Source organism: Micromonospora parastrephiae (assembly GCF_016802865.1).
Lineage (GTDB): Bacteria > Actinomycetota > Actinomycetes > Mycobacteriales > Micromonosporaceae > Micromonospora > Micromonospora parastrephiae.
Genome location: NZ_JAEVHM010000021.1, coordinates 1 through 53,296, shown reverse-complemented (window position 1 = coordinate 53,296; position 53,296 = coordinate 1). Strand labels below are relative to the sequence as shown.

General features: G+C 71.0%; 43 protein-coding genes and 4 pseudogenes. 33 read left to right on the top strand and 14 right to left on the bottom strand.

Going from position 1 to position 53,296, the window contains the following annotated elements; translation table 11 throughout:
• Positions 1-23 precede the first annotated feature (23 nt).
• Entirely contained in the window at positions 24-1,484 is a 1,461-nt protein-coding gene (locus tag JNW91_RS07435; RefSeq protein WP_203174162.1) for an SDR family oxidoreductase, read from the bottom strand.
• Positions 1,485-1,519: 35 nt separating this feature from the next.
• On the opposite strand from JNW91_RS07435, the gene JNW91_RS07430 reads away from it, so the two are divergent.
• The 13 genes and pseudogenes from JNW91_RS07430 (at position 1,520) to JNW91_RS07370 (ending at position 12,516) form a co-directional block, all read left to right on the top strand.
• Complete coding sequence (locus tag JNW91_RS07430; RefSeq protein WP_203174161.1) at positions 1,520-2,809, top strand: serine hydroxymethyltransferase; 1,290 nt, start codon at positions 1,520-1,522, stop codon at positions 2,807-2,809.
• On the top strand, positions 2,802-3,227 hold the full coding sequence (locus tag JNW91_RS07425) for a hypothetical protein (protein ID WP_203174160.1): 426 nt from the start codon (positions 2,802-2,804) through the stop codon (positions 3,225-3,227). The genes JNW91_RS07430 and JNW91_RS07425 overlap by 8 nt, the downstream gene beginning before the upstream one ends.
• Positions 3,228-3,416: 189 nt before the next feature.
• On the top strand, positions 3,417-3,653 hold the full coding sequence (locus JNW91_RS07420; protein WP_030488045.1) for an AtpZ/AtpI family protein: 237 nt from the start codon (positions 3,417-3,419) through the stop codon (positions 3,651-3,653).
• Between the two features lie 11 nt (positions 3,654-3,664).
• Positions 3,665-4,462 carry a F0F1 ATP synthase subunit A gene (gene atpB / locus JNW91_RS07415; protein ID WP_203174159.1) on the top strand — a complete coding sequence of 266 codons (798 nt, stop codon included), beginning with the start codon at positions 3,665-3,667 and terminating at the stop codon, positions 4,460-4,462.
• 66 nt (positions 4,463-4,528) lie between these two features.
• Complete coding sequence (locus tag JNW91_RS07410) at positions 4,529-4,762, top strand: ATP synthase F0 subunit C (protein WP_030488047.1); 234 nt, start codon at positions 4,529-4,531, stop codon at positions 4,760-4,762.
• Positions 4,763-4,788: 26 nt separating this feature from the next.
• On the top strand, positions 4,789-5,328 hold the full coding sequence (locus JNW91_RS07405) for a F0F1 ATP synthase subunit B (protein ID WP_203174158.1): 540 nt from the start codon (positions 4,789-4,791) through the stop codon (positions 5,326-5,328).
• On the top strand, positions 5,328-6,149 hold the full coding sequence (locus tag JNW91_RS07400; RefSeq protein WP_203174157.1) for a F0F1 ATP synthase subunit delta: 822 nt from the start codon (positions 5,328-5,330) through the stop codon (positions 6,147-6,149). Before JNW91_RS07405 ends, JNW91_RS07400 begins: the two co-directional genes overlap by 1 nt.
• Before the next feature lie 142 nt (positions 6,150-6,291).
• Positions 6,292-7,943, top strand: a pseudogene (atpA, locus tag JNW91_RS07395) (F0F1 ATP synthase subunit alpha).
• A gap of 4 nt (positions 7,944-7,947) precedes the next feature.
• Positions 7,948-8,877 (top strand): F0F1 ATP synthase subunit gamma, encoded by a 930-nt coding sequence (locus JNW91_RS07390; protein ID WP_203174156.1) that lies wholly within the window; start codon positions 7,948-7,950, stop codon positions 8,875-8,877.
• A complete protein-coding gene (gene atpD / locus JNW91_RS07385) occupies positions 8,877-10,313 on the top strand; it encodes a F0F1 ATP synthase subunit beta (RefSeq protein ID WP_203174155.1) in 1,437 nt (478 codons plus the stop codon). Before JNW91_RS07390 ends, atpD begins: the two co-directional genes overlap by 1 nt.
• 222 nt (positions 10,314-10,535) lie before the next feature.
• Entirely contained in the window at positions 10,536-11,678 is a 1,143-nt protein-coding gene (locus JNW91_RS07380) for an LCP family protein (RefSeq protein WP_203174154.1), read from the top strand.
• A gap of 88 nt (positions 11,679-11,766) precedes the next feature.
• Positions 11,767-12,048 carry a F0F1 ATP synthase subunit epsilon gene (locus JNW91_RS07375; RefSeq protein WP_203174153.1) on the top strand — a complete coding sequence of 94 codons (282 nt, stop codon included), beginning with the start codon at positions 11,767-11,769 and terminating at the stop codon, positions 12,046-12,048.
• Positions 12,049-12,060: 12 nt separating this feature from the next.
• A complete protein-coding gene (locus tag JNW91_RS07370) occupies positions 12,061-12,516 on the top strand; it encodes a DUF2550 domain-containing protein (RefSeq protein ID WP_203174152.1) in 456 nt (151 codons plus the stop codon).
• A gap of 209 nt (positions 12,517-12,725) precedes the next feature.
• On the opposite strand, the pseudogene JNW91_RS07365 reads toward JNW91_RS07370, so the two are convergent.
• Positions 12,726-13,286: pseudogene (locus JNW91_RS07365) on the bottom strand (cob(I)yrinic acid a,c-diamide adenosyltransferase); the annotation flags it as partial.
• Here JNW91_RS07365 and murA point away from each other — a divergent pair.
• Positions 13,285-14,727, top strand: a complete 1,443-nt coding sequence (murA, locus tag JNW91_RS07360) for a UDP-N-acetylglucosamine 1-carboxyvinyltransferase (RefSeq protein WP_203174151.1) — start codon at positions 13,285-13,287, stop codon at positions 14,725-14,727. The pseudogene JNW91_RS07365 and the gene murA sit on opposite strands and share 2 nt — an antisense overlap.
• A 79-nt stretch (positions 14,728-14,806) precedes the next feature.
• The gene (locus JNW91_RS07355) at positions 14,807-15,655 is read left to right on the top strand and encodes a 3-hydroxyacyl-CoA dehydrogenase family protein (protein ID WP_203174150.1); all 849 of its coding nucleotides are present in this window, start codon (positions 14,807-14,809) and stop codon (positions 15,653-15,655) included.
• Positions 15,656-15,704: 49 nt separating this feature from the next.
• On the opposite strand, the gene JNW91_RS07350 is transcribed toward JNW91_RS07355, so the two are convergent.
• Complete coding sequence (locus JNW91_RS07350) at positions 15,705-16,550, bottom strand: ABC transporter permease (protein ID WP_203174149.1); 846 nt, start codon at positions 16,548-16,550, stop codon at positions 15,705-15,707.
• Positions 16,547-17,398: an ABC transporter ATP-binding protein gene (locus JNW91_RS07345; protein ID WP_203174148.1), complete on the bottom strand. Its 852-nt coding sequence runs from the start codon at positions 17,396-17,398 to the stop codon at positions 16,547-16,549. Before JNW91_RS07345 ends, JNW91_RS07350 begins: the two co-directional genes overlap by 4 nt.
• Positions 17,399-17,549: 151 nt before the next feature.
• Here JNW91_RS07345 and JNW91_RS07340 point away from each other — a divergent pair, with 151 nt between their 5' ends.
• A complete protein-coding gene (locus tag JNW91_RS07340) occupies positions 17,550-19,556 on the top strand; it encodes a protein meaA (RefSeq protein WP_203174147.1) in 2,007 nt (668 codons plus the stop codon).
• A gap of 14 nt (positions 19,557-19,570) precedes the next feature.
• Here JNW91_RS07340 and JNW91_RS07335 read toward each other — a convergent pair whose 3' ends face one another.
• A complete protein-coding gene (locus tag JNW91_RS07335) occupies positions 19,571-19,867 on the bottom strand; it encodes a DUF1540 domain-containing protein (protein WP_203174146.1) in 297 nt (98 codons plus the stop codon).
• A gap of 581 nt (positions 19,868-20,448) precedes the next feature.
• Between JNW91_RS07335 and JNW91_RS07330 the strand changes: the two genes are divergently transcribed.
• The gene (locus JNW91_RS07330) at positions 20,449-21,015 is read left to right on the top strand and encodes a hypothetical protein (RefSeq protein WP_203174145.1); all 567 of its coding nucleotides are present in this window, start codon (positions 20,449-20,451) and stop codon (positions 21,013-21,015) included.
• Positions 21,016-21,079: 64 nt separating this feature from the next.
• Here JNW91_RS07330 and JNW91_RS07325 read toward each other — a convergent pair.
• Positions 21,080-21,696, bottom strand: a pseudogene (locus JNW91_RS07325) (DUF4126 domain-containing protein).
• 71 nt (positions 21,697-21,767) lie between these two features.
• Here JNW91_RS07325 and nucS point away from each other — a divergent pair.
• Positions 21,768-22,427, top strand: coding sequence for an endonuclease NucS (nucS, locus tag JNW91_RS07320; RefSeq protein ID WP_203174144.1), 660 nt, complete (start codon positions 21,768-21,770; stop codon positions 22,425-22,427).
• A gap of 4 nt (positions 22,428-22,431) precedes the next feature.
• Here the strand turns inward: nucS and JNW91_RS07315 are convergent, their stop codons facing one another.
• Complete coding sequence (locus JNW91_RS07315; RefSeq protein WP_203174143.1) at positions 22,432-23,091, bottom strand: SAM-dependent methyltransferase; 660 nt, start codon at positions 23,089-23,091, stop codon at positions 22,432-22,434.
• Positions 23,092-23,171: 80 nt separating this feature from the next.
• The gene (locus tag JNW91_RS07310; RefSeq protein WP_203174142.1) at positions 23,172-24,668 is read right to left on the bottom strand and encodes an aldehyde dehydrogenase family protein; all 1,497 of its coding nucleotides are present in this window, start codon (positions 24,666-24,668) and stop codon (positions 23,172-23,174) included.
• A gap of 255 nt (positions 24,669-24,923) precedes the next feature.
• On the opposite strand from JNW91_RS07310, the gene JNW91_RS07305 reads away from it, so the two are divergent.
• From JNW91_RS07305 to JNW91_RS07275, 8 genes are all read left to right on the top strand, one after another.
• A complete protein-coding gene (locus JNW91_RS07305) occupies positions 24,924-25,340 on the top strand; it encodes an FHA domain-containing protein (RefSeq protein WP_203174141.1) in 417 nt (138 codons plus the stop codon).
• 136 nt (positions 25,341-25,476) lie between these two features.
• Positions 25,477-26,286 (top strand): alpha/beta fold hydrolase, encoded by an 810-nt coding sequence (locus JNW91_RS07300; protein WP_238424535.1) that lies wholly within the window; start codon positions 25,477-25,479, stop codon positions 26,284-26,286.
• The gene (locus JNW91_RS32020) at positions 26,238-26,540 is read left to right on the top strand and encodes an alpha/beta fold hydrolase (RefSeq protein WP_238424534.1); all 303 of its coding nucleotides are present in this window, start codon (positions 26,238-26,240) and stop codon (positions 26,538-26,540) included. The genes JNW91_RS07300 and JNW91_RS32020 overlap by 49 nt, the downstream gene beginning before the upstream one ends.
• Positions 26,541-26,676: 136 nt before the next feature.
• Positions 26,677-28,467 carry a 3-hydroxyacyl-CoA dehydrogenase family protein gene (locus tag JNW91_RS07295; protein ID WP_203174140.1) on the top strand — a complete coding sequence of 597 codons (1,791 nt, stop codon included), beginning with the start codon at positions 26,677-26,679 and terminating at the stop codon, positions 28,465-28,467.
• A gap of 40 nt (positions 28,468-28,507) precedes the next feature.
• Positions 28,508-29,002 carry a SigE family RNA polymerase sigma factor gene (locus JNW91_RS07290; RefSeq protein WP_203174139.1) on the top strand — a complete coding sequence of 165 codons (495 nt, stop codon included), beginning with the start codon at positions 28,508-28,510 and terminating at the stop codon, positions 29,000-29,002.
• The gene (locus JNW91_RS07285; RefSeq protein WP_203174138.1) at positions 28,999-30,066 is read left to right on the top strand and encodes a hypothetical protein; all 1,068 of its coding nucleotides are present in this window, start codon (positions 28,999-29,001) and stop codon (positions 30,064-30,066) included. Before JNW91_RS07290 ends, JNW91_RS07285 begins: the two co-directional genes overlap by 4 nt.
• 58 nt (positions 30,067-30,124) lie before the next feature.
• The gene (locus tag JNW91_RS07280) at positions 30,125-30,454 is read left to right on the top strand and encodes a hypothetical protein (protein WP_203174137.1); all 330 of its coding nucleotides are present in this window, start codon (positions 30,125-30,127) and stop codon (positions 30,452-30,454) included.
• A gap of 133 nt (positions 30,455-30,587) precedes the next feature.
• Positions 30,588-31,397 (top strand): alpha/beta hydrolase, encoded by an 810-nt coding sequence (locus tag JNW91_RS07275; protein ID WP_203174136.1) that lies wholly within the window; start codon positions 30,588-30,590, stop codon positions 31,395-31,397.
• A gap of 13 nt (positions 31,398-31,410) precedes the next feature.
• Here JNW91_RS07275 and JNW91_RS07270 read toward each other — a convergent pair whose 3' ends face one another.
• From JNW91_RS07270 to mce, 5 genes are all read right to left on the bottom strand, one after another.
• A complete protein-coding gene (locus tag JNW91_RS07270; RefSeq protein ID WP_203174164.1) occupies positions 31,411-32,511 on the bottom strand; it encodes an AI-2E family transporter in 1,101 nt (366 codons plus the stop codon).
• Positions 32,512-32,807: 296 nt separating this feature from the next.
• Positions 32,808-34,874 carry a coiled-coil domain-containing protein gene (locus JNW91_RS07265; RefSeq protein WP_203174135.1) on the bottom strand — a complete coding sequence of 689 codons (2,067 nt, stop codon included), beginning with the start codon at positions 34,872-34,874 and terminating at the stop codon, positions 32,808-32,810.
• Positions 34,875-35,050: 176 nt separating this feature from the next.
• Positions 35,051-36,313 (bottom strand): DivIVA domain-containing protein, encoded by a 1,263-nt coding sequence (locus tag JNW91_RS07260; RefSeq protein WP_203174134.1) that lies wholly within the window; start codon positions 36,311-36,313, stop codon positions 35,051-35,053.
• Between the two features lie 285 nt (positions 36,314-36,598).
• The gene (gene ccrA, locus JNW91_RS07255) at positions 36,599-37,954 is read right to left on the bottom strand and encodes a crotonyl-CoA carboxylase/reductase (RefSeq protein WP_203174163.1); all 1,356 of its coding nucleotides are present in this window, start codon (positions 37,952-37,954) and stop codon (positions 36,599-36,601) included.
• A gap of 329 nt (positions 37,955-38,283) precedes the next feature.
• Positions 38,284-38,760 (bottom strand): methylmalonyl-CoA epimerase, encoded by a 477-nt coding sequence (mce, locus tag JNW91_RS07250; protein WP_203174133.1) that lies wholly within the window; start codon positions 38,758-38,760, stop codon positions 38,284-38,286.
• Positions 38,761-38,822: 62 nt separating this feature from the next.
• Here mce and JNW91_RS07245 point away from each other — a divergent pair, with 62 nt between their 5' ends.
• The 6 genes from JNW91_RS07245 to JNW91_RS07220 all read left to right on the top strand — a co-directional run bounded on the left by JNW91_RS07245 (position 38,823) and on the right by JNW91_RS07220 (position 45,770).
• Positions 38,823-40,022 carry an acetyl-CoA C-acetyltransferase gene (locus tag JNW91_RS07245; protein WP_203174132.1) on the top strand — a complete coding sequence of 400 codons (1,200 nt, stop codon included), beginning with the start codon at positions 38,823-38,825 and terminating at the stop codon, positions 40,020-40,022.
• Between the two features lie 65 nt (positions 40,023-40,087).
• The gene (meaB, locus tag JNW91_RS07240) at positions 40,088-41,023 is read left to right on the top strand and encodes a methylmalonyl Co-A mutase-associated GTPase MeaB (protein ID WP_238424537.1); all 936 of its coding nucleotides are present in this window, start codon (positions 40,088-40,090) and stop codon (positions 41,021-41,023) included.
• Positions 41,024-41,113: 90 nt separating this feature from the next.
• Positions 41,114-41,524: an Asp23/Gls24 family envelope stress response protein gene (locus JNW91_RS07235; RefSeq protein ID WP_203174130.1), complete on the top strand. Its 411-nt coding sequence runs from the start codon at positions 41,114-41,116 to the stop codon at positions 41,522-41,524.
• A 95-nt stretch (positions 41,525-41,619) separates the two neighbouring features.
• Positions 41,620-43,308 carry an acyl-CoA mutase large subunit family protein gene (locus JNW91_RS07230; RefSeq protein ID WP_203174129.1) on the top strand — a complete coding sequence of 563 codons (1,689 nt, stop codon included), beginning with the start codon at positions 41,620-41,622 and terminating at the stop codon, positions 43,306-43,308.
• A 164-nt stretch (positions 43,309-43,472) separates the two neighbouring features.
• On the top strand, positions 43,473-44,396 hold the full coding sequence (locus JNW91_RS07225; RefSeq protein ID WP_203174128.1) for a tetratricopeptide repeat protein: 924 nt from the start codon (positions 43,473-43,475) through the stop codon (positions 44,394-44,396).
• 66 nt (positions 44,397-44,462) lie between these two features.
• Positions 44,463-45,770, top strand: coding sequence for an arginase family protein (locus JNW91_RS07220; protein ID WP_203174127.1), 1,308 nt, complete (start codon positions 44,463-44,465; stop codon positions 45,768-45,770).
• Between the two features lie 139 nt (positions 45,771-45,909).
• On the opposite strand, the pseudogene JNW91_RS07215 reads toward JNW91_RS07220, so the two are convergent.
• Positions 45,910-47,876: pseudogene (locus JNW91_RS07215) on the bottom strand (penicillin-binding transpeptidase domain-containing protein).
• A 289-nt stretch (positions 47,877-48,165) separates the two neighbouring features.
• On the opposite strand from JNW91_RS07215, the gene JNW91_RS07210 reads away from it, so the two are divergent.
• Positions 48,166-53,247: an NAD-glutamate dehydrogenase gene (locus tag JNW91_RS07210; protein ID WP_203174126.1), complete on the top strand. Its 5,082-nt coding sequence runs from the start codon at positions 48,166-48,168 to the stop codon at positions 53,245-53,247.
• Positions 53,248-53,296 lie beyond the last annotated feature (49 nt).

The window sequence follows — 53,296 nt, the reverse complement described above, 5'->3', positions numbered from 1 at the left end:
GGGGGTGGGCGTGGTGGGGTGGGTTAGGGGGTTTGTTTGGCGTTGCGGGCTATGTTGCGGGCCATTCCGCCGAAGACCAGCGCGTGGAACGGGGCCACCGACTTCCAGTAGGCGTGCCCGGCCAGGCCGCGCGGCAGGAACACGGCGCGTTGCTGGTAGCGGCTGCGGCCGTGGTCGGCCGGCAGTGCCCGCATCTCCAGCCAGGCCCGGCCGGGTAGCCGCATCTCGGCGCGCAGCCGCAGCAGCTCACCGGGGACGATCTCCTCGACCCGCCAGAAGTCCAGCGCCTCGCCGACCTGGAGGTGGTGCGGGTCGCGTCGGCCCCGACGCAGCCCGACACCGCCGATGAGCCGGTCCAGCCAGCCGCGGATCGACCAGGCGAGGGGGAACGAGTACCAGCCGTTTTCGCCGCCGACGCCCTCGATGACCCGCCAGAGCGCCGTCGGTGACGTGTCCACGACCCGCTCGCGGACGTCGGTGTAGGCGGTGCCACCGGACCAGTCCGGGTCGGTGGGCAGCGGTTCGGCGGGCGCGTCCGGGCCGCTCGCGTTCGACCAGCGGGTTTCCACCTGGGCGTCGCGCACCTTGGCCAGCGCCAGCGCCACCGCGTCGTCGAAGCTGGTCAGCCCACCGGGCGGGTCGGGTACGTACCGGGCGATGTCGTGTTCGTCGGCGACCGCCTCCTGGATCAGGCTCTCCACCAGGGGGCGGGCGATGGCGTTCGGCACCGGGGTGATCAGACCGACCCAGTGCGAGGAGAGCGACGGGGTGAGCGCCCGGACCGGCACGATGATCCGTCGGCGCAGCCCGGCCACCCGGGCGTAACGCTGCATCATGTCGCGGAAGGTGAGCACGTCCGGCCCGCCGATGTCGAAGCCCCGGTTGACCTCCGCCGGCAGGGCGGTGCAGCCGACCAGGTAGCGCAGCACGTCGCGGACGCCGATCGGCTGGATCCGATTGCCCACCCAGCGCGGCGTGATCATGGCGGGTAGCCGCTCGGTCAGGTACCGCAGCATCTCGAACGACGCCGAACCGGAACCGATGATCACCGCGGCCCGGAGCGCCGCCGTGGGCACCCCGCTGTCCAGCAGGATCCGGCCCACCTCGGCCCGGGAGCGCAGGTGCGGCGAGGGGACCGCGTTGCTCGCCGGCAGCGGACCGCCCAGGTAGACGATCCGGCGTACGCCGGCCGCGCGGGCCGCCTGCGCGAAGTTGGTCGCCGCCGTGCGGTCGACGGCCTCGAAGTCGGGCCGACCCAGGGAGTGCACCAGGAAATAGGCGACGTCCACGTCGGCGAACACGGCGGGCAACGTCTCCGGTCGGCTGAGGTCCCCCTCGGCGATCTCGGCCGCCGAGGCCCAGGGCACGTCACGCAGGCGTACGGCCTTGCGGGCCAGGCAGCGCACGGTGTGCCCGTCAGCGAGCAGCAGCGGCGCCAGCCGCCCGCCGATGTATCCGGTTGCTCCGGTGACGAGGCATCTCACGGCTTCCAGTGTGCGGCCCCCTAGACTCGTTCGCTGTGGAGACCGAGACGAGCACCTTCTGGGGGCCGGATTTCGCCCAGCTCAGGGCCACCGACCCGGAGATCGCCGGGGTGGTCCTCGGCGAGCTGGACCGGTTGCGGGGTGGTCTTCAGCTGATCGCCAGCGAGAACCTGACCTCGCCGGCGGTGCTGGCCGCCCTCGGGTCGACGTTGACCAACAAGTACGCCGAGGGTTACCCGGGCCGGCGCTACTACGGCGGCTGCGCCGAGGTCGACCGGGCCGAGGAGATCGGCAACGCCCGCGCTAAGGAGCTCTTCGGCGCGGAGCACGCCAACCTCCAGCCGCACTCCGGGGCGAGCGCCAACCTGGCCGCGTACGCCGCGCTGGTGCAGCCGGGGGACACGGTGCTGGCGATGGATCTGCCGCACGGTGGGCATCTCACCCACGGCAGCCGGGTGAACTTCTCCGGCAAGTGGTTCCACCCGGTCGGCTACACGGTCCGTCCGGACACCGAGTTGATCGACTATGACGAGGTGCGGGACCTGGCCCGGGCGCACCGACCCAAAATGATCATCTGTGGCGCCACGGCGTACTCCCGGCTGATCGACTTCGCCCGGTTCCGGGAGATCGCCGACGGGGTCGGCGCGTACCTGATGGTGGACGCGGCGCACTTCATCGGCCTGGTCGCCGGCCGGGCGATCCCGTCCCCGGTGCCGTACGCCGACGTCGTCTGCGCCACCACCCACAAGGTGCTGCGCGGCCCGCGCGGCGGCATGATCCTGTGCCGGGAGTCGCTGGCCCAGCGGATCGACAAGGCGGTCTTCCCGTTCACCCAGGGTGGCCCGCTGATGCACGCGGTCGCGGCGAAGGCCGTCGCGCTGCGCGAGGCCGCCCAGCCGGAGTTCCAGACGTACGCCGGCCAGGTGGTCCGTAACGCGCAGGCCCTCGCCGCCGGGCTGGTCGCCGAGGGGATGCGCCCGGTGTCCGGCGGTACGGACACCCACCTCGCCCTGATCGATCTGCGCGAGCTGGGGGTGACCGGCGCCGAGGCGGAGAGCCGCTGTGGCGCGGCGTCGATCACCTTGAACAAGAACGCCATCCCGTACGACCCGCAGCCGCCGATGGTGGCCTCCGGCATCCGGGTGGGCACCCCGAGCGTCACCACGCAGGGCATGCGGGAGGGGGAGCTGCGGCAGGTGGCCACCCTGATCGCCCGTGCGGTACGCGCCGATCCGGGTGCCCCGGGCGGCGCCGACGACCTGGCCCGCATCGGCGCCGAGGTGGCCGAGCTGGTCGCCGCGTTCCCCGCGTACCCCCGTGGCTGAGCCCGGGGTGGTCGAAGCCGACACCGACCGGCGTTGGCGGCTGCGGCACCTGCCGGTGCTGCTGGTCGCGTCGGTGGCGCTGGCCGCGGTCGCCGCGGTGGTGGGTGGGGCGACCGGCGGCGTGACCGCCGCGTTCGGCGCGGCGGCCGGCGTGGGCGTCACGGTGTTCAGTTACACCCTCACGACCGTGGTGCTGGCCTGGGCCGACCAGGTCAACCCGCAGCTGGTGCTGCCGCTCGGGCTGGGCCTGTACGCGCTGAAGTTCACCCTGTTGGGTGTGGTGATGGTGGCGGTGGCGTCGACCGGTTGGCCCGGGTTGGTCCCGCTCTGCCTCGGCATCGTCGCCGGGGTGGGAGTGTGGACGGCGGTGCACATCTGGTGGCTGACCACGGTGCATGCCCGTCGGTCGCGGGGCTGACCTGGAGATCGGCCGATTGTCCCATCTATCGGACGCGCGGCAATGTGTCGGCCTCCGGTCATTTTCCGACGGGCGGAAGGGGAGTAGCGTGCCCACAGACGACGCGGCCCCCGAGAAGCCCACACAACGACGGTTGTGCGGGGGGTGAGGCACAGCCTCGTCTTCCCGGCTGATATCGTTCGCCCCGTCATGGCTGGTGACCAAACCCCCCGTCCCGCCGGCGAACCGGACGACATTCCGTCCGGCGCCGGTCAGGGTTGGACCGCGCTCAGCTACCTCATCGGAGGCATGCTCGTGTGGGGTTTCATCGGCTGGCTGGTTGACCAGTGGCTCGACACCGGCGGCGTCGCCACCGGGATCGGCGTCGTGCTCGGTATGGCTGGGGGCATCATCCTGGTCGTCCGCCGACTCGGCACGCCTACTTAGGAAGGGACGCGGTGTTCGGACAGGCGAACGTTCTGGCAGCGGGCCAGGCGGCATTCCCACCCACTGTGGAAGACTTCTACCTGCCCAGCATCCTGCCCTGGGGTGCGCACGACTCCTACTGGTTCACCAAGATCACGGCGATGGTCTGGATCGCGGTCGGCGTCCTGATCATCTTCTTCCTGGCGAGCTACCGGAACCCGCAGCTGGTGCCGACCAAGAAGCAGTGGTTCGCCGAGTCGATCTACGGCTTCGTGCGGAACAACATCGCGGTCGACATGATCGGTCACGCGGGCGTGCGGTTCGCGCCGTACTTCACCACGCTCTTCTGCTTCGTGCTGCTGACGAACGCGTTCGCGATCATCCCGTTCTTCCAGATCTCGCCGAACTCGCACATCGCCTTCCCGGCGATCCTCGCGATCATCAGCTACGTGCTGTTCAACTACATCGGCATCAAGCAGCACGGCTTCGTCAAGTACTTCAAGAACTCGCTGATCCCGCCGGCACCCTGGTACATCCTGCCGCTGCTGATCCCGATCGAGCTCTTCTCGACCTTCATCGTCCGGCCGTTCTCGCTCGCGGTTCGTCTCTTCGCGAACATGTTCGCCGGTCACATGCTCCTGCTGGTCTTCACGCTCGGCGGTTTCGCGATGCTGAGCGCCAACACCTGGCTGGCCCCGGTCTCGGTGCTCTCCTGGGTGATGACCATCGCGCTCACCTTCCTGGAGTTCCTGGTGATCGTCCTGCAGGCATACGTCTTCACCGTCCTCACCGCCAGCTACGTGCAGGGCGCGCTCGCCGAAGAGCACTGATCCACCGCACCAACCGTTGTCGTCCCGCGTGAGAGTCACGCGTGATAACCAGGAGGAACCACACCAATGGACGCTAGCGTTCTCGCCGCGGTAGAGGGCAGCACCGCCGCCATCGGCTACGGCCTCGCGGCCATCGGCCCGGGCATCGGCGTTGGCCTGGTCTTCGCCGCCTACATCCAGTCGACCGCCCGCCAGCCGGAGTCGTCGCGGATGACCCTGCCGTACGTCTGGATCGGCTTCGCCGTCATCGAGGCGCTGGCGCTGCTGGGCATCGCCTTCGGCTTCATCTGGGCCGGCTGATCCCGCCCATAGACCGGGAGGTAACCATGTACTTCCTCGCCGCTGAGGGTGGTGAGTCGACCCACAACCCGATCATCCCGCTCTGGCAGGAGATCGTGGTCGGTTCGGTCGCCTTCGCCGTGCTCTGCTTCGTGCTGATGAAGTTCGTCTTCCCGCGCATGGAGCAGACGTTCCAGGCTCGGGTCGACGCGATCGAGGGCGGCATCAAGCGCGCCGAGGCCGCTCAGGCCGAGGCGAACCAGCTGCTCGAGCAGTACCGTGCGCAGCTCGCCGAGGCGCGGACCGACGCCGCCAAGATCCGTGACGACGCTCGGGCCGACGCCGAGGGCATCCGGCAGGACATCCTCGCCAAGGCGCGGGAAGAGTCCGACCGGGTCATCCAGGCCGGCAAGGACGCGCTCGCCGCCGAGCGGGCCACCATCGTGCGCGAGCTGCGCGCCGAGGTCGGCACCATCGCGGTGGACCTGGCCAGCAAGATCGTCGGTGAGTCGCTGACCGACGAGGCGCGGCGCAAGGGCACCGTAGACCGGTTCCTGAGCGGTCTCGAGAGCACGGGGGCCCGCTGATGCAGGCCGCCAGCCGGGAGTCGTACAAGGTCGCGGCCGAGCGCCTCGACGCGTACGTCCGCGGCACCGACGCGGTCGCCGTGGCTCACACCGCGAACGACCTGCTCGCGGTCGCCGGGCTGCTGCGACGCGAGCCTCGGCTGCGCCGGGCGCTCTCGGACCCGGCCCGGTCCGGCGCGGACCGCGCCGAGCTGCTCGGCGGGATGCTGCGCGGCAAGGTCGGCGACGGGGCTCTCGACCTGCTCGCCGCTCTCGTCTCCGGCCGGTGGTCGGCGCCGTCGGAGCTGCTCGACGCCGTCGAGCGGCTCGGCGTGGAGGCGGTTCTGGCCAGCGTCGACGCGACCGGCGAGCTGGGCGAGGTCGAGGACGAGCTGTTCCGCTTCGGGCAGGTCGTCGCCGGCGAGCCCGCGCTCTCAGCGGTGCTGTCCAACTCGGCGGCCCCGCTGGACCAGCGGGGCGTCCTGGTCGGCGAGCTACTGGCCGGCAAGGCGCACCTGTCCACCGTCCGCCTCATCGAGGTGGCGCTGGCCGGCTTCGGGGGGCGCGCCTTCGCGGGATCGCTCACCCGGCTCGTGGAACTCGCCGCGGAACGGCGGGACCGCCAGGTGGCGTACGTCACCGTGGCGGCTCCGTTGAGTGACGAGGAAGAGCAGCGCCTGGGCGCGAGCCTCGCCGCGATATACGGTCGAGAGGTCTCCGTCAAGCAGACGGTCGACCCCCACGTCCTGGGTGGCGTGAGCGTGCGGGTCGGCTCCGACCTGTACGACGGCACCATCCTGCGCCGCCTCAACGAGACCCGCAACGCGCTCGCGAAGCGCTGAGCGGTTTCGCCGCCGAGCAACGCGGTGGCTCCGCCGCCTCAGCGTTGGGGCGGCTCAGCCGCCCAGCGCCCGGATTGACAGACGCCATTCGGACCGGTCGGTACTAGGTATCCCGGGCCCCTGAATTTTAAGGAAGCAGAGGATGGCCGAGCTGACCATCTCGACGGAGGAGATCCGCGGCGCCCTGGAGCGCTACGTCTCCTCCTACTCGACCGACGTCTCCCGCGAGGAGGTCGGCACCGTCGCCGACACCGGTGACGGCATCGCCCACGTCGAGGGCCTGCCCTCGACCAAGACCAACGAGCTGCTGGAGTTCGAGGACGGCACGCTCGGCGTGGCGCTCAACCTCGACGTCCGGGAGATCGGTGTCGTCGTTCTCGGTGACTCCGCCAAGCTGGAGGAGGGGCAGCGCGTCAAGCGCACCGACCGGGTGCTCTCCGTGCCGGTCGCGACGCCTTCCTCGGCCGCGTGGTCAACGCGCTCGGCCAGCCGATCGACGGCCTCGGCGACATCGCCGACGAGGGCTACCGCGAGCTGGAGCTGCAGGCTCCGAACGTGATGTCCCGGCAGTCGGTGTTCGAGCCGCTGCAGACCGGCATCAAGGCGATCGACGCGATGACGCCGATCGGTCGGGGCCAGCGGCAGCTGATCATCGGCGACCGCAAGACGGGCAAGACCACCGTCGCCCTGGATGCCATCCTCAACCAGCGGGACAACTGGCGCACCGGCGACCCGAAGAAGCAGGTCCGCTGCATCTACGTCGCCATCGGCCAGAAGGCCTCCACGATCGCCTCCATCAAGGGCCAGCTGGAGGAGGCCGGCGCGATGGAGTACACCACCATCGTGGCCTCCCCGGCGTCCGACCCGGCCGGCTTCAAGTACATCGCCCCGTACACCGGCTCGTCCATCGGGCAGCACTGGATGTACGGCGGCAAGCACGTCCTGATCGTCTTCGACGACCTGAGCAAGCAGGCCGAGGCGTACCGGGCCGTGTCGCTGCTGCTGCGTCGCCCGCCGGGCCGCGAGGCGTACCCGGGTGACGTCTTCTACCTGCACTCCCGCCTGCTGGAGCGCTGCGCGAAGCTCTCCGACGAGCTGGGTGGCGGCTCGATGACCGGTCTGCCGATCATCGAGACGAAGGCCAACGACATCTCGGCCTTCATCCCGACCAACGTCATCTCGATCACCGACGGCCAGATCTTCCTGGAGACCGACCTGTTCAACCAGGGCGTCCGTCCGGCGATCAACGTCGGCACCTCGGTCTCCCGGGTCGGTGGCGCCGCGCAGGTGAAGCCGATGCGTAAGGTTGCCGGTTCGCTGCGCCTCAACCTGGCCCAGTACCGCGAGCTGGAGGCGTTCGCCGCCTTCGCCTCCGACCTGGACAAGGCATCCCGGGCCCAGCTGGACCGCGGTGTCCGGCTGGTCGAGCTGCTCAAGCAGCCGAACTACTCGCCGTTCCCGGTGCAGGAAGAGGTCGTCACGGTCTGGGCCGGCACCGAGGGCAAGCTGGACGACATCCCGGTGGGGGACATCCGGCGCTTCGAGTCGGAGTTCCTCCAGTACCTGCGGCACAAGCACGCGGGTGTGCTGGCCGGAATCGCCGACAACCAGTGGGGCGACGACATCATCGGCTCGCTGGACGCCGCGATCACCGAGTTCAAGCAGGTCTTCCTCGGTAAGGCGGATGAGCGCAAGGTCAACGACGCGCCGGCCGCGCCGCTGGAGGGCGACGAGAACCGCGAGACGGTGACCCGCTTCCGCGACGGCGCGACCGACCGCCCGGCCGAGAGCTGATCTGATGGCGGCCCAGGTACGCGTTCTTCGTCAACGGATCCGCTCGGCGAAGTCGATGAAGAAGATCACCAAGGCGATGGAGCTCGTGGCGACGAGCCGGATCGCCAAGGCCCAGGCGCGGGTGCAGGCGTCCCTGCCGTACGCCCAGGCCATCACCGGCGTGCTCACGGCGCTGGCGTCCAACGCGCGGATCGACCACCCGCTGCTCACCCCGCGTGAGCGGGTGCGGCGGACGGGCGTCCTGCTGGTCACCAGCGACCGTGGCCTGGCCGGCGGCTACAGCTCCAACGCGATCAAGACGGCGGAGTCGCTCATCGCGCGGCTCCGGGCGGACGGCAAGGAGCCGGTGCTCTACGTCATCGGGCGTAAGGGCGTCGGGTTCTACCGGTTCCGCGACCGGCCGATCGAGGCGAACTGGACCGGCTTCAGCGAGCAGCCGTCGTTCGAGGACGCCCGCACGGTGGGTGAGACGTTGATCAAGGCGTTCACCGCCGGTGCGGACGACGCGGACGGCAGCGCCGGTGCCGACGGGGTGCTGGGCGTCGACGAGCTGCACATCGTCTACACCGAGTTCCACTCGCTGATGACGCAGACCCCGGTTGCCAAGATCCTCGGGCCGATGCAGGTGGAGGACCGGCCGCGCTCCGAGGGGCTGCTGCCGGCGTACGAGTTCGAGCCGGAGGCGGAGGCGCTGCTCGACGCGCTCCTGCCGAGGTACATCAACACGCGGATCTACGCGGCGTTGATCGAGTCGGCGGCGAGCGAGTCGGCGGCACGGCGGCGGGCGATGAAGAGCGCCACCGACAACGCCGAAGACATGATCGACAAGTACACGCGTGAGATGAACTCGGCCCGCCAGGCCGGGATCACCCAGGAGATCAGCGAGATCGTCGGCGGCGCCAACGCGCTGGCCGCGTCGGGAAGTGAAGTGTGATGACTGCACCAGTAGAGACCAAGACGGCCACGGGTCGCGTGGTCCGGGTCATCGGCCCGGTCGTCGACGCCGAGTTCCCGCGCGACGCCATGCCGGCCCTGTTCAACGCGCTCAACGTCACGGTGAACCTGTCCGGCGGTGAGAAGACGCTGACCCTGGAGGTCGCCCAGCACCTGGGTGACAACCTGGTCCGTGCCATCTCGATGCAGCCGACGGACGGCCTGGTTCGCGGCGCGGAGGTGCGTGACCTCGGCGAGCCGATCAGTGTGCCGGTGGGCGACGCGGTCAAGGGCCACGTGTTCAACGCGATCGGCGAGGTGCTCAACCTCAAAGAGGGCGAGACGTTCCAGGCGGACGACCGGTGGGGCATCCACCGCAAGGCGCCGGCCTTCGCCGACCTCGAGCCGAAGACCGAGATGCTGGAGACCGGCATCAAGGTCATCGACCTGCTCGCCCCGTACGTCAAGGGCGGCAAGATCGGCCTGTTCGGCGGCGCGGGTGTGGGCAAGACGGTGCTCATCCAGGAGATGATCACCCGGGTTGCCCGCAACTTCGGTGGTACCTCGGTCTTCGCCGGCGTGGGTGAGCGCACCCGTGAGGGCAACGACCTCATCGCCGAGATGACCGAGTCCGGCGTCATCGACAAGACCGCGCTGGTCTACGGCCAGATGGACGAGCCGCCGGGCACCCGGCTGCGGGTGGCGCTCTCCGCGCTGACCATGGCCGAGTACTTCCGGGACGTGAAGAAGCAGGAGGTGCTGCTCTTCATCGACAACATCTTCCGCTTCACGCAGGCCGGTTCCGAGGTGTCCACCCTGCTCGGCCGTATGCCGAGCGCGGTGGGTTACCAGCCGACCCTGGCCGACGAGATGGGCGAGCTCCAGGAGCGGATCACCTCGGTCCGGGGCCAGGCCATCACCTCGATGCAGGCGATCTACGTGCCGGCGGACGACTACACCGACCCCGCTCCGGCCACCACGTTCGCCCACCTGGACGCGACCACCAACCTGGAGCGGTCGATCTCCGACAAGGGCATCTACCCGGCCGTGGACCCGCTGGCGTCCTCGTCCCGGATCCTCGCCCCGGAGTTCGTCGGCCAGGAGCACTTCCAGGTCGCCACCGAGGTGAAGCGGATCCTCCAGCGCTACAAGGACCTGCAGGACATCATCGCCATCCTCGGCATCGAGGAGCTCTCCGAGGAAGACAAGATCACCGTGGCCCGGGCCCGGCGGATCGAGCGCTTCCTGTCGCAGAACACCTACGCGGCGGAGCAGTTCACCGGCGTGCCGGGCTCGACGGTCCCGATCAAGGAGACCATCGAGGCCTTCCGCAAGATCAGCGAGGGCGAGTACGACCACTTCCCCGAGCAGGCGTTCTTCATGTGCGGCGGTCTCGAGGACCTGGAGCGCAAGGCTGAGGAGCTGATGAAGGGCTGACAAGCCCCATCGGATTCGTCATCAAAAGACTGCCCCGGCAATGCCGGGGCAGTCTTTTGTTCATCTTCACGCCCTATCATCGTCGCGGTCCGTTACTCGTGGTCGTCGGTTCCGAGTCGCCCGAGATACGGTCGTTCCGCGCGCTCACGTGAACGAGCGTTCATCTTTGCAACCTTTCGGCGACGTGCGCCCGTCTTCCCCACGTGGGCGTAACGAACGGAGATGCTCGTGGCTAAGGCCGTCAAGACTGGCCGCAGGAAGTCCATGTGGCGGGGCGTGCCACGCTGGGCCAAGGTCTGCACGGTGTTCGGCACCGTGCTGACCATGCTCAGCGGGATGGCGCTGGTCGGCACCGAGGTGCTGATGGCCCGCTACGAGGGCGCGGTCGGCAAGGCCGACCTCTTCGGTGACCAGGCGGCGGGTGCCAAGGAGAAGAAGAGCGACATCAAGGGCCCACTCAACATCCTGCTGGTGGGCATCGACCCTCGTACGCCCACGGCCGCGCCACTGGCTGACTCGATCATGGTGCTGCACGTACCCGCGTCGATGGACCGGGCCTACCTGTTCTCGCTACCCCGGGACCTCTACGTCGACATCCCGGCCTTCAAGAAGGCCAACTTCGCCGGCGAGACCACGAAGATCAACGCAGCGATGTCGTTCGGCAGTCGGGTGCCGGGCGGGAACCCCGACGCGGCGCGCGGCTTCGAGCTGCTGGCCAGCACCGTGCAGAACGTGACAGGCATCAAGCGGTTCGACGCTGGCGCGATCATCAACTTCACCGGCTTCCAGAAGATCGTCGACGCCATGGGTGGTGTCGACATGTACGTCGAGCGGGACGTGAAGTCCGAGCACAAGCAGCCGGACGGCACGCCGCGGCCGGGCAACACGCGCGGCGAGGGCTACGTCGGCCCGCAGGCGATCTACAAGAAGGGCAATCACCACCTCAAGGGGTGGCAGGCGCTGGACTACGTCCGGCAGCGCTATCCGAAGAACGGCGTGCCGGACGCCGACTACGGCCGGCAGCGCCACCAGCAGCAGTTCGTCAAGGCGATGGTGGGTCAGGCGTTCAGTGCCGACGTGGTCGCCAACCCGATCAAGCTGGACAAGGTGCTGCGCGCGGCTGGCCAGTCGCTCATCTTCAACGGCCGGGGCAACAGCGTGATCGACTTCGGGCTGGCCCTGAAGGACATCCGGCCGAACACGATTGAGATGATCAAACTGCCCGGTGGTCCGTTGTACGAGGGCAAGACGTACAAGGGCGAGCAGTTCCAGGCCGGCGTCACGGACTTCTTCACGGCCCTGCACAGCGAACAACTGGACCCGTTCCTGCTGGAGCACCCGGAATTCCAGAACAAGACCAAGTAGTCGTGGCGTAGCTCTCCCCACCCGCGTTGGGGGCGTGTCGGCGTCAGGCTAGACTTTCGGCAATCCGCCGCCGCAGCAAGGAGACAGCGTGGCACAGCAGCTTCACGTCGAGCTCGTCGCCGTCGAGGAGAAGGTCTGGTCCGGTGACGCCGAGATGGTCGTCGCCCGGACGACCGAGGGTGAGCTCGGTGTCCTGCCGGGGCACGCGCCGCTGCTCGGCCAGCTCGCCGAGCCCGGCGAGGTCCGCATCAAGCTGGCCGGCGGTGAGCAGGTCTCCTACGAGGTGGCCGGTGGCTTCCTCTCGGTGAGCGCCGACGGCGTCACCGTGCTGGCCGAGAGCGCGACCCCGGTTTCCGCGCAGGGCCGCTGAGCCGTACCGCGGATGGAGATCGTCGAAGGGATCGGGATCGGCGTCGCCGTCGTCCTCGTTGCGCTTCTCATCCTCTTCGTCCGGCGGGCCGTGGTCACTCGTAGCGGTGGCATCATCCGGCTCAGCGTCCGGGTCACCACCGTGCTCGACGGCCGTGGCTGGTCGCCCGGTTTCGGCCGGTTCGCGGGTGACGAGCTGCGCTGGTATCGGATGTTCAGCTTCGCGCTCCGCCCCAAGCGGGTCCTGTCCCGCAAGGGCCTCGCGGTCGAGCGCCGACGGTTGCCCGAAGGGCAGGAACGGCTCTCCATGCCGGCGGACTGGGTGATCCTCCGGTGTACCAGTCACCACGCACCGGTGGAGATCGCCATGGCGCGGTCGACAGTGACCGGTTTTCTTTCCTGGCTCGAGGCCGCCCCTCCGGGGGCGGTCTCGCCGCGTATGGCCTCCCAGGACTGGCCGGCTGCCTGAGCCCTGGCTTGATCGACACGGTATCGGCGATGTCGGGGTGTCCCGTGGCTCGGATACCCCGACATCCCCGATCCGGAGTTGATCAGCGCGCGATGGCGTAGAGCGTCCGGCCCAACTCGCCGAGGAGCCAGCCCCAACTACGCGTGGCGGCGGCGAGATCGGGAACCCACACCTCCACGTGGTGCAGGGCGCCCACGGTCAGCGCTGACGCCCGGCACCCATAGCACATCTCCCGCCGGATTTGCCGTTCTTGACAGGATAAAGAGCAGATCGGAGAGCCGGTTGAGATACTTTGCCGGGAGCGGGCTGGTCCGTTCCGGATCGTGGCTGACCAGCGCCCACGCGGCTCGTTCCGCACGCCGGGCAGTGGTACGCGCCACGTGCAGCAGCGCCGCACCCGCGGTGCCGCCCGGGAGGATGAAGGAGTCGAGCTTGCTCAGGCGTGCGTTGTACTCGTCGCACCAGCCCTCCAGGCGCTCGACGTACTCCTCGGTCACCCGCAGCGGCGGGTACTTCGGGTCCGGCTCGACCGGGGTGGACAGGTCGGCGCCCACGTCGAACAGATCGTTCTGCACCGAGCCCAGCACGACCCGCAACTCCTCGTCGAGTTGGCCCAGGGCGAGTGCGACACCGATCGCCGCGTTGCACTCGTCGACATCGGCGTACGCGGCGATCCGTGGATCGGTCTTCGGCACCTGCTCGTTGTTGCTCAGCCTGGTCATGCCGGCGTCGCCGGCCTTGGTGTAGATGCGCGTGAGGTGGACGGCCATGACGCACAGCCTACGGATACCGGACCTGACGATCCCGGCGCGGCCGGACACCACGACCGCCTGGCCGGCGGTGGTGGGTCCCGGCGATGCCGGCGATCCTGCGGTCAGCGACGTCGACGTCATCCGGGTCCGTGGTGACGCCCGACTGACCGGCACCGTGCACGTGGTGGGTGCCAAGAACTCGGCGTTGAAGCTGATGGCCGCCGCGCTGCTCGCCCCGGGCCGCAGCGTCATCACCAATGTCCCCCGGATCACCGACATCGCGATCATGGGTGAGGTGCTGCGCCGGCTGGGCTGCGACGTCCAGTTCGACGCGGACGACCCGGTCGACCCGATGGTGGCCCGAGGGGGCCTCGCCCGATCCCGCTCGGTGACCATCGACGTGCCCGAGCAGCCGGGCACGGACGCGGACTACGACCTGGTCCGCCGGCTGCGCGCGTCGATCTGCGTGCTCGGTCCCCTGCTGGCCCGCCGAGGGTACGTGCGGGTCGCCCACCCCGGCGGCGACGCGATCGGCTCCCGTGGGCTGGACATGCACGTCTCCGGGCTGACCCGGATGGGAGCGGAGATCTCCGGCGAGCACGGGTTCGTCATCGCCGCGGCCCCGCACGGCCTGCGTGGCGCGGACATCGTGCTCGACTTCCCGAGCGTGGGCGCGACCGAGAACCTGGTGATGGCGGCGGTGCTCGCCCAGGGCACCACGATGATCGACAACGCGGCCCGGGAGCCCGAGATCGTCGACATCTGCACCATGCTCAACCAGATGGGCGCGCGGATCTCCGGCGCCGGCACGTCCACCCTGCGGATCACGGGGGTTCCCGGGCTGCGGCCGGTGCGCCACGCCACGGTGGGGGACCGGATCGTCGCCGGCACCTGGGCGTTCGGTGCGGCGATGACCAGGGGCGACGTGACCGTGACCGGTCTGGATCCGGCCTTCCTGGAGGTCGCGCTGGACAAGGTCGTCGCGGCCGGCGGCCTGGTGGAGACCCGTGGGGACGCCTTCCGGGTACGGATGGACGACCGGCCCCGGGCGGTGGACGTGGTGACCCTGCCGTACCCCGGCTTCGCCACCGACCTGCTGCCGATGGCGATCGGTCTGGCCGCGGTCAGCGACGGGGCCTCGCTGATCACCGAGAACATCTTCGACGGCCGGTTCATGTTCGCCAACGAGATGATGCGGCTCGGCGCGGACATCAAGACCGACGGGCACCACGCGGTGGTCCGGGGCCGGGACCGGCTGTCCGGGGCGCCGGTGCGGGCCACCGACATCCGTGCCGGGGCCGGGCTGATCATCGCCGGGCTCTGCGCGGACGGGGTCACCGAGGTCTCCCACGTGCACCACGTCGATCGGGGCTACCCGGACTTCGTGGCCGACCTCCGGGCGCTCGGCGTGGCGGTGGAGCGGGGCTGCGCGCCGGAGGAGCCGTCGCTGGAGATTTGACGCCGACCGGGCTTAGCCGTCGTTCAGGCTCGCCGACTAGGGTGCAGACAGGCACTCAATCGCAGCGAGGGAGAAGTAGATGGCGGGTCGACTCGCGGTCGTCGGGGCCGGGCTGATGGGCTCCGGCATCGCCCAGGTGGCGGCGCAGGCGGGCTGGCAGGTGACGCTGCGCGACCTGGACGACGCGGCCACCACCCGAGGGCTCGGCGGCATCCGGAAGTCGCTGGAGAAGTTCGCCGAGAAGGGCAAGATCGAGGCGTCCGAGGTCGAGGCGACGCTCGCCCGGATCACGCCGACCACCGACCTGGAAGCGGCGGCGGACGCGGACATCGTGGTCGAGGCCGTCTTCGAACGGCTGGAGATCAAGCACGAGGTGTTCCGCGCCCTGGACAAGATCTGCAAGTCCGACGCGGTGCTCGCCACCAACACGTCGGCCATCCCGGTCACCCAGATCGCCGCGGTCACCGAGCGGCCCGAGGCGGTCGTCGGCACCCACTTCTTCTCCCCGGTGCCGATGATGCAGCTCTGCGAGCTGGTCCGGGGCTACAAGACCAGCGACGCCACCCTGGCCACCGCGCGGGCCTTCGCCGAGGGGATCGGCAAGACGGTGGTGGTGGTCAACCGGGACATCGCCGGTTTCGTCACCACCCGGCTGATCTCCGCCCTGGTGGTGGAGGCGGTCAAGCTGGTCGAGTCGGGCGTGGTGTCCGCCGAGGACCTGGACACCGCCTGCCGGCTGGGGTTCGGGCACGCCATGGGTCCGCTGGCCACCACCGACCTGACCGGCGTGGACGTGCTGCTGCACGCCTCGAAGAACATCTACACGGACACGGCCGACGAGAAGTTCTTCCCGCCGGAGCTGCTCCAGCGCATGGTCACCGCCGGTGACCTGGGTCGCAAGACCGGCAAGGGCTTCTACACGTACTGAGCGGGACAGAAAGAGGGGCGGGCGGACAGCGCCCGCCCCTCTTTCCACGTCAGCCGTCGCGCTTCGTCGTCCAGCGGAACGTCGTCAGGCAGAGCACCAGGCCGATCACGCACCACAGGCCGAGCACCAGCGCGACCCGGCCCAGCTCGAACGAGCCGCCCGGCTCCTGGGCGCCGAAGCTCTCCGGCAGGAAGACCGACCGCAGGCCCTGGCACATCCACTTGAGCGGGAACAGCGCGGCCACCTGCTGCATCCAGGTGGGCAGGTCGGTGAAGACGAAGAACACGCCGGAGATGAACTGGAGCACCAGGGCGACCGGGGTGACCACCGCCGAGCCGCTGCGGGCGGTGCGGGCCAGCGACGAGATGGCGATGCCGCACAGGGTGCAGGCGGTCACGCCGAGCACGGAGACCCAGCCGAAGGTGAACCACTTCGCGGCGGTGCCCGGCAGGTCGAGGTCGAACAGGGCCACCGCGACCGCCAGCAGCAGCGCCGTCTCGGCGATGCCGATCGCCACCACCATGATCACCTTGCCGCCGAACCAGACCCACTTCGGCATCGGCGTGCCCCGGTAGCGCTTGAGCACGCCCCGGTCCCGCTCGATCGGGATCCAGATGCCGAGGTTCTGGAAGCTCACCGTCATCAGGCCGGTCGCGATCATGCCGGTGATGAAGTACTGGGTGAACTTGACCCCGCCGCCGATCGTGCCATCGAAGATCGAGGCGAAGATCAGGATCATGATGATGGGAAAGCCCATCGTGAAGACCACGGACTCCCGACTGCGCAGGAACTGGGTGATCTCCAGTCGGCCCTGGCGCAGGGCGAGCGCGCCGGCGCCCGGCCGGCGGCTCGGGGTGGCGGCGACCGGCGTGGCCGGCTTCGTCGTGGTCGTCATCGCGCCTGTCCGATCATTTCGAGGTAGACGTCCTCCAGGGTCGGCCGGGTCACCGTGAGCCCCGGGACCTCGCCGCCGTAGCGCGCGGCCAGGTCGGCGACCAGGGCCGTCGGCGTCGCGGTCTGCGCACGTTCCGGCGTCCCTTCCGGGGTACGCCAGGAGACCGTCGCGAGGGCCTCCTGCCGGTTGCCCAGCCGGTTCGGTGCGGCGACCTCGACCAACCGGCCACCGGCGATCACGCCGACCCGGTCCGCGAGCGCCTCCGCCTCGTCGAGGTAGTGGGTGGTCAGCACGATGGTCGTGCCGGCCGCGGCGAGATCGCGGATCAGCTCCCAGAACTCGCGGCGGGCCTCCGGGTCGAAACCGGTGGTCGGCTCGTCGAGGAAGAGCAGCTCGGGGCGGCCGATGATGCCCAGCGCCACGTCGAGGCGGCGCTTCTGCCCGCCGGAGAGGGTGTGCGTGCGGGCCTTCGCCTTGCCGGCCAGTCCGACCCGTTCGATCACCTTGTCCGGGTCGTCCGCGGCCGGGTAGAAGCCGGAGAAGTGCCGGACCACCTCGGCCACGGTCAGCTCGTCGAACTCGCCGGTGCCCTGGAGCACGATGCCGACCCGTGAGCGCCAGCCCTGATCCGGGTGCGCCGGGTCCGCGCCGAGCACGGAGACCTCGCCGGCGTCGCGGCGCCGGTAGCCCTCCAGGATCTCCACCGTGGTGGTCTTGCCGGCGCCGTTCGGGCCGAGCAACGCGAACACCTCGCCGCGGCGGACGTCGAGATCCACGCCCGCCACGGCCACGTTGCCGCCGTACGCCTTGCGCAGCCCTCGGACGGAGATGGCCAGCTCGTCATCCATGACGTCCAGTGTGCGTCCTGCGCTGGTCGGGGTCGTGCCCGGGGTGTGGCGGTCCGCGCCACTGCGAGCGCTTCGGACCCGGACGTCCACGACATGGACCTGTGTGGTTTTCCACAGCCCGTTTTACTGAACGGTAACTTAGACTCCGGCCATGGACGAGACGGCATACCGGGGGCGGCTGCCCGAGCGCGACCGCCCGTGGGTCATGCGCACCTACGCCGGTCACTCGTCGGCCGCCGCGACCAACGCCCTCTTCCGCCGCAACCTGGCCAAGGGGCAGACCGGCCTCTCGGTCGCCTTCGACCTGCCCACCCAGACCGGGTACGACCCCGACCACGAGCTGGCCACCGGTGAGGTCGGTCGGGTCGGCGTACCGGTGACCCACCTCGGCGACATGCGGGCGCTCTTCGACGGCCTTCCGCTCGCCGACACGAACACCTCGATGACCATCAACGCCCCGGCGATGTGGCTGCTCGCCCTCTACGGCACCGTGGCGACGGAGCAGGGCGCCGAGCTGGCCCGCTGCGCCGGCACCACGCAGAACGACATCATCAAGGAGTACCTGTCCCGGGGGACGTACATCTTCCCGCCCGCCGCCTCACTGCGGCTCACCGCCGACGTGGTCGCGTACGCGCTGCGGGAGATGCCCCGGTGGAACCCGGTCAACATCTGCTCGTACCACCTCCAGGAGGCCGGGGCCACGCCCGTGCAGGAGGTCGGTTTCGCGCTGGCCACCGCCGTCGCCGTCCTCGACGCGGTCCGCGACTCCGGTCAGGTCCCCGCCGAGCGGATGGGCGACGTGGTGCAGCGGATCTCGTTCTTCGTCAACGCCGGGGTCCGCTTCGTCGAGGAGATCGCGAAGATGCGCGCGTTCGGCGCGCTCTGGAACGAGATCACCCGGGACCGGTACGGAGTCACCGAGGCCAGGCAGCGCCGGTTCCGCTACGGCGTGCAGGTCAACTCGCTCGGCCTGACCGAGGCGCAGCCGGAGAACAACATCCAGCGCATCGTGCTGGAGATGCTCGGCGTGACGCTGTCCCGCGACGCCCGGGCCCGCGCCGTGCAGCTGCCCGCCTGGAACGAGGCGCTCGGTCTGCCCCGCCCCTGGGACCAGCAGTGGTCGCTGCGGATGCAGCAGGTCCTGGCGTACGAGTCGGACCTGCTCGAATATCCCGACCTCTTCGCCGGCTCGCACGTGATGACCGCGCTGGTCGACGAGATCGTCACCGGCGCCCGGGTCGAGCTGGACAGGGTGTTGGAGCTGGGCGGGGTGGTGGCCGCCGTGGAGACCGGCTACCTCAAGAGCGCGCTGGTCGCCTCGCTGGCCGAGCGTCGCCGCCGGATGGAGTCCGGCGCGGACGTGGTGGTCGGGGTCAACCGCTTCGCCGAGACCGAGCCGTCCCCGCTGACCGCGGCCGGGGCGGAGGCGGTCGAGCAGGTCGACCCGGCGGTCGAGGTCGCCGCCGCGGACGCCGTACGCCGATGGCGGGCCGAACGGGACGGCGCCGCCGTCGACGCGGCCCTGGCCCGGCTCCGCGCGGACGCCGCGACCACCACCAACCTGATGCCCGCCACCCTGGAGTGCGTGCGGGCCGGGGTGACCACCGGCGAGTGGGCCGGCGCGCTGCGCCAGGTCTTCGGCGAGTACCGGGCACCCACCGGGCTGGCCGGAGCCGCCGGAACCGGCGGAGATCCGGGCCTCGCGGCGGTCCGCGAGCGGGTCACCGCCACCGCCCGGGAACTGGGCAGCGGGCGACTGCGGCTGCTGGTCGGCAAGCCCGGCCTGGACGGGCACTCCAACGGCGCCGAGCAGATCGCGGTACGCGCCCGCGACGCCGGCTTCGAGGTCGTCTACCAGGGCATCCGGCTGACCGCCGGGCAGATCGTCGCCGCCGCGGTGGAGGAGGACGTCGACCTGGTCGGGCTCTCCGTGCTGTCCGGCTCGCACCTGGCCGCCGTGCCGGCGGTACTCGACGGGCTACGCGCCGCCGGCCGCGGCGACCTGCCGGTGGTGGTCGGTGGCATCATCCCCGCCAGCGACGCCGACACGCTGCGGGCCGCCGGAGTGGCCCGGATCTTCACCCCGAAGGACTTCGCCCTCACCGGCATCATCGACGACCTGGTGACGGTCATCCGGCGCGCCAACGACCTGCCCTGACCTCCGTCGGCGGGTCAGCGGCCGGCGTACGTCACGCAGTCGGCCAGGTCGTTGTCCGGGCCGACCTTGATGGACGACGCGTGGCACTCCAACTGCTCGTTGTGCCGACAGTCGGAACGCTGGCAGGCGCCCACCTGGGCGATCATGCTCTCCACCCCGCCCCGGACGGGCGACTCGACGAAGGTGTGGCAGTGCGCGTGATCCATGCTGCCGATCGTGATCGCGAAGGCGTGGCAGTCACCCGACTGGTTGTACGCACACGCCGCGACCACGCACTCCTGGACCCGGGGCATCTCCATCGCTGTGGTCATGCCAACCTCCTCTAGGCTCTCGTCTGACCCTAGGCTTTTGTCGGTCTTGCGTACCCCGATATGGACCCCTTGCCGATCGGCCGTGCGAACGCCTCCACCGGGGGTCGCCGTCGGATGTGATGGGTCTCGACATCGCCGATATCGGGGTATCACCCCGTCCCGGATACCCCGATATCGTCGATGTCGAGTGGATCACCGCCGTGCCGCCCGGTCTGGGCCGCGGTCGCCACGACGCTTGGGCGGTTTGTCCGCCCGTGGGCCTGTCTGGGCTGTGACCGGTCGCATCCGTGCGGCGGAATCGTGGCCGGCCGGGGGCCGTTACACACCCTGACGATCGCAGGACCACGGCCCGCTCGCTGGGCCGGTCGTTGCAGACCCCCGAGCGACCGAGCAATCCCCCGGGAATGACCCCCCGCCGGTGGTCGTTAAACCCGGTCCCGGCGCCGCGAGCCCCCCGGCTTGCAGGCCGCCGACCCGTCGAAGACTTTTTGTGCAGCGCCGGACGAGGTGCTCACACCCGTGACCGCCGACCCCCCGGTCGGTGGCAGCGGGTGTTTCCTACCCCCGAAGGAGCTACCCCCATGAACACGATCTTCCGTAAGAGTGTGCTGTCCGTTGCTGGTCTCGCGTTCGCCGGTGGTGTCTTCGCCGGTCCGATCGCCGCCCACGCCGCCACCCCGGCCGTGGACGCCACGCCGGTCGCGGTCGCCGTGCAGACTGCGGCGCCGAAGCCGCAGGGCGACCAGTCGCACATCACCCTGAACGGCGAGCAGACCGCCAACGCCAAGGCGATCATCGCCGCGACGAAGAAGGCCGGCCTGCCCGAACGCGCCGCGGTGATCTCGATCGCGACGAGCCTGCAGGAGTCGAAGCTGGAGAACCTCGGCCACCTCGGCGACGCCAACGACCACGACTCGTTGGGCCTGTTCCAGCAGCGCCCGAGCTCGGGTTGGGGCACGCCGGAGCAGATCACCGACCCGGAATACTCCACGACCGCGTTCCTCAAGGGCCTCAAGCAGGTCGACGGTTGGCAGGACATGCCGCTGACCGACGCCGCGCAGACCGTGCAGGTGTCGGCCTACCCGGACGCCTACGCCCAGTGGGAGCAGCAGGCCACCGACCTCGTCACCCAGCACTGGAACAACTGACCACAGCAGCACGGCGATGGCCGGCACCCCGAACCCGGGGCGCCGGCCATTGTCATGTTCGGCGTCAGACGCGGAAGCCCGCTGCGCGTGCTGCCGCGCGTTCCCGGCGGCGTTCGGAGCGGCGGCGTACGAACCAGAAGACGAAGAACACCAGACCCAGCAGGAAGGCCAGGACCAGCACCGGCAGGATGATCGCCACCAGCGAGACGACAACGCTGGTGCGTCCTCGGCGGTGCTGGCCACCGGGGCGCCGAACCCGGCGGTGGTCGCGTTGATGACCGGGCGTGCGGCGGACTTGAGCAGATGCACGCCGAACGCGAGGAGTACGCCGGTGGCCACCGGCACCCATTGGTGGCTGGAGAAGAAGCTTCCCGGGTCGCTGACCGTGACGGTCTCCGACGACGACCCGGCGCCGAAGGCGAGACCGCCAGCGGTGGGTCGGACCACGGTCTGCACGACGTCGTTGATGTGGTCGACGACCGGCACCTTGTCGGCCACCACCTCCACGGCGAGCAGCACGGCCAGGATGACGATGACCCAACCGTTGCCGAGCCACGTCCAGCCGCTGGGCAGGTCGATGAGGTCGCTGTAGCGGGCGAGCAGGCCGAGGGTGAGCAGGGGTATGTAGGCGTTCAGCCCCGCCGAGGCGGCGAGGCCGGTACCGGTGAGAACTTCGAGCACGGTCTCAGCATCGCATCGACGCGCCAGTGCCGCTCGGTGGCGACCGGCGGGTGCTCGGCTACCCTCGTCGGGTGCGGTTGGTCATTGCGAAGTGCTCGGTGGACTACGTCGGACGGCTCTCGGCTCATCTGCCGCCGGCCACCCGGCTGTTGATGGTGAAGGCGGACGGGTCGGTGTCGATCCATGCCGACGACCGGGCGTACAAGCCGCTCAACTGGATGAGCCCCCCGTGTCGGCTGGAGGAGGCGCCCGGCGTGTGGCGGGTGGTCAACAAGGCCGGCGAGGAGCTGCGGATCACCCTGGAGGAGATCTTCCAGGACACGTCGTACGAGCTCGGCGTGGATCCCGGCCTGCGCAAGGACGGGGTGGAGGCGCACCTGCAGGAGTTGCTGGCCGCCAACCCGGGCGTGCTGGGTGAGGGGTACACGCTGGTCCGCCGCGAGTACATGACGGCGATCGGCCCGGTCGACCTGCTCTGCCGGGACGCCAACTCCGGCGCGGTCGCCGTCGAGGTCAAGCGACGCGGTGAGATCGACGGGGTGGAGCAGCTCACCCGCTACCTCGAACTGATGAACCGTGACCCGCTGCTCAGCCCGGTCACCGGCGTCTTCGCCGCGCAGGAGATCAAGCCGCAGGCGCGGGTCCTCGCCACCGACCGGGGCATCCGGTGCGTGGTGGTGGACTACGACAAGCTGCGCGGCATCGAGAAGGACGAGCTGACCCTCTTCTGAGCGCTCACGCGCCGGTCCGCACCGCGATCAGCGACTTCGGTAGGCCCACCACCCGCTCGACGAGCATCCGCGAGTCGGGGAAGTAGTGACGCATCTGCGAGCGGTCGAGCAGTTCGGTCCACAACACCTGGTGGAGGGCGGCGTCGTGGCTGCGGGTCGGTTTGTGGCCCAGTGGCCAGCGGCGGGCGACCGCGGTGCGGAGCCGTACCGGAAGGAACTGCATGCCGGGCGCGATCCAGTGTGGCTCGATGGGGAAGTAGCGGTACGGCGTCTGCACCCAGTGCCGGTCGGCCAGCGCGCGGGCCGTGGCGGCGAACCGCAGCCGGCGTTCGTGCCCGCCCACGTGTTCCAGCACCGAGTTGGAGAAGACCAGGTCGTAGTCGCCCGTGGCGAGGCGTGACGGCAGCTCGCAGGCGTCGGCCTGCTCGACGCGGGCCCATTCCGGCACGACAACGGGCGGTTGTTCCAGATTGACCACGGTCACGCGGGCCGGCCGAACGGTGGCGCGGTGCCAGGTGCCGAGCCGGCCACCGAGGTCGAGGACGTGCATGTCCCCGAGGTCGGGAAAGGTGCGCGCTAGCCAGTCCGCGCGGTGCCGCCGCCGCCGAGCGCTCCACGACCTGTCGCTGTCGACAAGGCGGTAGCGCAATCGATTAGGGCCCACTTAACGCAATGTACCGCCGTGAGTACCGCGTACAAACATGTGGATACGCCGATCGGCGGTGGAGATCGGTTATCCGACACTCACCTGCCGTACATCGTTTTGATGACCTTCACGAGTCGTGCCACGTCGGTCGGGGTGCGCTCGAAGGTCATCGACGGCAGCAGTGACCGGGCACGCCGTCGGGTGATCGCCTTGGCCCGGGCGAACTCGCGCAGCCCGTCCTCCCCGTGGATGCGCCCGAAGCCCGAATCGCCGACCCCGCCGAACGGCAGCGTGGACATCCCGGCGAAGGTCAGGCTGGAGTTGACCGAGGCCATCCCGGAGCGCAGCCGCCTGGCGATGGCCACCGCGCGCCGCCGGCCGAAGACCGAACCCCCGAGGCCGTACGGCAGGGCGTTGGCCCGGGTGACGGCCTCGTCGGCGTCGCGGACCCGGCTGATGGTCAGAGTCGGGCCGAAGGTTTCCTCGCGGACGGCGGCCGACTCCTCCGGGACGTCCACGAGAACGGTCGGGTGGACGTACGGCGGCTGCACCGCGTCCGGGCCGCCCAGCACGGCGCGCCCGCCGGAGGCGATGGCGGCGTCGATGTGGCGACGGATCACGTCGACCTGGCCCGGCATCGTGATCGGGCCGATGTCGGTGCCCTCCGGCCCGACGGTCAGCCGGCCGGCACGGGTCACCACCTTGTCGACGAAGGCGTCGAACACGGGGTCGACGGCGTACACCCGCTCGATGCCGATGCAGGTCTGGCCGGCGTTGGTCATGCCGCCCCACACGCACGCCTCGGCGGCGGCGTCCAGGTCGGCGTCGCTGTCGACGATCATGGCGTCCTTGCCGCCGCCCTCGATCAGTACCGGGGTCAGCGTCTCGGCGCAGGCGGCCATCACCTTCCGGGCCGTCGCGGTGGAGCCGGTGAAGGCCACCTTGCCGACCCCCGAACGGCAGAGGGCGGCGCCCACGTCGCCCAGGCCGTGCACCGTCGTGAACACCGGCTGCTCGGGCACCACCTCGGCGAAGCTGTCCACCAGCCACTGGCCGGTGGCGGGCGTGTACTCGCTCGGCTTGAGCACCACGGCGTTGCCGGCGGCGAGGGCGTACGCGGCGGAGCCGATCGGGGTGAAGACCGGGTAGTTCCACGGCCCGATGACGCCGACCACGCCGTACGGCTGGTATTCGAGGTGCCCGGAGAACTCGGCCAGGATGAGACGGGACCGCACCCGACGCGGGCCGAGCACCCTCGCGGCGTTGCGTGCGGCCCAGTCGATGTGCTCGATCGCCGTGACGATCTCGACGATCGCGTCGGCGACCGGCTTGCCGCCCTCGACGTGCACCAGTTCGGCGAGCTGCTCGATCCGCTTGGCGAGCAGGGCTCGCCACCGCAGCAGCCGCGCGCGCCGGCCGGTGAAGCCCAGCCCCGCCCACCACTCACCGGCGGCGCGGGCGCGCTCGACGGCCCGCCGCACGTCGGCGTCGCTGGCGACCGGAAGGCGACCGGCCTCGGCGCCGGTGGCCGGACTGGTGGAAACCAGTTGGCCCGCCTCGATGAGGGGGGTGCCGGGGACCTGAACAGCCGTCATGGCGGAAGTTTAGACCCGAATGCTACTCATCGGTAGGCCGCGATTCGGATCGACGGGAGGGGAGTCGCAGCGCCCTGCCCACTCGTTGATCAGTGCAGGCCAGACCCCTGATGTCGGATCTCGGCCGCCCGAATCGTCGAACGGCAGATGGCCGGGAGGTGACGAGGAGCTGACCGGCCGGTCGGTATTGACGGTTACCGTCTGGTGGCAGGCTGACGCGCGGAGTAACGGTGTGGGGTGGAGGGCTGACTGTCCATGGAGGAACATCCGGAACTGATGCCGCTGTTGACGGTCGCCGGTGGACCGATGCGCGGGGCGAGCTTTCGGCTGCGGGCCGAACCGCAGGTGATCGGCCGGGCGCCGACCGGCCATGTGGTCATCAACGACCCGCACCTGAGCCGCCGGCACGCGGAGGTGTGGCTGGCCCCGGAGGGCGCGTCGCTGCGTGACCTGGGCTCGACGAACGGCACCTGGCTCAACGACCGCCGGATCACCGAGATCGAACGGCTCTCCGACGGCGACGTGATCCGGATCGGCCGCACCGAGTTGCGCCTGTTCGACCCCGGGGTCGCGCACACCGATCCGGTGGGGCTCAGGTTCGGCCCGCCCCGGCGCGACGTCCGGCCGACGTTGCCGTTGCCGCTGGCCGCGCCGCCCACCGCTCGGCGCTAGGCGTTCGGCCTCGGGGTTCCCCGCCCCGAGGGAGGACACGCGGGCGGCGCCCTGGCCGCCGGCCACACCGGACGTCGACGCCGAGTGGCGCTCGCGCACCTGGACCGGCGCGTGCCGCCGTGGCAGCATGCCGCGGATGGAGATCGAGCAGCGGACCGTGACGGCCAACGGCATCACCCAGGCGGTACGGGTGGCCGGCCCGCCGGACGGCACGCCACTGCTGCTGATCCACGGCAACTGCTCGTCATCGCTGTTCTGGGAGCCGCTGATCCGGCGGCTGCCGCCGACGCTGCGGGTGGTGGCACCGGACCTGCGCGGCTACGGCGACACCGAGACCGCGCCGGTGGACGCCACCCGCGGCCTGCGGGACTTCGCCGATGACGTGGCCGCCCTGCTGGACGCCCCGACGCTCTTCAGCGCCGGCACCGCGCGTCCCGTGGTGGTCGGGCACTCCCTCGGCGGTGGCGTGGCGATGCGGCTGCTGGTCGACCACCCGGAGCGGGTACGCGCGCTGCTGCTCGCCGCGCCGGTCTCCCCGTACGGCTTCGGTGGCACCCGCGATCTGACCGGCTCGCCGACCACGCGCGACTTCGCCGGCACCGGCGCCGGCACGGCGAACCCGGACTTCGTCGCCCGGCTGGCCGCCGGCGACCGCGACACCGAGGCTCAGGCCAGCCCACGCGCCGTGCTGCGGGCCACCTACGTGGCGACCCGGCCTCGCTGGGCGCGTACGAGGAGTTGCTGCTGGACAGCCTGCTCTCCACCGCGACCGGCGATGACAACTACCCGGGCACGTCGGTGCCGTCGGAGAACTGGCCGGGCATGGCGCCGGGGGAGCGGGGGGTGCTCAACGCGCTCGCGCCGACCTGGTTCCGGGTCGCCGACGAGTTGGTCGCCGTGCCCGACAAGCCGCCGATCACCTGGGTACGCGGAGACGCCGACGTGATCGTGTCGGACACCTCGCTGTTCGACCTGGCGTACCTGGGCTCGCTGGGCGTGGCGCCCGGCTGGCCGGGGGACGAGGTCTGCCCGCCGCAGCCGATGGTCGGCCAGACCCGGGCGGTGCTGGAGCGGTACGCGGCGGCCGGCGGCGCGTACCACGAGGTGGTGTTGCCCGACTGCGGGCACAGCCCGCACCTGGAGCGCCCGGCGGAGTTCGTCGCGGAGCTGCTGGCCCTGACCGACGTGCCGGCGATCTGACGGCGTCGGCCGGGCAGCCGACATCGTGGGTGAAATAGGCCACGGCGTCTCGACAACCAAACGTCACGTGGCAGACTCGCGCGCATAACCTTAGCGGCCGTTCAGTGGCCGTACGGAGTGTCTGGGGAGGCCGGTCGTGGCGCGCGAGTTCAGCACCGTGGGTGTGGTGGGGCTGGGCACCATGGGTGCCGGCATCGTCGAGGTCTTCGCCCGCAACGGCATCGACGTGGTCGCGGTCGAGATCTCCGAGCCGGCGCTGGAACGCGGCCGGGCCACCCTCACCGGCTCCACCGACCGGGCGGTCGCCAAGGGCAAGCTCGCCGCGGCGGACCGGGACGCCCTGCACGAGCGGGTGCACTTCGCGGTGGGCCTGGACGCGCTGCACTCCGTCGACCTGGTCATCGAGGCGGTGCCCGAGCACCTGGACCTCAAGCAGCGAATCTTCGCCGAGCTGGACCGGGTCTGCCGGCCGGAGGCCATCCTCGCCACCAACACCTCGTCGCTGAGCGTCACCGAGATCTCGGTCGCCACCACCCGGCCCAACCAGGTGATCGGCATCCACTTCTTCAACCCGGCCCCGGTGATGAAGCTGGTCGAGGTGGTCCGCACGGTCGTCACCTCGCCCGACGTGGTCGCCGACGTCGAGGCGCTTTGCGCCCGGCTCGGCAAGGTCGACGTCACCATCAACGACCGGGCCGGCTTCATCGCCAACGCGCTGCTCTTCGGCTACCTCAACCACGCCGTCGGCATGTTCGAGTCGCACTACGCGACCCGGGAGGACATCGACGCCGCCATGAAGCTCGGCTGCGGCCTGCCGATGGGCCCGCTGGCGCTGATGGACCTGATCGGCCTGGACACCGCGTACGAGATCCTGGACACCATGTACCGCCGCGGCGGGCGGGACCGCCGGCATGCCCCGGTGCCGCTGCTCAAGCAGATGGTGACGGCGGGACTGCTCGGCCGGAAGTCCGGTCGGGGCTTCTACACCTACCAGCGGCCCGGCTCCCCGGTGGTCGTACCGGATGAGACGACGCCGCCGGCCACGGAGGCCGCGCTCGCCGACGGCGCGCGGGCCATCACCAAGGTCGGCGTCGTGGGCTCGGGGACGATGGCCACCGGGATCATCGAGGTGTTCGCGAAGGCCGGCTACGAGGTCGTCTCGGTGACCCGGGGCGCGGAGAAGTCCGCGAAGGTCTGCGAGGCGGTGAAGACCTCGCTGAACAAGGGCGTGGTGCGCGGCAAGCTCGCCGAGGCCGACCGGGACGCCGCGCTCGGCCGGATCAGCTGGTCGGCCACCCTCGACCACCTCGCCGACGTCGACCTGGTGGTCGAGGCGGTGGTCGAGGAGCTGAGCGTGAAGAAGGCGCTCTTCGCCAGCCTCGACGAGATCTGCAAGCCGGGCGTCGTGCTGGCCACCACCACCTCCTCCCTGCCGGTGATCGACGTGGCGATGGCGACCCAGCGGCCGGCCGACGTGGTGGGGCTGCACTTCTTCAACCCGGCGCCGGTCATGCCGCTGGTCGAGGTGGTCCGCACCATCCGCACCTCCCCGGAGGCCACCGCCACCGCCCGGGCCGTCTGCGCCGCGCTCGGCAAGACCGGCGTGGTCTGCGGCGACCGGTCCGGGTTCATCGTCAACGCGTTGCTCTTCCCGTACCTCAACGACGCGGTGAAGATGCTGGAGGCCAGCTACTCGACGGCCGACGACATCGACCACGCGATGAAGCTGGGCTGCGGCTACCCGATGGGCCCGTTCGAGCTGCTCGACGTGGTCGGGCTGGACGTCTCGCTGGCCATCCAGCGGGAGCTGTACCTGGAGCTGCGCGAGCCGGGCTTCGCGCCCGCGCCGCTGCTGGAGCACCTGGTCACCGCCGGCTACCTGGGCCGCAAGACCCGCCGCGGCTTCCGCGACCACTCGCACCGCTGACCGGGTCAACGCCGGAGGGTCCCGGCCGCGTCTGCATGGTGTGACCTTCGAGGAGTACGTCGCCAGCCGTGGCCCGGCCCTGGTTCGGCTGGCGCGGCTGTTGACCGGCGACGAGCACCGGGCCGAGGACCTCACCCAGGAGGTGCTGTCCCGGGCCTACGTGCACTGGCGCAGGATCGCCCGGGCCGACCGGCCCGACGTGTACGTGCGCCGGATGCTCGTCAACGCCAACAACTCCTGGTGGCGCCGCCGGTCGAACCGGGAGCTGGCCATCGACACCGTCGTCGACCGACCGCAGCGTGGCGACCTCAGCGGTGAGGTGGCCGACCGGGACGAGATGTGGCGGCTCATCCGCGACCTGCCGGACCGCCAGCGGGCGGTGCTGGTGCTGCGCTACTACGAGGACCTCGACGACGCGACGATCGCCCAGATCCTGGACTGCTCGCCGGTCACCGTCCGCACCCACGCGATGCGGGCGTTCGCCAACCTCCGGGAGCGCTGCGATGCCCCGGCCACGAACGGGAGCCGGCCGTGACGGACCTTGCCGAACAGATCGTCCGAACCCTGCGGGAGCGTGCCGAGGGTGACGTGGACACCGACCGGCTCCTGCGGGGTTCCCGCGCCCGGGGGCGCCGCCGGCAGCTGCACCGCAAAGTCGCCGCAGGTGCAGCCCTGTCCCTGGTCGGGGCCCTCGGCCTTGTCGGAGTGACCGGGTCGGGCCTCGACGGGCTGGCCGGCCGCATGCCCTGGACCACCGCCACGCCCGCCGTGGTCCCCCCGGTGCCACCGCGCGCCGACGGGGTGCCCGGCGCCGCCGCGGACCCGGCACTGGTGGGTGCTGATCCGCAGGTGCTGCACCTCGGCGTCGACCCGGCTCGGGCCCGCTACCTCGGCTGGGAGGTGATCAGGGATCAGGTCGAGACCGTACGGCTCGGTGTGCCGGGCGGCGAACCGGTGCGCGTCGATGTGGCCAGGTCCGCCGAACTGCCCACCAGCGTCGAGATCGACGGTGTCTCCTTCGACGCGACCGAACCGGGCCCGCAGACCTTCGACGGCAGGGTGCGGTCGACGGCCGGCATGCCCCGTGGGCTGGTCAAGATGTGGCAGCCCGCACCGGGCCTGTACGCCCGTGCCGTCATGCTGCACGGAGACCGGGCCGTGCTGGAGCAGGCGGTCGACGCCCTGCGCTGGAACGAGGCGCGCCGGTGCGCCGGGCCGCTACGGCTCGACGCCCTGCCCCAGCGCGCGAGGGTCACCGTCTGCTCGGTTGACATCACCTCGTACCCGCGGTTGGTCACCGCCCGATTCGCGCTTCAACGTGCCGATACCGAGACGATGAGCGTGCAGTACCGGTACGCGAGCGGAGCGGGCGCCCAGACCGGGGCAGATCGGACCATCGCCGGCCGACCCGCGGTGCTCTCCGCAAAGGGGACGAGGCTGGAGCTGGTCGGCGTCCCCGGCACGACGGTGGTCGCCGACTTCGGCTGGCCCTGGCACGGCGAAGCGCCGCCGCACATCTTCACCGAGGCGGACGCGACGTTGCTGCTGGCGGGGGTGAAATTCCCCGCGGACCCGACGCGGCCGGAGAGCTGGGAGTGACTCTGGCCGTCGGGCGGGCCGGCCGTCGGACCGTCCCGCCGGAGTGACCGTACGCTTGGTGACTGTGAGCCCCCGTCGCAATCGCCCTCGTCGGGACGAGAACGCCAACCTGGACGCCGACCGGGTCCGGCAGGGTGTCGCCTCGGTGCAGCAGTGGACCGACGGCGCCTGGCAGGTACGCGGCATCGGGGCGGGCGCGTCGGTCAAGACGTACCGCTGCCCCGGTTGTGACCAGGAGATCCGACCCGGGGTGGCGCATCTGGTGGCCTGGCCGGCGGACGGCCTGGGTGATCTGACCGACCGGCGGCACTGGCACAGCGGCTGCTGGCGTGCCCGGGAGCGGCGCGGTCCGGCGGTGCAGCGCGGCCGGGGCAGCCCGCGCTACTGAGCGATCCGGCCGGGCGCCCCGCGCCACGGCTCAGCGACCCGGCCGGGGCGCCCCGCGCCACGGCTTAGCGACCTGGGTCACCCTCTCTCCGCCCGGGCGGGCGGCGGCGGCGACTTCGCGACAGACTTGGGCGGTGAGCACACCGATCCGCGCGTCGTCGATCCTGCCCGGTCGCCGGGAGGACATCGAGCTGCACACCGCCGACGGTCTGCGGCTGGTCGGCGAGTTGGCCCTGCCGGCGGAGCGACCGCCGGCCGCCACCCTGATCTGCCTGCACCCGCTGCCCACACACGGCGGAATGATGGACAGCCACGTGTTCCGCAAGGCGGCCTGGCGGCTGCCCGCGCTGGCCGACCTGGCCGTGCTGCGGTTCAACACCCGGGGCACCAGCAGTGTGCGCGGCACCAGCGAGGGGGCCTTCGACGGCGCCGTGGGCGAACGCTTCGACGTGGCCGCCGCCATCGAGTACGCGGAGTTCGCCGAACTGCCGAACATCTGGCTGGTCGGCTGGTCGTTCGGCACCGACCTGGCCCTGAAGCACGGGTGCGACCCGGCCGTCGCCGGGGCGATCCTGCTCTCCCCGCCGCTGCGCTTCTCGACACCGGACGACCTGACCACCTGGGCTGGCTCCGGTCGGCCGCTGGTGGCACTGGTACCGGAGTTCGACGACTACCTGCGGCCGGCGGAGGCCCGGGAACGGTTCGCGGCCGTGCCGCAGGCCGAGGTCGTCGGGGTGCCGGGCGCCAAGCACCTCTGGGTCGGCGACGCGGAGACCGTGCTCGACGAGATCGTCCGCCGGGTCAACCCCGCGGTCGAGGTGCCGCTGCCGACCACCTGGGACGGCCCGATGGAGGCCGGCGACGTCAGCGCGTACGCCGACCGGACGGTGGCCGCCTTCGCCGACACGCCCGTCCCCGGGCCGGCCGCCGGCCAGGCCGGCTGACCGTCGGGATCGGTCAGCGCGTCTCCTGGCGGGGCAGCACCACCTCACGCAGGATCAGTTGCAGCGCGGCCACCGTCGGGATGGCGATCAGCGCGCCCACCACACCCAGCAGGGCCACCCCGAGCAGCGCGGCCAGCAGGGCGGCCACCTCGTTGACCTCCACCGAGCGCCGCATCACCTTCGGATAGATCAGGTAGTTCTCCACCTGCTGGTAGATGAGGAAGAACACCGCGCAGGCGATGCCGGTGGGCAGGTCGGCGGCGAAGCCGACCAGGCTCACGATCACCGCGCCCAGGGTGGCGCCGATCTGCGGGATCAGGTCGGTCACCGCGACCACCACGGCCAGGGCGAACGGGTACGGCAGCCCGACGATCAACGCGAACACGAAGGTTGTCGCGCCGGCGAGCACCGCGATGCTCAGGGCTCCGACCATGTAGGCGCCGACCTTGGCCAGGATCTCGTCGCCGATCAGCTGCACCCGCTCCCGCCGCGACCGGGGCACCAGCGCGTAGCCCAGGGAACGCAGCCGGTTGAAGTAGGCCAGGAAGTAGATGGTCAGCACCAGCACGGTCAGCGTCCGGAACACCGTGCCGAAGATCAGTTGCGCACCACCGAGCACCCCGCCGAGCGCCCGACCGATGGTGTCGGCGTTGGCCGCGCCCCGCACCCGCTCCACCACGTCGTACCGCTCCACCAGGTCGTTGACCGTCGGGTTGCGGCGCAACTCGTCGAGCAGGCTCGGGATCTGGTCGATGAACTGCCCGGACTGGGTCACGATGGGCGGGACCAGCGCCACCACGCCGCCGCAGAGCAGCAGCACCACGGTCAACGCGACCACCGCGACAGCGAGGCCGTGCGGCACGCCCCAGCCGCGTAGTCGCACCACCGCCGGGTTGAGGCCGACCGCGAGGAAGAGCGCGATCACCACCAGCACCAGGATGCCGCCGGCGTTGCGAATCCCCAGATAGAGGGTGTACGCCAGCAGCACGCCCAACGCGCCGGTGAAGCCGATCAGGAAGCTGCTGCGCCGCAGCGGACGCCCCGGGGTGCCGAACTTCCCGGAGGGGACCGCCGGCGGCTCGTCCGGGTCGACGCCCGGGGCGGGGACCGGCACCGGCGGCGGTGTCTCGGGGGGCGGCGGACCGGGGCTCACGTCCGGGCCGTCGGCCGACGGGTCCTGCTGCGGCACCAGAACCTCCGGGTCAGGCGGTGAAACGACGGGCGGCGCGCCAGCAGACTAGCCACTTCATGGCCGCCGTCGACCACGAGGGCAATCTGGTGCTCCATGTGCCCGACCCGACATGCCCTCCACTCGACATCGCCGACATGGGGGTGTCCGGGCGGCGGGACAGCCCCACATCGGCGATGTCCTGTCGATCAGGAGGTGGGGGCCCCGTCGGGGCGTACCCGTCAGTCCTTCTCGATCGTGACCTTGCTCGGCTTGGCGCTGCGCTCGTCGGTGGTCGGCTTGGTGGGCCGCTTGCCGTTCTCACCGGTGCTGGTGATCTTGGTGGGCTTGGCGCCCCGGCCACCCTCGCCCGGCACGGCGGCCACGGTCGGCTCACCGTCCACGCCCGCGCTCGCCGCGCCGCCGTCGACCGTGGTCACCGGCTCGGCCACCGGCCGGGTCGTCGACTGCCCGGCGTCCTCCGCTGCGGCGTTCACCGGCTGCCTGGTGTCGGCGGGCTCGGCCTTCAACCCGGCCGCCACCGGCGTGGCCGCTCCGGCCTCGACCTCGACCTCGACCTCGGTGGGCGCGGCATCGCCGGTGGTTGGCGCGGTCGGGCCGTCGAGCGGCCCGGCGGTGCTCTGCAACCGCAGCTCAGCCATCTGCCGCTGGAGTTCGTCGGACTCCTGTCGGGACTTCCAGGTCTCCTGCCGCAGGTCGGCGAGCTGCTGCTGGGCCTGCGCGATCTCCAACATCACGTGGGCGAGCTGCTGCCGGCCGGCCGCCGCCTCCTGCTGGGTGGCCGCGAGGTGCTGCTGGGTGGTGGCGAGGTGCTGCTGGGTGGTGGCCGCGTACTCCTCGAACTGGCGGCGCGAGGCCGCGACGTGCTCGTCGGCCTTGCGGCGCTTGTCGCCCGCCTCGGTCTCGGCCCGGCTCAGCAGCTCGGCGGCCTCCGACTCGGCGCGCTGGCGCATGGCCGACGCGTCCCGCTCGGCCGCCTGGCGGATCGACTCGGCGCCCTGCTCGATCTCGTTCTTGCGGGCGGTGTACTCGGTCTCCAGCGCGTCCTTGCGGGTCGCGTATTCGGTCTCCAGCTCGTCCTGGCGAGCCGTGAAGCCCGACTCCAACTCCTGCTGACGACTGGTGAACCCGGCATCCAACTCCTGCTGGCGGGACTTGTACTGCTTTTCCAGCTCGTCGCGGCGCTTCGCGTACTCCTGCTCGGCCGTGGACCGCCGCTGGGCCAGCTCCCGGTCGGCCGCCTCCCGCCGGGAGTTGACCTCCTGCTCCACCCCGGCGCGCCAGGCGCCCAGCTCCTGCTGGGTCTGCGCGCGGGCGTTCTTGACGTACGACTCGGTCTCGGTGCGCATCCGCTGGACGTACGCCTCGGTCTCGGCCCGGTGCCGCTTGGCCGACTCGCTGGCCTGCGTGGTCAGCCGCTCCGCCTCCTGCTGCGCCTTGGCCCGGGTGGCCCGGCCGGCCATCGACGCGTCGTCGATGATCTGCTTGGCCTCCTGCTGCGCCTTGGCATGGGTGGCCCGACCCGCCTCGGTCGCGGTGTCGGTGAGCCGCTTGGCCTCCTGCTGGGCCTTGGCGTGCACCTCCTTGGCCGCGTCGCGTAGCTCGCCGGCCTCCTGCCGGGCGGTGGTCAGCGCCTCGCGGGCCGCCTCGCGCAGCTTGGTGGACTCCTGCTGGGCCCGGGTGTGGATCTCCTTGGCGGTGTCCCGCAGCTGGGTGGCCTCCTGCTGGGCCTTCGCCAACGCGTCCTGTGCCGCCTTGCGCAGCTTCGCCGACTCGTCCTTCGCCGACTGGAGCGTCGCCTCCGCCTCGGCGCGCCGGGTGGCGGTGTGCCGCTCCTCCTCCGTGCGCCGCGCGGCGAGAGCGATCTCGAAGTCCTTCAGCGCCCGCGCGGCCTGCTCGCGGGCCTCCTCGATGATGTGCTCGGCGGCGGCACGGCGGGCCTCGATCTCCTCGGTGGCCGCCGACACGATCTGCTCGGCCTGCTCCTCGGCGAGGGTGAGGATCGACTCGACCCGGGGGCCCAGGTGTCGGAAGGACGCCCGGTCCACCACATTCATCTGCTTGCGTACCTGGGTGAGGTCGCGTTGGAGCACCTCGACCTGGCCGGCGAGCTTGTGGATCTGTGTGTAGGCCTGTTCCCGTTCGGCGGCGAGGGTCGCGATCTCGTGCTCGGCACGCGCGACATACCGGTCGACCTGTTTCTTCTCGTACCCCCGCAGAGCGGACTCGAAGCTGGGCTCCGTCGTCACGTCCCCGCCGAGAGCGAACAGTTCCTCGCCGTGCGACATGCCCCCATCCTCACACGCATCGGCCCCGGCTGGGGCGATACGGACGGCCCTTGTGGGAGCTAGTTCACTCCATTCTCGGCACGGAATGCCAAGGGCTGGGAAACGCATACGGCGCGAGGTCACACCGGTTACCCGGTGTCACCTCGCGCGTCGATGCCCCGACCTGACGCCTGGCGTCAGCCGGCGGTCTCCGCGGTGACCCGCTCCTGATCGCCATCGGTCTTCTTGGCCTCCGGCTTGGCCGCCGGAGCGGCCGACGCCGGCACACCGGGCACGATGCCGGCGAGCCCGGAGAGCATCTGGCCGAGCTGCGAGGTGACCGCGTCCTTCTGCCGGGTGAGGTCCTCGACCTCGCGACGGGCGGCCTGTGTGGTCAGCTCCGCCTCGGTGCGGGCCTCGGTGAGCAGGCGCTGCGACTCGGCCTTGGCCTCGTTGAGCGTCTTCTCGGACAGGGCCTTGGCCTTGTCCACCGTCTCGGCGGCGTTGCGCTCCGACTCGACCCGACGGGCCTCGGCGCGCTGCTCGATCTCCTTGGCCCGCTCCTGCGCGGCCCGTGCCCGCTGCTCGGCCTCGCTGACCAGCTTCTGGGTCTGCGCGACCTGCGCGGCGTGCCGCTCGGACTCCTCGCGCTCCGCCTTCTCCCGCCGCTCGGCCAACTGGAGCTCGAGAGCCTGGAGGTCCTTGTCGCGCTTGTCGCGGGCGTCGGTGAGCAGCTTGGTCGCCTCGGCGCGCTTCTCCTCGGCCTCGCGGGCGGCCTTGGCCCGCTGCTGGGTGATCTCCCGCTCGGCGGTGGCGCGCAGGGTGGCAACCTCCCGCTCCACGGTCGACTTCAGCTCGGCCACCTCGTGCGCCGTGACCGTACGCAGCTGCTTGGTCTCGCGGTCGGCGTCCGCGCGCAGCGTGTCGGCCTCGCGGCGGGCCTGCACCCGGACCTCGGCGGCCTCGCGCTCGGCGGCGGTGCGCAGGTTGCCGGCCTCGCGTTCGGCGCTCGCCTTCATGGCGGCGGCCTCGGCGCGGGCCTTGTCGGTGATCTCACGGGCCTCGAGGCGGGCGGCGGAGAGGATGCCCTCCGACTCGCGCTTGGCCTCGTTGCGGTGGTCGTTGGCCTGCTCCTCGGCGAGCCGGAGGATCTGCTCGACGCGGGTGCCGAGCCCGGAGAGGGTGGGTCGGCTGTTCTCTTCGAGCTGCTTGTTCGTGTCGGCGAGCTTCTGCTCCAGCGCACTCATGCGCTGCTCGGCCTGGCGGAGCCGACGCTGGGCGTCGTTCATCCGCTGCTCGGCCTCGGCACGGGCCTGCTCGGACTGGGTCAGCGCGGCGGTCATCCGGCCGAGGAAGTCATCGACCTGGTGAGTGTTGTATCCGCGCAGGCCAACGGTGAAATCTGGCTGCGAGTTCGCGTTATCGAAGAACGCGAGAGGGGAGGACTGCTGCTGGGGCATTGGGACATACTGGCAGACGCCCCAGGGTGCTTCGCAAGAGCGGTGCGGAGCTTTCGTGTCCTCTTTACATGGTCAACTGCCGCGTTCGACGATGCCGGACCAATCGCCGATCTTGGCAGGTCCCGGGCGGGACGGACGCCACGCAGCGTGACATGGAAAAGGGCCACGGGATGTCCCGCGGCCCTTTGTTCGATCCGAAGCGGTGTCGCGCTAATGGGGGTGGAAGAACAATGGCCGATCACCGCATTGACCGTCCGCTGCTCACCCGTGCGGCCGGTGGCCCGGTCAGTGCCCCCGGAACCGGTTGATCGCGTCCTCGTGCCGGGCCCGCAGCTCCCCGTCCCGGACACCCAGACCGTCGGCCGGGGCGAGGCAGCGCACCCCGACCTTGCCCTGGTGGGCGTTGCGGTGCACCTCGTACGCCGCCTGGCCGGTCTGCTCCAACGGGTACGTGCGCGACACGGTCGGGTGCACCTTGCCGAGCGCGACCAGACGGTTGGCCTGCCACGCCTCGTGATAGTTGGCGAAGTGGCTGCCGACGATCCGCTTCAGGTGCATCCACAGGTAGCGGTTGTCGTACTGGTGCTGGAAGCCGCTGGTGGAGGCGCAGGTGACGATGGTCCCGCCGCGCCGTGCCACGTAGACGCTCGCACCGAACGTCTCCCGGCCCGGGTGCTCGAAGACGATGTCCGGGTCCTCGCCGCCGGTCAGCTCACGGATCCGTTCGCCGAAGCGCCGCCACTCGTCCGGGTCCTGGGTCTCCTCGTCCTTCCAGAAGCGGAAGCCCTCCGCGGCCCGGTCGATGACCAGCTCCGCGCCCATGCTGCGGCACAGCTCGGCCTTTTCCGGCGAGGAGACGACGCAGACCGGGATCGCGCCGCCGTTGAGCGCCATCTGGGTGGCGTACCCGCCGAGGCCACCGGACGCGCCCCAGATCAGCACCACGTCGCCCTGCTTCATGTTGGCCCCGTGGTGCGAGACGAGCTGGCGGTACGCGGTCGAGTTGACCAGCCCGGGGCTCGCCGCCTCCTCCCAGGTCAGGTGGCGCGGCTTGGGCATCAGCTGGTTGGCCTTGACCACGGCCAGCTCGGCCAGCCCACCGAAGTTGGTCTCGAAGCCCCAGATCCGCTGCTGCGGGTCGAGCATGGTGTCGTCGTGCCCGGCCGCGTCCTCCAACTCGACGGAGAGGCAGTGCGCGACGACCTCGTCGCCGGCCACCCAGCGGGTCACCCCGGGGCCGGTGCGCAGCACCACGCCGGCCGCGTCCGAGCCGACCACGTGGTACGGCAGGTCGTGCCGGCGGGTCAGCTCGGAGATCCGGCCGTAGCGCTGGAGGAACTTGAAGGTGGACACCGGCTCGAAGATGCTGGTCCACACCGTGTTGTAGTTGATCGCGCTCGCCATCACGGCGACCAGGGCCTCGCCCGGCCCGAGTTCCGGGGTCGGCACCTCCTGCACGTGCAACGCCTTGCGGGGGTCCTTGTCCCGGGTGGCCATGCCGTCGAACATCCGGGCCTCCTCGGCGCGGACGACCACACCCCGGTAGCTCTCCGGTACGGGCAGCCCGGCGACGCCGGCCAGCTCGCGGTCCGGATCGTTCGATTCCTCCGCCGCCATGATCGCTTCGAGGATGTCCTGCACGGTGACCTCCGGTTCGTCCGCACCCGCACGGGCCCGGGTGCTGCCATCGTCGGCGCCGGTGGGCACGACCGCCATGTCGGCATTCGACACATCCGACACCGGTCGCGCTCCTGTGGGCCGGGACGTTACTGAACGGTAGCTAAAGCCGGAAGTCCTCTGTGAAAAACTGCATCGGCCGATGCGTGAAGGTGTCCGGCCACCCCGCCAACCGCGCACTGACGTGCGCCGGGGGCGGCCTGAAGCGCCGACAACCCTGGTGATCAAGAGGTTTCGGTCACCTGCGAGGCGCAGGACGACGCAAACTTCTTGATCACCAGGGCGGGGGCGGGTCAGTGGGGGGTGGAGGCTGGTTCGACTAGTTCCACCAGGACGCCGCCGGCGTCCTTCGGGTGCACGAAGTTGATCCGGCTGTCCGCGGTGCCGCGCCGGGGCTCGTCGTAGAGCAGCCGTACCCCCCGCTCACGCAGCGCCGCGCAGGCCGCGTCGATATCCGCCACGGTGTACGCGACCTGCTGCACGCCCGGCCCGTTGCGATCCAGGAACTTCGCGATCGTCGACTCCGGGGTGAGTGGGGCGAGCAGCTGCACGCAGCCACCCTCGGTGGTCGGCCCGACGGCCAGCATCGCTTCCCGGACGCCCTGCTCGGCGTTGGTCTCGACGTGTACGCAGCGCATCCCGAACGTCCGCTGGTAGAAGTCGATCGCGTCGTCCAGGTCGGCCACGGCGATCCCGACGTGGTCAATCTTGCGAAGCCCGATGTCTGTGACGTAGTCCGCACCGGGCTCGGCGGGGGAGTTCTCAGCCATGGCGTTAGTCTGGCCGAACAATCGTTAAGGCGTACAGCTCGGCACCCCCCTCGGAGGCAGGCATGGCTTCGGTGATCGTCAGCGGCGCGCGCACCCCCATGGGGCGGCTGCTGGGCAACCTCAAGGACCTCCCGGCCACGGAGCTCGGCGGGATCGCGATCAAGGCGGCCCTGGAGCGTGCCGGCGTCAGCCCCGACCAGGTCCAGTACGTGATCATGGGGCAGGTGCTCCAGGCCGGGGCCGGCCAGATTCCGGCCCGGCAGGCGGCCGTCGAGGCCGGCGTGCCGATGTCCGTGCCGGCGCTGACCATCAACAAGGTCTGCCTCTCGGGCCTGGACGCGATCGCCCTGGCCGACCAGCTGATCCGGGCCGGCGAGTTCGACATCGTGGTGGCTGGCGGCATGGAGTCGATGACCAACGCCCCGCACCTGCTGATGGGCCAGCGCTCGGGCTACAAGTACGGCGACGTGGTGGTCAAGGACCACATGGCGCACGACGGGCTGAGCGACGCCTGGGACTGCTGCTCGATGGGCGAGTCGACCGAGCGGCTCGGCACCAGGCACGGCATCTCCCGCGCGGAGCAGGACGCTTTCGCCGCCGCCAGTCACCAGCGGGCCGCCGCCGCGCAGAAGAACGGCCACTTCGCCGAGGAGATCACCCCCGTGGTGATCCCGCAGCGCAAGGGCGACCCACTGGTGATCAACGACGACGAGGGCATCCGCCCGGACACCACCGTCGAGTCGCTGGCCAAGCTGCGCCCCGCCTTCACCAAGGACGGCACGATCACCGCCGGCAGCTCCTCGCCGATCTCCGACGGGGCCGCCGCCGTCGTCGTGATGAGCAAGGCCAAGGCCAACGAGCTGGGGCTGACCTGGCTCGCCGAGATCGGCGCGCACGGCAACGTCGCCGGCCCGGACAACTCCCTGCACTCGCAGCCGTCCAACGCCATCAACCACGCCCTGAAGAAGGGTGGCCTGAGCGTCGAGGACCTCGACCTCATCGAGATCAACGAGGCGTTCGCGCAGGTCGGCATCCAGTCCACCCGGGACCTCGGCATCAACCCGGACAGGGTCAACGTCAACGGCGGCGCGATCGCGCTGGGGCACCCGATCGGCATGTCCGGTGCCCGGCTGGTGCTCACCCTCGCGCTGGAGCTGAAGCGCCGCGGCGGCGGCACCGGAGCGGCGGCGCTCTGCGGCGGCGGTGGCCAGGGCGACGCGCTGATCATCCACGTGCCGGGTAAGGCTGAGAAGAACCAGTGAGCGAAGCGGTCGAGCACGTCCCGGCGGCGGGCACCACGTCGGTGCGCCGCAGTCGGGACGTACCGATGCTGGTCGAGCGGGCCCGCGCGGGCGACCCCCGCGCGGTGGCCCGGCTGATCACGCTGGTGGAGAACGGCGACGAGCTGCTGCCGGCGATCGCCGCCGCGCTCGCGCCGTACGCCGGGCAGGCCCAGGTGGTCGGGCTGACCGGTTCGCCCGGGGTGGGCAAGTCGACCACCACCAACGAGCTGGTGCGCGCCCTGCGGACGCGCGGGCACCGGGTGGGCGTGCTGGCGGTCGACCCGTCCAGCCCGTTCACCGGCGGCGCGATCCTCGGCGACCGGGTGCGAATGCAGGACCACGCCACCGATCCCGGCGTCTACATCCGTTCCATGTCCAGCCGCGGGCACCTCGGCGGGTTGGCCGCGGCGACGCCGCAGGCGGTCCGGGTGCTGGAGGGCGCCGGCTGCGACGTGGTGCTGGTGGAGACCGTCGGCGTCGGGCAGGCCGAGGTGGAGGTCGCCTCGCTGGCCGACACCACGCTGGTGCTCCTCGCTCCCGGCATGGGCGACGCGATCCAGGCGGTCAAGGCCGGCATCCTGGAGATCGCCGACGTGTTCGTGGTCAACAAGGCCGACCGGGACGGTGTCGACGCCACCGTCCGCGACATCCAGGGCATGATCGCCCTCGGCGAGCGCGGGCCGGGTCAGTGGCGACCGCAGGTGGTCCGCTCGATCGCCGCCCGAGGTGAGGGCATCGACGACATCGCCGCCGCGATCGACAAGCACCGTGGCTGGCTGGTCGAACACGGCGAGCTGCGCCGCCGGCAGGAGGCGCGGGCCGCCGCCGAGATCGAGGCCATCGCGCTCGGCACCCTCCGCGCCCGGATCGGTTCCCTGCGCGACGGTACGGAGTTGTCGACGCTTGCCGCCAGGGTGGCCGAGGGGGCCCTCGACCCGTACGCGGCGGCGGACACCCTGCTCGCCCAGCTCGCCCGCTGACCGTCCACCGGGGACATCCCGGCGGCACCTCGCCCTTGTAGGCTCGCACCGCCCCACGGCGGAGCGGGCGCGAGGAGCAGGGGAGTGGGTATGGATCACGAGGCGACGCAGGAGCTGACCACGGCGTCGGCGGCGGCTGGCGGTAGGACGCAGGTCTCCGACGAGGTGATCGAGAAGATCGCCGTCGCGGCGGCCAGTTCGGTGCCCGGCGTGGCCGAGATGGGTGGGGACGTCGCCCGGTTCTTCAACGCGGTCCTCGACCGGGTCGGGCTGGACCAGGTGGGCGACGCCCGCCGGGGATGCTCGGCCCACGTGACCGGGGACGCGGCCGTGGTCAACCTGGTGCTGGTGATCCAGGCCGGTCAGACGGTGCCGGAGATCACCGGTCAGGTGCGTGCCCGGGTCACCGAGGCCGTCGAGGCGTACGGCCTGCGGGTCGACGAGGTCAACATCCGGGTCGACGACGTGGCGATGGGCGCCGCCACCGCGCCCACGGCCTGACCGCGTTACCCGCCGGTACGGCGTGACTTAGCGATCGTTCAGGCGAGGGCTCTACACTCGATGTGCAGTCGAGGACCCGAGGAGGAGCCCTGCGCATGGACGCCGACGAGATCGACGCCGGACGGGCACGCTGGCAGGCCCGGTACGACGCCGCGCGCAAGCGTGACGCCGACTTCACCACGCTTTCCGGGATGCCGGTCGACCCGGTCTACGGGCCGCCGGAGGGCAGCGCGTACCCGGGCTTCGAGCGGATCGGCTGGCCGGGTGAGTATCCGTACACCCGGGGCCTGTATCCGACCGGCTACCGGGGACGGACCTGGACGATCCGGCAGTTCGCCGGCTTCGGCAACGCCCAGCAGACCAACGAGCGCTACAAGATGATCCTCGGCGCCGGCGGCGGTGGCCTATCGGTCGCGTTCGACATGCCGACGCTGATGGGCCGCGACTCGGACGACCCGCAGGCGCTCGGCGAGGTCGGGCACTGCGGCGTCGCCATCGACACCGCCACCGACATGCAGGCGCTCTTCGACGGCATCGACCTGGCCGACGTCACCACGTCGATGACCATCTCCGGGCCGGCCGTACCGGTGTTCTGCATGTACCTGGTCGCCGCCGAGCGGCAGGGCGCCGACCTGTCCAAGCTGGACGGCACCCTGCAGACCGACATCTTCAAGGAGTACATCGCGCAGAAGGAGTGGCTCTTCGACCCCGAGCCGCACCTGCGCCTGATCGGCGACCTGATGGAGTACTGCGCCCGGGAGATCCCGCGCTACAAGCCGCTGTCGGTCTCCGGCTACCACATCCGCGAGGCCGGCTCGACCGCCGCGCAGGAGTTGGCGTACACCCTGGCCGACGGGTTCGGCTACGTGGAGCTGGGCCTCTCGCGGGGGCTGGACGTGAACGTCTTCGCGCCGGGGTTGAGCTTCTTCTTCGACTCGCACCTCGACTTCTTCGAGGAGATCGCCAAGTTCCGTGCCGCTCGCCGCATCTGGGCCCGCTGGCTGCGCGACGTCTACGGCGCGACCAGCGAGAAGGCCCTGTGGCTGCGGTTCCACACGCAGACCGCCGGGGTGTCCCTGACCGCCCAGCAGCCGGTCAACAACGTCGTACGGACCGCCGTCGAGGCCCTCGCGGCGGTGCTCGGCGGGACCAACTCGCTGCACACCAACGCGCTGGACGAGACCCTGGCGCTGCCCACCGACGAGTCCGCCGAGATCGCCCTGCGTACGCAGCAGGTGCTAATGGAGGAGACCGGCGTGGTCAACGTGGCCGACCCGCTCGGTGGCTCCTGGTACGTCGAGGCGCTGACCGACAAGATCGAGGCCGAGGCGGAGGAGATCTTCGCCCGGATCCGGCAGCTCGGCGGGGAGGGGCCGCACCAGATCGGCCCGATGACCTCCGGCATCCTGCGCGGCATCGAGGACGGCTGGTTCACCGGGCACATCGCCGAGTCGGCCTTCGTCTACCAGCAGGCCCTGGAGAAGGGCGACAAGAAGATCGTCGGCGTCAACTGCCACACCGGCACGGTCGCCAAGGAGCTGGAGATCCTGCGCATCTCGCACGAGGTGGAGCTGGAGCAGCGCCGTGTGCTCGCCGAGCGCAAGAGCGTTCGGGACGAGTCGGCGGTCCGCGCGGCGGTGGCCCGGATGGTCGAGGCCAGCCGTACCGACGAGAACATGATCCCCGCCATGCTCGACGCCGTCCGCGCCGAAGCCACCCTCGGCGAGATCTGCGACGCCCTCCGCGCCGAGTGGGGCACCTACCGCGAGCCGGCCCGTTTCTGACCCATACCACCACCCCCGTCGATCACGCAGCGGCCGCCCCGGCGGATGCCGCGTCCGATGGCAGGAATGCCCGATCGCCGGGGGTGGGGGTGGGGCGTGAGAGTTGCAACGTCGGAGTTGCGGGTGACCTGAGAATCCGGGCTCGCGTGCGAGACTAGGTAACCATGAGCGACCCACGGATCACCTCGTCGATCTTCACCCGCGGCGCGGTCGACCTCAGCACGCTGCGCGGCCCCGCACCAGCCAGTACCCGCCCGGGCACACCCCCGCAGGGCGGCCCGTCCACCGGCGTCCCCGGCGCGCCCACCGCCGGCGGTGACGCCGCCATCGTCGACGTCACCGAGGCCACAATCCAGTCCGAGGTGCTCGAACGGTCGATGGCCATGCCCGTCGTCGTCTTCTTCGGCGCGGCCGGCTTCCCGGAGAGCGACGAGTTCGCCCCGGTGCTGGAACGGCTGGCCGCCGAGAGCGGCGGCGCCTGGGTGCTCGCCCGGGTGGACGTGCAGGAAAATCCGCGGATCGCCCAGATGTTCCGGGTCCAGGGCATCCCCATGGTCTACGCGGTGGTCGGCGGCCAGCCGATCGACGCCTTCTCCGGCGTGGTGCCCGAGGCGCAGCTGCGCCAGTGGCTCCAGGCCGTGCTCAAGGCCGGCGGCGTGACCGTCGCCGAACCGGAGGACCCGCGCCTCGACGAGGCGGACGACGCGCTGATGAGCGGCGACCTGGACGCCGCCGAGCGGGCGTACCGCAAGATCCTCGCCGATTCGCCGGCGGACGCCGCGGCCGAGGCCGGCCTCGCCCAGGTCGGGGTGGCCCGCCGGGTGGCCGGCGCCGACCCGGCCACCGCGCTGGCCGCCGCCGAGAGTGCCCCCGACGACGTGGCCGCGCAGCTGCTCGCCGCCGACATCGAGGTGCTCAGCGGCCTGGCCGAGCAGGCGTACGCCCGGCTGGTCGGGCTGGTCCGGCGTACCGCCGGTGAGGACCGGGAGACGGTCCGCCAGCACCTGGTGTCGCTGTTCACCATCGCCGGCCCGGACGACCCGGCGGTCGCGTCGGCGCGCCGCGCCCTGGCCAGCGCCCTGTTCTGAGTTCGTAGCACGCCAGCGCGGGCCGGCGTTCCGGCCGGCCCGCCCGACCATCGAGGACGGGAGCTCATGATGCGCCGGATCGCCGTCCTCGACGCGCCGACAAATCTCGGTCTGCGGCCACCGACGCCCACGTCGGTTCCGGGCTGCGGTAAGGCGCCCGGCGCGCTGCGCGACCACGACCTGCTGGCCCGGCTGCGCGCCCGCGACGCCGGCTGCCTCACCCCACCCCGCTACGACCCGGGTGACTGGCGGCCCGGCGACGGCGTGTGCCACGCCCGGGAGATCGCGGACTACTCGCTGGCGCTCGCCGAACGGATCGGCTCGATCATCGACCGGGGCGAGTTCCCGGTGGTGCTGGGCGGCGACTGCTCGGTGCTGCTCGGCTCCGCGCTGGCCATGCACCGCCTCGGTGAGGCGGTCGGCGGGCGGATCGGGTTGGTGTTCGTGGACGGGCACTCCGACTTCCGGCACCCCGGCAACGCCTCCTACGTGGGCGCGGCCGCCGGTGAGGACCTGGCCCTGGTCACCGGGCGCGGGCAGGCCGACCTGGCCGCGCTGGAGGGGCGTCGACCCTACTTCCGGGACATCGACGTGGTGGTGCTCGGCATCCGGGCGCAGGACGAGTACCGGCTCGACCTCCAGGCGGCGGGGATCACCACCCGGCCCGTGCCGGCGCTGCGCGCCGAGGGCGCCGCCCGGACGGCGCAGTGGGCACACGAGCAGCTCGCCGACTGCGCGGGCTACTGGGTGCACATCGACGTGGACGTGCTCGACCCGGCGGTGATGCCCGCCGTGGACGCCCCCGACCCGGGCGGGATCGCCTTCGCCGAGCTGGAGATCCTGCTCGCCGGCCTGGTCGACACCCCGCACTGTCTCGGCGTCGAGCTGACCGTCTTCGACCCCGACTACGACCCGGACGGCTCGTACGCCGCCGAGATCGTCAACACCGTGGTCGCCGGCCTCGCCCCGGTCACCGCGCCGGAGGCGGTGCCGCCCCGACTGCTGTCGGCCCGGCCGGCCCCCGGCCCGCGACGCGGCAACGGCCGCTCAGCGGTCGCCTCCGAACGCTCGGAGCGGCTCGACGGGCTGCACAGCGTGCCCGGCGGCCAGTCACCGTTCGTCGATGTCGCCGCGCGGGACCCGTCCGTCGAGACCGGGTCGCTCGCCGAGGCCGGGGCCTCCGACGCGGGAGACATCGCCGCAGACCTGTCCGGCATCGGCCACTCCGGCGGCGATGCGGCTGATACCGACGTTCCGGCTCCGGTCGAGCGGGAACCGGTCGGCCCACCCGCTTCGGCCGGCCCAGGTCTGCTCCGACGACCGTCCCCGCCGGCCGAGGACCACCCCGATCACCACAAGGCCGACACCGCCTGACACGGTTCCCGGCTGGCCCGTGATCGACCCGGTGTCAGCGATGTCGCCGTGTCCGAGTGGTTCGGATGCCGCGATGTCAGCGACATCGAGTCGATCACGCCCGGGTCCGGACTGACGGGACCCGGGCGGTGATCGAGGGTTAGGTGGTTGGGAGGGCGCGGAGGAAGCGCTCGGCGATCGGGACGGCTGAGGCGGTGCTGGCGCCGCCCTTCTCCACGAAGACGGCGAAGGCGACGTCCCCCCGCCAGCCGACGAACCAGGCGTGGGTGTGGGCCGGGTTGTTGTCGTACTCGGCGGTGCCGGTCTTGCCGTACACCTCGCCGCCCGGCACGTCCTTGAGGGCGGTGCCGGTGCCGGTGGTCACCACCTCGCGCATCATGGTGCGCAGCGCCGAGACGGACTCCGGCTTGAGCTGTTCGCCGGCCGCGGCCGGCTTGGCCGGCGCGGGGTCGACCAGGAGCCGCGGCTGCTCGAACCGGCCCCGGGCCACGGCCGCGGTGGCACCGACCATGGCCAGCGGACTGACCAGGGTGGTGCCCTGCCCGAACGAGGCGGCGGCCTGCTCGGCGAGGCTGCCGCCCGTGGACACCTTGCCGGTGAAGGCGTCGGTGCCGAGGTCCCACTGGCCCTCCAGGCCCAGCGAACGGCCGGCGGCGGCCAGCCCGTCGCCACCCAGCTTCGGCGCCAAGGTGGCGAACGCGGTGTTGCAGGACTTGGCGAAGTCGGTGCGGAACGGCACGAGCCCAGCTCGAAGTTGTCGGAGTTCTTGAAGGACCGACCGTCGACGGTGACGGTCTTCTTGCAGTCCACCGGCCCGTCGAGGGTGACCGCACCCCGGTCCAGCAGGCCGAGCGCACTGACCATCTTGAACGTGGAACCGGGCGGCACCTGCGCGTTGAAGGCCAGGTTCTCGCCGGCCGGCCCGGGGCCGTTCGCCACGGCGAGCACGGCGCCGTCGCTGATCCGTACCGCCACCAGCGAGGACCGGCGCGCCTCCGGGCGCAGCGCCCCGTCGGCGGCGTTCTGGGCGGCCACGTCGAGGGTGGTCTTGAGCGGCTGCCCGGCCTGAGGTTCCCGGCGGAACAGTTCGGTGCCGGTGGGCTCCAGCTTGCCGCCCTCGGCGGGACGCTCGACGACCACGGTCAACCCGGGGCTGCCGCGCAGACGCTCGTCGTAGCGGCCCTGCAATCCACCGTGCCCGACCAGGTCGCCGACCACGTACCGGTCGGGGTGCGCGGCCAGGTCGTCGGCCTGCGCCGGGTCGACCGAGCCGAGCAGCGCGCGGGCGAACTCCCGGGTCGGCGCCAGGTCGACCTTGTCGGAGACGAACTTGGTGCCGGGCAGGTCGTAGATCCGGGGTTTGATCTGGCGGTACGCCTCCTCGCGGAGCGTCACCACCTCGACGAAGTCGCCCGGCTTGGCCTTGGCCACCCGCTCGGGCAGGTCCGCCAGGTCGACCGCCGGGACCAGCGCCGGACGGATCGCCTTGAAGGCCGCGTCGAGGTCCTTGACCAGCTTCTTGATGTCGGCGACCCCGTCGGGCTGCACGCCCACCCGGATCACCGGGCGAGGGGCGACGATCGGCTGCCCGGCGGCGTCCAGCACCCCGGCCCGGGGACCGGCGTCGCGACGCAAACCCAACCGGTCACCCTTGGTGAGCTGTTCGTGTACGACCCGGGGCTCCCAGATCACCTGCCACTGGTCGTCGTCGCCCTGGGCGAGCCGCACCTCCCGGTCGTACGCCCAGCTGGTCTGACCGGGCAGGGTCCACTGCACCTGGACGGTCACGGTCGCGATGTCCTTGGTGACCTTCGGGTCGCCGCGGCGGGTCAGCTTGGGCGGGGTGCCCGCCAGCTCACCGGCGAGTTCCTTGATCTCGCGGCTCACCTCGGCGGCCGGCAGCTTGGTGCCGGTCGGATCGACCAGGCCGACCGCCTGGAGATCACCGCTGCGCCAACCGGCGAGGAAGGCGTCCACGCTGCGCTCCGGGCCGTCGTCGCCGGAGCAGGCGGCCAGGAGGCCGACGGTGAGGAGCGCCGCCGTGATCGCCGCCACCCGTCGCCGGGCGGGGTTCGGTCGGTGGGGCCGGGGGTACGACAGGAGCATGACGCGAGGTCCTTCCGATCTCGGGCTGCCCTGCACGGTAGTACGAGAACGCTGTCCCCAACGTCCCCTGAAGTGGCCATACGTGCGGAAAGACGGACCGCGCCGGTGTGATGAACATCGCGTGGCGGGGTATCCCGCAACCGGCCAACCTCGGACCCGCAACGGGTGAAAGGACAAAGTCCCGATCCGGACGTCCGGCCGGTGGTCCGCCGACGATGGCGCAGAACGGCGGGCCTAGGCTGGGCGGCAGAGTGACCCACAACGCGGTGGGTCGAGGGGAGTGGCACCGATGGACCGGCGTCCGGCGATCAAACCGGAATCCGACCTCCGGCAGGATGACTCCGGCCGGGACGACGACAGCTTCGATTCCGCGACCGACGGGGACGGCTACGGCCGACTCGACACGGGCGTCACCGGCCTCACCGGGTCGAGCATCGACACCATCTACGATCTGGGCCTGCCGACCGAGGCGTTGGCCGACGACGTGGAGGACGCCGATCTCGACGAACCGGTACCGAACGCGGAGCGCCTGGTAGCCCAGGCCGTCGCGCTCGCCGGGGACGACCAGGACGCGGCGACCCTGGTGGGTCGTTTCTGGCGGTTCGCCCCGGACGAGGAGCTGGTCGGCTTCACGGCGGAAGAGATGCTCGACGCGGCCCGGGCGCACCGGGACCTCGCCCAGCAGCGGGTGCCCGGCGAACTGAAGCTGCGGATCCACGAACCGCACGCGGACCAGCACCACACCGTCGTCGAGATCGTCACCGACGACATGCCGTTCCTGGTCGACTCGGTGACCGCGCTGCTCAACTCGTACCACCTGGACGTGCACCTGCTGGTGCACCCGCTGGTGGTGGTCCGCCGCGAGCCGCTGGGCCGGCTCACCGAGGTCTCCGCCGACGTGGAGCCGGACGACGCGATCGCCGGCGACATCATCGAGAGCTGGATGCGGATCGAGATCGACCCGGTCCGGGACGCGGCCGAGCGGGACCGGCTGCGCCGCGAGCTGCAACGGGTGCTCACCGACGTGCGCGAGGCGGTGGAGGACTGGCCGAAGATGCGTCAGCGCGCCCTCGCGCTCGCCGACGAGCTGGCCTCGGCCCGCACCTCGGACAACCGTCCGCCGGTGCCGGAGAAGGACATCACCGACTCGGTGGAGCTGCTGCGGTGGCTCGCCCACGACCACTTCACCTTCCTCGGCTACCGTGAGTACCGGTTGGTGGACGCTCCCGGCGGGAACGCCGCGGACCAGGTCGACGGCAAGGCGCTGGAGGCGGTGCTCGGCACCGGTCTGGGCATCCTGCGCTCCGATTCGCCGGAGGCCCGGTCGCTGTCGTCGATGACGCCGGAGGCGCACGAGAAGGTGCTGGAGAAGCGCCTGCTCATCATCACCAAGGCCAACTCGCGGGCCACCGTGCACCGCTCGGCGTACCTGGACTACATCGGTTTCAAGATCTTCAACTCCGCCGGCGAGGTGATCGGCGAACGGCGCTTCCTGGGCCTGTTCTCCACCGCCGCGTACCGCACCAGCGTCCGGGAGCTTCCGGTGGTGCGCCGTAAGGTGGCCGAGGTGCTGGACCGCTCCGGCCTGAGCCGGCGCAGCCACTCCGGCAAGGATCTGATCCAGATCCTGGAGACCTACCCGCGCGACGAGCTGTTCCAGATCAAGACCGACGACCTGTACCACGCGGTGGTCGGTGTGCTGCGGATGGCGGGCCGTCGGCAGCTGCGGGTGTTCCTGCGCCGCGACGCGTACGGGCGGTTCATCTCCTGCCTGATCTACCTTCCACGGGACCGGTTCACCACCCAGAACCGGCTGCGGATGCAGGACATCCTGCTGCGCGAGTTGAACGGTGTCGGGGTGGACTACACCACCCGGGTCACCGAGTCGATGCTCGCCCGCATCCACTTCATCGTCCGTACCGACCCCACCCGGCCGCCCGGCGACATCGACGCCGACCTGCTGGCCGAGGAGTTGGCCGACGCGACCCGACTGTGGGACGACGACTACCGGCTGGTGCTGGAGCGCAAGCTCGGCGACGAGCAGGCCAAGCACCTGTTCACCCGGTACGCCGACGCGTTCCCGGAGGGCTACAAGGACGGGCACACGCCGTACGAGGCGATGAAGGACCTGGCCAAGCTGGAGCTGCTGGAAGAGCCCGGCCAGCTGGAGATGCACCTGTTCCGCAAGCAGCTCGCGCCCCGGCCGGGCACGCGGATGCCCGGCGCGGACCTGGCCGAGACGATGAACGTCCGGTTCAAGGTCTACCGGTACGGCGAGCCGATGATGCTCTCCGCCGTGCTGCCGGTGCTGCACTCGCTCGGCGTCCGGGTGGTCGACGAGCACCCGTACGAGGTGGACCGGATCGACGGTCGGGTCTACCTGTACGACTTCGGCCTGATGCTGCCCGAGGGGCACCACGAGCTGTCCGAGGTGCGCCCGCACGTGGAGAACGCGTTCGCGGCGGCCTGGCGCGGTGAGGCCGAGGTGGACCGGTTCAACGAGCTGGTGCTGCGCGGCGGGCTGACCTGGCGGCAGGTGGTGGTGCTGCGGGCGTACGCGAAGTACCTGCGGCAGGCCGGCACGGTCTTTTCCCAGGACTACATGGAGCAGACCTTCATCGCGTACCCGAAGCTGGCCGGTCTGCTGGTGGAGCTGTTCGAGACCCGGTTCGCGCCGGGCGAGATGAGCGCCGAGCAGCGGCAGCAGCGCAGCGGTGAGCTGGTGGAGACGATCCGGGGTGCGCTGGACGACGTGGCGAGCCTCGACCAGGATCGGATCCTGCGCTCGTACCTGACGCTGATCGAGGCGACCCTGCGCACCAGCTTCTACCAGAAGCGCACCGACGGGCGGCCGAAGGCGTACGTGGCGTTCAAGCTCGACCCGCAGGCCATTCCGGACCTGCCGGCGCCGCGACCGAAGTTCGAGATTTTCGTGTACTCGCCCCGGTTCGAGGGTGTGCACCTGCGGTTCGGGCCGGTGGCCCGGGGTGGGCTGCGCTGGTCCGACCGTCGGGAGGACTTCCGTACCGAGGTGCTGGGCCTGGTCAAGGCGCAGATGGTGAAGAACACGGTGATCGTGCCGGTGGGCGCCAAGGGCGGCTTCGTGCTGAAGCAGAAGCCGGGTGACCGGGACGAGGCGGTCGCCTGCTACCAGGAGTTCGTCGGCGCGATGCTGGACGTCACGGACAACATCGTCAGCGGGCAGATCGTGCCGCCCGAGGACGTGGTCCGGCACGACGGCGACGACCCGTACCTGGTGGTTGCGGCCGACAAGGGCACCGCGACGTTCTCCGACATCGCCAACGAGATCTCCACGACGCACAACTTCTGGCTCGGCGACGCGTTCGCCTCCGGTGGTTCCGCCGGCTACGACCACAAGAAGATGGGCATCACCGCCCGGGGTGCCTGGGAGTCGGTGAAGCGGCACTTCCGGGAGCTGGGCCTGGACACCCAGACCCAGGACTTCACTGTGGTCGGCGTCGGCGACATGTCCGGCGACGTGTTCGGCAACGGGATGCTGCTGTCCGAGCACATCCGACTGGTCGCCGCGTTCGACCACCGGCACATCTTCCTGGACCCGGACCCGGACGCGGCCACCTCGTACGCGGAGCGCCGGCGGTTGTTCGACCTGCCCCGTTCCTCGTGGGAGGACTACAACCCGGAGCTGATCTCGGCCGGCGGCGGCATCTTCTCGCGTACCGCCAAGTCCATCCCGATCACGCCGCAGGTCCGGGCGGCGATCGGCCTGGACGACAACGTCACGCAGCTCTCGCCGCAGGAGCTGATGAAGGCGATCGTCACCGCGCCGGTCGACCTGTTCTGGAACGGCGGCATCGGCACCTACGTCAAGGCGTCGAGCCAGACCAACGCCGAGGTGGGCGACAAGTCCAACGACGCGATCCGGGTGGACGGGCGCAGCCTGCGCTGCCGGGTGGCGGGCGAGGGCGGCAACCTGGGTTGGACGCAGCTCGGCCGGATCGAGTACGCGTTGACCGGTGGTCGGATCTACACCGACTTCATCGACAACGCGGCCGGTGTGGACACCTCCGACCACGAGGTGAACATCAAGATCCTGCTGAACACCGCGGTCGCCGACGGCGAGCTGACCACGGCCGAGCGGGACGAGCTGCTGGCCGGAATGACCGACGAGGTCGCGGAGCTGGTGCTGCGGGACAACTACGACCAGGCTCGGGCGATCAACAACGCCCAGGCCCAGGCCGCCTCGCTGCTCCCGGTGCACCGCCGCATGATCAACGAGTTGGAGCGGTCCGGTGCGTTGGACCGGGCGTTGGAGGCGCTGCCGCCGGACGAGGAGCTGGCGGTCCGCAACGAGTCCGGGCTGACCGCGCCGGAGTTCGCGGTGCTGCTCGCGTACGTGAAGATCGTCCTGGAGCGGGAGATCCTCACCGAGGGGTTGGCCGACGAGGAGTGGACGACGGACGTCCTGGTCAGCTACTTCCCGACGCCAATGCGCGAGCGGTTCGCCGACCGGATGGGCCGGCAGCGGCTGCGTCGGGAGATCGTCACCACCGTGCTGGTCAACGAGGCGGTCAACCGGGGCGGCATCTCGTTCATCTTCCGGGTGGTCGAGGAGACCGCGGCCAGCGCGGCCGACGTGATCCGGGCGTACGTGGTGGTCCGCGAGGTGTTCGGGCTACGTGAGCTGTGGGACGCCGTCGAGGACCTGGACAACAAGGTCTCCCCGGAGCTGCAGACCAGCGTCTACCTGGACACCCGTCGACTGCTCGACCGCGCGGTGCGCTGGCTGGTCACCAACCGGCGCTCGCCGATCGACGTGCCGACCGAGATCGCCCGCCTGCGCAACGGCGTGGCCCGGCTGCTGCCGGGGCTGGAGGAGCTGTTCTACGGCAGCGAGCGGCAGGCCATCGTCGCGCACATCGACTCGATGACCGAGCGTGGGCTGCCGCGCGAACTGGCGGAGCGGGCGACCCGGTTGATGTACAGCTTCGGCCTGCTGGACGTGGTGGAGACCGCCACGCGCAGCGGTCGGGACGTCGGGGAGGTGGCCTCGGTCTACTTCGTGCTCTCCGACCTGTTCCGGGTGGACTCGCTGCTGTCGAAGATCTCCCTGCTGCCGAGGGAGGACCGCTGGCAGACCCTCGCCCGGATGGCGCTGCGCTACGACCTGTACGCCGCGCTGGCCGCGCTCACCGCCGAGGTGCTCGACTCCACTCCGGAGGAGCTGCCGCCGCACGAGCGGGTGCAGCGGTGGGAGCAGTCGAACGCCACGTCGATCCACCGCGCCCAGCGGGCGATGGGGGAGTTCGACGAGTCGCGGGCGGACCTCGCCGCCCTGTCCGTGCTGCTGCGCCAGATCCGCACCCTGGTGCGGACCTCCGCCGCGGCCTGACCTGGTACGCCGGACGCGGTCCGGCCGGTCGGGTACACCCCGGCCGGCC

Bases quoted from the DNA above. Each gene is read 5' to 3' on its own strand.
- JNW91_RS07305 (WP_203174141.1), top strand. From the start codon at position 24,924: ATGGAGGAACATCCGGAACTGATGCCGCTGTTGACGGTCGCCGGTGGA.
- JNW91_RS07390 (WP_203174156.1), top strand. From the start codon at position 7,948: ATGGCGGCCCAGGTACGCGTTCTTCGTCAACGGATCCGCTCGGCGAAG.
- JNW91_RS07210 (WP_203174126.1), top strand. From the start codon at position 48,166: ATGGACCGGCGTCCGGCGATCAAACCGGAATCCGACCTCCGGCAGGAT.
- JNW91_RS07225 (WP_203174128.1), top strand. From the start codon at position 43,473: ATGAGCGACCCACGGATCACCTCGTCGATCTTCACCCGCGGCGCGGTC.
- JNW91_RS07380 (WP_203174154.1), top strand. From the start codon at position 10,536: ATGCTCGTGGCTAAGGCCGTCAAGACTGGCCGCAGGAAGTCCATGTGG.
- JNW91_RS07235 (WP_203174130.1), top strand. From the start codon at position 41,114: ATGGATCACGAGGCGACGCAGGAGCTGACCACGGCGTCGGCGGCGGCT.
- JNW91_RS07310 (WP_203174142.1), bottom strand. From the start codon at position 24,668: ATGACGGCTGTTCAGGTCCCCGGCACCCCCCTCATCGAGGCGGGCCAA.
- mce (WP_203174133.1), bottom strand. From the start codon at position 38,760: ATGGCTGAGAACTCCCCCGCCGAGCCCGGTGCGGACTACGTCACAGAC.
- JNW91_RS07420 (WP_030488045.1), top strand. From the start codon at position 3,417: ATGGCTGGTGACCAAACCCCCCGTCCCGCCGGCGAACCGGACGACATT.
- JNW91_RS07350 (WP_203174149.1), bottom strand. From the start codon at position 16,550: ATGACGACCACGACGAAGCCGGCCACGCCGGTCGCCGCCACCCCGAGC.
- JNW91_RS07400 (WP_203174157.1), top strand. From the start codon at position 5,328: ATGCAGGCCGCCAGCCGGGAGTCGTACAAGGTCGCGGCCGAGCGCCTC.
- JNW91_RS07335 (WP_203174146.1), bottom strand. From the start codon at position 19,867: ATGACCACAGCGATGGAGATGCCCCGGGTCCAGGAGTGCGTGGTCGCG.
- JNW91_RS07230 (WP_203174129.1), top strand. From the start codon at position 41,620: ATGGACGCCGACGAGATCGACGCCGGACGGGCACGCTGGCAGGCCCGG.
- JNW91_RS07220 (WP_203174127.1), top strand. From the start codon at position 44,463: ATGATGCGCCGGATCGCCGTCCTCGACGCGCCGACAAATCTCGGTCTG.
- JNW91_RS07355 (WP_203174150.1), top strand. From the start codon at position 14,807: ATGGCGGGTCGACTCGCGGTCGTCGGGGCCGGGCTGATGGGCTCCGGC.
- JNW91_RS07345 (WP_203174148.1), bottom strand. From the start codon at position 17,398: ATGGATGACGAGCTGGCCATCTCCGTCCGAGGGCTGCGCAAGGCGTAC.
- JNW91_RS07405 (WP_203174158.1), top strand. From the start codon at position 4,789: ATGTACTTCCTCGCCGCTGAGGGTGGTGAGTCGACCCACAACCCGATC.
- murA (WP_203174151.1), top strand. From the start codon at position 13,285: ATGACGCACAGCCTACGGATACCGGACCTGACGATCCCGGCGCGGCCG.
- JNW91_RS07370 (WP_203174152.1), top strand. From the start codon at position 12,061: ATGGAGATCGTCGAAGGGATCGGGATCGGCGTCGCCGTCGTCCTCGTT.
- JNW91_RS07260 (WP_203174134.1), bottom strand. From the start codon at position 36,313: ATGCCCCAGCAGCAGTCCTCCCCTCTCGCGTTCTTCGATAACGCGAAC.
- JNW91_RS07300 (WP_238424535.1), top strand. From the start codon at position 25,477: ATGGAGATCGAGCAGCGGACCGTGACGGCCAACGGCATCACCCAGGCG.
- meaB (WP_238424537.1), top strand. From the start codon at position 40,088: ATGCTGGTCGAGCGGGCCCGCGCGGGCGACCCCCGCGCGGTGGCCCGG.
- JNW91_RS07245 (WP_203174132.1), top strand. From the start codon at position 38,823: ATGGCTTCGGTGATCGTCAGCGGCGCGCGCACCCCCATGGGGCGGCTG.
- JNW91_RS07340 (WP_203174147.1), top strand. From the start codon at position 17,550: ATGGACGAGACGGCATACCGGGGGCGGCTGCCCGAGCGCGACCGCCCG.
- atpD (WP_203174155.1), top strand. From the start codon at position 8,877: ATGACTGCACCAGTAGAGACCAAGACGGCCACGGGTCGCGTGGTCCGG.
- JNW91_RS07330 (WP_203174145.1), top strand. From the start codon at position 20,449: ATGAACACGATCTTCCGTAAGAGTGTGCTGTCCGTTGCTGGTCTCGCG.
- JNW91_RS07410 (WP_030488047.1), top strand. From the start codon at position 4,529: ATGGACGCTAGCGTTCTCGCCGCGGTAGAGGGCAGCACCGCCGCCATC.
- JNW91_RS07265 (WP_203174135.1), bottom strand. From the start codon at position 34,874: ATGTCGCACGGCGAGGAACTGTTCGCTCTCGGCGGGGACGTGACGACG.